General features: G+C 63.4%; 63 protein-coding genes (1 of these 63 only partly in view). 52 read left to right on the plus strand and 11 right to left on the minus strand.

Features of this window, described 5'->3' with window-relative positions; translation table 11 throughout:
• Positions 1-839 precede the first annotated feature (839 nt).
• From rpsJ to ABB27_RS15100, 30 genes are all read left to right on the plus strand, one after another.
• Entirely contained in the window at positions 840-1151 is a 312-nt protein-coding gene (rpsJ, locus tag ABB27_RS14955) for a 30S ribosomal protein S10 (protein WP_010341589.1), read from the plus strand.
• Between the two features lie 11 nt (positions 1152-1162).
• Positions 1163-1813, plus strand: coding sequence for a 50S ribosomal protein L3 (rplC, locus tag ABB27_RS14960; protein WP_057629588.1), 651 nt, complete (start codon positions 1163-1165; stop codon positions 1811-1813).
• A gap of 12 nt (positions 1814-1825) precedes the next feature.
• Positions 1826-2431, plus strand: coding sequence for a 50S ribosomal protein L4 (gene rplD / locus ABB27_RS14965; RefSeq protein WP_057629644.1), 606 nt, complete (start codon positions 1826-1828; stop codon positions 2429-2431).
• Positions 2428-2727, plus strand: a complete 300-nt coding sequence (gene rplW / locus ABB27_RS14970) for a 50S ribosomal protein L23 (RefSeq protein WP_057629589.1) — start codon at positions 2428-2430, stop codon at positions 2725-2727. The genes rplD and rplW overlap by 4 nt, the downstream gene beginning before the upstream one ends.
• A gap of 10 nt (positions 2728-2737) precedes the next feature.
• Entirely contained in the window at positions 2738-3565 is an 828-nt protein-coding gene (gene rplB / locus ABB27_RS14975) for a 50S ribosomal protein L2 (RefSeq protein WP_057629590.1), read from the plus strand.
• A 6-nt stretch (positions 3566-3571) separates the two neighbouring features.
• Positions 3572-3841 carry a 30S ribosomal protein S19 gene (gene rpsS / locus ABB27_RS14980; RefSeq protein ID WP_057629591.1) on the plus strand — a complete coding sequence of 90 codons (270 nt, stop codon included), beginning with the start codon at positions 3572-3574 and terminating at the stop codon, positions 3839-3841.
• 12 nt (positions 3842-3853) lie between these two features.
• Positions 3854-4189 (plus strand): 50S ribosomal protein L22, encoded by a 336-nt coding sequence (rplV, locus tag ABB27_RS14985; RefSeq protein ID WP_017355410.1) that lies wholly within the window; start codon positions 3854-3856, stop codon positions 4187-4189.
• An 18-nt stretch (positions 4190-4207) separates the two neighbouring features.
• The gene (gene rpsC, locus ABB27_RS14990; protein WP_057629592.1) at positions 4208-4942 is read left to right on the plus strand and encodes a 30S ribosomal protein S3; all 735 of its coding nucleotides are present in this window, start codon (positions 4208-4210) and stop codon (positions 4940-4942) included.
• 5 nt (positions 4943-4947) lie between these two features.
• Positions 4948-5361, plus strand: coding sequence for a 50S ribosomal protein L16 (gene rplP, locus ABB27_RS14995; RefSeq protein WP_057629593.1), 414 nt, complete (start codon positions 4948-4950; stop codon positions 5359-5361).
• Positions 5361-5546: a 50S ribosomal protein L29 gene (gene rpmC, locus ABB27_RS15000; protein WP_057629594.1), complete on the plus strand. Its 186-nt coding sequence runs from the start codon at positions 5361-5363 to the stop codon at positions 5544-5546. Before rplP ends, rpmC begins: the two co-directional genes overlap by 1 nt.
• A gap of 11 nt (positions 5547-5557) precedes the next feature.
• On the plus strand, positions 5558-5827 hold the full coding sequence (rpsQ, locus tag ABB27_RS15005; RefSeq protein WP_057629595.1) for a 30S ribosomal protein S17: 270 nt from the start codon (positions 5558-5560) through the stop codon (positions 5825-5827).
• A gap of 13 nt (positions 5828-5840) precedes the next feature.
• Positions 5841-6209 carry a 50S ribosomal protein L14 gene (gene rplN / locus ABB27_RS15010; RefSeq protein WP_019186153.1) on the plus strand — a complete coding sequence of 123 codons (369 nt, stop codon included), beginning with the start codon at positions 5841-5843 and terminating at the stop codon, positions 6207-6209.
• A gap of 16 nt (positions 6210-6225) precedes the next feature.
• Positions 6226-6543, plus strand: a complete 318-nt coding sequence (rplX, locus tag ABB27_RS15015) for a 50S ribosomal protein L24 (RefSeq protein WP_017355416.1) — start codon at positions 6226-6228, stop codon at positions 6541-6543.
• Positions 6544-6553: 10 nt separating this feature from the next.
• On the plus strand, positions 6554-7096 hold the full coding sequence (gene rplE, locus ABB27_RS15020; RefSeq protein ID WP_057629596.1) for a 50S ribosomal protein L5: 543 nt from the start codon (positions 6554-6556) through the stop codon (positions 7094-7096).
• An 18-nt stretch (positions 7097-7114) separates the two neighbouring features.
• Positions 7115-7420: a 30S ribosomal protein S14 gene (gene rpsN / locus ABB27_RS15025; protein ID WP_057629597.1), complete on the plus strand. Its 306-nt coding sequence runs from the start codon at positions 7115-7117 to the stop codon at positions 7418-7420.
• A 215-nt stretch (positions 7421-7635) separates the two neighbouring features.
• A complete protein-coding gene (gene rpsH / locus ABB27_RS15030; RefSeq protein ID WP_057629598.1) occupies positions 7636-8034 on the plus strand; it encodes a 30S ribosomal protein S8 in 399 nt (132 codons plus the stop codon).
• 15 nt (positions 8035-8049) lie between these two features.
• Positions 8050-8577 (plus strand): 50S ribosomal protein L6, encoded by a 528-nt coding sequence (rplF, locus tag ABB27_RS15035; RefSeq protein ID WP_057629599.1) that lies wholly within the window; start codon positions 8050-8052, stop codon positions 8575-8577.
• A 33-nt stretch (positions 8578-8610) separates the two neighbouring features.
• Complete coding sequence (rplR, locus tag ABB27_RS15040; protein WP_057629600.1) at positions 8611-8964, plus strand: 50S ribosomal protein L18; 354 nt, start codon at positions 8611-8613, stop codon at positions 8962-8964.
• Between the two features lie 162 nt (positions 8965-9126).
• On the plus strand, positions 9127-9669 hold the full coding sequence (gene rpsE, locus ABB27_RS15045) for a 30S ribosomal protein S5 (protein ID WP_057629601.1): 543 nt from the start codon (positions 9127-9129) through the stop codon (positions 9667-9669).
• The gene (rpmD, locus tag ABB27_RS15050; RefSeq protein WP_057629602.1) at positions 9662-9853 is read left to right on the plus strand and encodes a 50S ribosomal protein L30; all 192 of its coding nucleotides are present in this window, start codon (positions 9662-9664) and stop codon (positions 9851-9853) included. Before rpsE ends, rpmD begins: the two co-directional genes overlap by 8 nt.
• 6 nt (positions 9854-9859) lie before the next feature.
• On the plus strand, positions 9860-10303 hold the full coding sequence (rplO, locus tag ABB27_RS15055; RefSeq protein ID WP_057629603.1) for a 50S ribosomal protein L15: 444 nt from the start codon (positions 9860-9862) through the stop codon (positions 10301-10303).
• Between the two features lie 7 nt (positions 10304-10310).
• Positions 10311-11666 (plus strand): preprotein translocase subunit SecY, encoded by a 1356-nt coding sequence (gene secY / locus ABB27_RS15060; protein WP_057629604.1) that lies wholly within the window; start codon positions 10311-10313, stop codon positions 11664-11666.
• A 346-nt stretch (positions 11667-12012) separates the two neighbouring features.
• Positions 12013-12369, plus strand: a complete 357-nt coding sequence (gene rpsM / locus ABB27_RS15065; RefSeq protein WP_057629605.1) for a 30S ribosomal protein S13 — start codon at positions 12013-12015, stop codon at positions 12367-12369.
• Positions 12370-12381: 12 nt separating this feature from the next.
• Positions 12382-12774: a 30S ribosomal protein S11 gene (gene rpsK, locus ABB27_RS15070; protein ID WP_057629606.1), complete on the plus strand. Its 393-nt coding sequence runs from the start codon at positions 12382-12384 to the stop codon at positions 12772-12774.
• 14 nt (positions 12775-12788) lie between these two features.
• On the plus strand, positions 12789-13418 hold the full coding sequence (rpsD, locus tag ABB27_RS15075) for a 30S ribosomal protein S4 (protein WP_057629607.1): 630 nt from the start codon (positions 12789-12791) through the stop codon (positions 13416-13418).
• A 54-nt stretch (positions 13419-13472) separates the two neighbouring features.
• Complete coding sequence (locus ABB27_RS15080) at positions 13473-14471, plus strand: DNA-directed RNA polymerase subunit alpha (RefSeq protein ID WP_057629608.1); 999 nt, start codon at positions 13473-13475, stop codon at positions 14469-14471.
• Between the two features lie 194 nt (positions 14472-14665).
• Entirely contained in the window at positions 14666-15052 is a 387-nt protein-coding gene (gene rplQ / locus ABB27_RS15085; RefSeq protein WP_057629609.1) for a 50S ribosomal protein L17, read from the plus strand.
• Between the two features lie 145 nt (positions 15053-15197).
• Positions 15198-15713, plus strand: a complete 516-nt coding sequence (locus ABB27_RS15090) for a disulfide bond formation protein B (protein WP_057629610.1) — start codon at positions 15198-15200, stop codon at positions 15711-15713.
• A 28-nt stretch (positions 15714-15741) separates the two neighbouring features.
• On the plus strand, positions 15742-17109 hold the full coding sequence (locus ABB27_RS15095) for a class II 3-deoxy-7-phosphoheptulonate synthase (protein WP_057629611.1): 1368 nt from the start codon (positions 15742-15744) through the stop codon (positions 17107-17109).
• Between the two features lie 275 nt (positions 17110-17384).
• Positions 17385-17828 (plus strand): REP-associated tyrosine transposase, encoded by a 444-nt coding sequence (locus ABB27_RS15100; protein ID WP_057629612.1) that lies wholly within the window; start codon positions 17385-17387, stop codon positions 17826-17828.
• Positions 17829-17908: 80 nt separating this feature from the next.
• Here ABB27_RS15100 and ABB27_RS15105 read toward each other — a convergent pair whose 3' ends face one another.
• Both ABB27_RS15105 and typA read right to left on the minus strand, forming a co-directional pair.
• Positions 17909-18382: a DUF2127 domain-containing protein gene (locus ABB27_RS15105; RefSeq protein ID WP_057629613.1), complete on the minus strand. Its 474-nt coding sequence runs from the start codon at positions 18380-18382 to the stop codon at positions 17909-17911.
• A gap of 4 nt (positions 18383-18386) precedes the next feature.
• Positions 18387-20231: a translational GTPase TypA gene (typA, locus tag ABB27_RS15110; RefSeq protein ID WP_057629614.1), complete on the minus strand. Its 1845-nt coding sequence runs from the start codon at positions 20229-20231 to the stop codon at positions 18387-18389.
• Positions 20232-20442: 211 nt separating this feature from the next.
• Here typA and ABB27_RS15115 point away from each other — a divergent pair, with 211 nt between their 5' ends.
• The 7 genes from ABB27_RS15115 (at position 20443) to ABB27_RS15145 (ending at position 27167) form a co-directional block, all read left to right on the plus strand.
• Positions 20443-20937, plus strand: a complete 495-nt coding sequence (locus tag ABB27_RS15115) for a peptidylprolyl isomerase (protein WP_057629615.1) — start codon at positions 20443-20445, stop codon at positions 20935-20937.
• A 112-nt stretch (positions 20938-21049) separates the two neighbouring features.
• Positions 21050-22033, plus strand: coding sequence for a malate dehydrogenase (locus ABB27_RS15120; protein ID WP_057629616.1), 984 nt, complete (start codon positions 21050-21052; stop codon positions 22031-22033).
• 338 nt (positions 22034-22371) lie between these two features.
• Positions 22372-22995, plus strand: a complete 624-nt coding sequence (locus ABB27_RS15125; RefSeq protein ID WP_057629617.1) for an RluA family pseudouridine synthase — start codon at positions 22372-22374, stop codon at positions 22993-22995.
• Between the two features lie 110 nt (positions 22996-23105).
• Entirely contained in the window at positions 23106-25100 is a 1995-nt protein-coding gene (prpE, locus tag ABB27_RS15130; RefSeq protein ID WP_275452871.1) for a propionate--CoA ligase, read from the plus strand.
• A gap of 141 nt (positions 25101-25241) precedes the next feature.
• Positions 25242-25721, plus strand: coding sequence for a hypothetical protein (locus tag ABB27_RS15135; protein ID WP_057629619.1), 480 nt, complete (start codon positions 25242-25244; stop codon positions 25719-25721).
• A 106-nt stretch (positions 25722-25827) separates the two neighbouring features.
• A complete protein-coding gene (locus tag ABB27_RS15140; RefSeq protein ID WP_057629645.1) occupies positions 25828-26889 on the plus strand; it encodes a suppressor of fused domain protein in 1062 nt (353 codons plus the stop codon).
• Between the two features lie 8 nt (positions 26890-26897).
• Positions 26898-27167: a hypothetical protein gene (locus ABB27_RS15145; RefSeq protein WP_057629646.1), complete on the plus strand. Its 270-nt coding sequence runs from the start codon at positions 26898-26900 to the stop codon at positions 27165-27167.
• A 128-nt stretch (positions 27168-27295) separates the two neighbouring features.
• Here the strand turns inward: ABB27_RS15145 and ABB27_RS15150 are convergent, their stop codons facing one another.
• Positions 27296-28810: a sensor histidine kinase gene (locus ABB27_RS15150; RefSeq protein ID WP_057629620.1), complete on the minus strand. Its 1515-nt coding sequence runs from the start codon at positions 28808-28810 to the stop codon at positions 27296-27298.
• Entirely contained in the window at positions 28807-29526 is a 720-nt protein-coding gene (locus ABB27_RS15155) for a response regulator transcription factor (protein WP_057629621.1), read from the minus strand. The genes ABB27_RS15150 and ABB27_RS15155 overlap by 4 nt, the downstream gene beginning before the upstream one ends.
• A 146-nt stretch (positions 29527-29672) precedes the next feature.
• On the opposite strand from ABB27_RS15155, the gene msrB reads away from it, so the two are divergent.
• The 3 genes from msrB to msrA are packed head-to-tail and all read left to right on the plus strand — an operon-like array spanning position 29673 to position 32712.
• Positions 29673-30176, plus strand: coding sequence for a peptide-methionine (R)-S-oxide reductase MsrB (gene msrB, locus ABB27_RS15160; RefSeq protein ID WP_057629622.1), 504 nt, complete (start codon positions 29673-29675; stop codon positions 30174-30176).
• 33 nt (positions 30177-30209) lie between these two features.
• Positions 30210-31961 carry a cytochrome c biogenesis protein DipZ gene (locus tag ABB27_RS15165; protein ID WP_057629623.1) on the plus strand — a complete coding sequence of 584 codons (1752 nt, stop codon included), beginning with the start codon at positions 30210-30212 and terminating at the stop codon, positions 31959-31961.
• Positions 31962-31977: 16 nt separating this feature from the next.
• Positions 31978-32712, plus strand: a complete 735-nt coding sequence (msrA, locus tag ABB27_RS15170; RefSeq protein WP_057629624.1) for a peptide-methionine (S)-S-oxide reductase MsrA — start codon at positions 31978-31980, stop codon at positions 32710-32712.
• Between the two features lie 75 nt (positions 32713-32787).
• Here msrA and ABB27_RS15175 read toward each other — a convergent pair whose 3' ends face one another.
• The 3 genes from ABB27_RS15175 to ABB27_RS15185 all read right to left on the minus strand — a co-directional run bounded on the left by ABB27_RS15175 (position 32788) and on the right by ABB27_RS15185 (position 36600).
• On the minus strand, positions 32788-33405 hold the full coding sequence (locus ABB27_RS15175) for a glutathione S-transferase family protein (protein ID WP_057629625.1): 618 nt from the start codon (positions 33403-33405) through the stop codon (positions 32788-32790).
• A gap of 114 nt (positions 33406-33519) precedes the next feature.
• Entirely contained in the window at positions 33520-33978 is a 459-nt protein-coding gene (locus tag ABB27_RS15180) for a cell wall hydrolase (protein ID WP_057629626.1), read from the minus strand.
• A 591-nt stretch (positions 33979-34569) separates the two neighbouring features.
• Entirely contained in the window at positions 34570-36600 is a 2031-nt protein-coding gene (locus tag ABB27_RS15185) for an NADPH-dependent 2,4-dienoyl-CoA reductase (protein ID WP_057629627.1), read from the minus strand.
• 243 nt (positions 36601-36843) lie between these two features.
• Between ABB27_RS15185 and ABB27_RS15190 the strand changes: the two genes are divergently transcribed.
• Positions 36844-38814 carry an LTA synthase family protein gene (locus tag ABB27_RS15190; RefSeq protein ID WP_161809666.1) on the plus strand — a complete coding sequence of 657 codons (1971 nt, stop codon included), beginning with the start codon at positions 36844-36846 and terminating at the stop codon, positions 38812-38814.
• 27 nt (positions 38815-38841) lie between these two features.
• Here the strand turns inward: ABB27_RS15190 and yczE are convergent, their stop codons facing one another.
• Complete coding sequence (yczE, locus tag ABB27_RS15195; protein WP_057629629.1) at positions 38842-39459, minus strand: membrane protein YczE; 618 nt, start codon at positions 39457-39459, stop codon at positions 38842-38844.
• A gap of 84 nt (positions 39460-39543) precedes the next feature.
• On the minus strand, positions 39544-40569 hold the full coding sequence (locus ABB27_RS15200; protein ID WP_057629630.1) for a zinc-binding alcohol dehydrogenase family protein: 1026 nt from the start codon (positions 40567-40569) through the stop codon (positions 39544-39546).
• A gap of 382 nt (positions 40570-40951) precedes the next feature.
• On the opposite strand from ABB27_RS15200, the gene ABB27_RS15205 reads away from it, so the two are divergent.
• From ABB27_RS15205 to ABB27_RS20065, 4 genes are all read left to right on the plus strand, one after another.
• Positions 40952-42058: an OmpA family protein gene (locus ABB27_RS15205; protein ID WP_057629631.1), complete on the plus strand. Its 1107-nt coding sequence runs from the start codon at positions 40952-40954 to the stop codon at positions 42056-42058.
• A 199-nt stretch (positions 42059-42257) separates the two neighbouring features.
• Positions 42258-42755, plus strand: a complete 498-nt coding sequence (locus tag ABB27_RS15210) for a hypothetical protein (RefSeq protein WP_057629632.1) — start codon at positions 42258-42260, stop codon at positions 42753-42755.
• Positions 42756-42781: 26 nt separating this feature from the next.
• Positions 42782-43642 carry a pseudouridine synthase gene (locus tag ABB27_RS15215; protein ID WP_083491341.1) on the plus strand — a complete coding sequence of 287 codons (861 nt, stop codon included), beginning with the start codon at positions 42782-42784 and terminating at the stop codon, positions 43640-43642.
• 80 nt (positions 43643-43722) lie between these two features.
• Positions 43723-44010, plus strand: a complete 288-nt coding sequence (locus ABB27_RS20065; RefSeq protein ID WP_152984618.1) for a hypothetical protein — start codon at positions 43723-43725, stop codon at positions 44008-44010.
• A gap of 205 nt (positions 44011-44215) precedes the next feature.
• On the opposite strand, the gene kbl is transcribed toward ABB27_RS20065, so the two are convergent.
• Positions 44216-45430, minus strand: a complete 1215-nt coding sequence (gene kbl, locus ABB27_RS15225; protein WP_057629634.1) for a glycine C-acetyltransferase — start codon at positions 45428-45430, stop codon at positions 44216-44218.
• 161 nt (positions 45431-45591) lie between these two features.
• Between kbl and ABB27_RS15230 the strand changes: the two genes are divergently transcribed.
• From ABB27_RS15230 to ABB27_RS15255, 6 genes are all read left to right on the plus strand, one after another.
• Positions 45592-47019: an OprO/OprP family phosphate-selective porin gene (locus tag ABB27_RS15230; protein ID WP_057629635.1), complete on the plus strand. Its 1428-nt coding sequence runs from the start codon at positions 45592-45594 to the stop codon at positions 47017-47019.
• Positions 47020-47031: 12 nt separating this feature from the next.
• Positions 47032-48054 carry a sulfate ABC transporter substrate-binding protein gene (locus ABB27_RS15235; protein ID WP_057629636.1) on the plus strand — a complete coding sequence of 341 codons (1023 nt, stop codon included), beginning with the start codon at positions 47032-47034 and terminating at the stop codon, positions 48052-48054.
• A gap of 36 nt (positions 48055-48090) precedes the next feature.
• Positions 48091-48915 (plus strand): sulfate ABC transporter permease subunit CysT, encoded by an 825-nt coding sequence (cysT, locus tag ABB27_RS15240; RefSeq protein WP_275452872.1) that lies wholly within the window; start codon positions 48091-48093, stop codon positions 48913-48915.
• Positions 48912-49853 carry a sulfate ABC transporter permease subunit CysW gene (gene cysW / locus ABB27_RS15245; protein ID WP_057629637.1) on the plus strand — a complete coding sequence of 314 codons (942 nt, stop codon included), beginning with the start codon at positions 48912-48914 and terminating at the stop codon, positions 49851-49853. The genes cysT and cysW overlap by 4 nt, the downstream gene beginning before the upstream one ends.
• A 7-nt stretch (positions 49854-49860) precedes the next feature.
• Positions 49861-50904 (plus strand): sulfate/molybdate ABC transporter ATP-binding protein, encoded by a 1044-nt coding sequence (locus tag ABB27_RS15250; RefSeq protein ID WP_057629638.1) that lies wholly within the window; start codon positions 49861-49863, stop codon positions 50902-50904.
• 113 nt (positions 50905-51017) lie between these two features.
• Positions 51018-51770, plus strand: a complete 753-nt coding sequence (locus ABB27_RS15255; RefSeq protein ID WP_057629639.1) for a TorF family putative porin — start codon at positions 51018-51020, stop codon at positions 51768-51770.
• Between the two features lie 236 nt (positions 51771-52006).
• Here ABB27_RS15255 and tdh read toward each other — a convergent pair whose 3' ends face one another.
• Positions 52007-53041 (minus strand): L-threonine 3-dehydrogenase, encoded by a 1035-nt coding sequence (gene tdh / locus ABB27_RS15260; RefSeq protein WP_057629640.1) that lies wholly within the window; start codon positions 53039-53041, stop codon positions 52007-52009.
• A gap of 135 nt (positions 53042-53176) precedes the next feature.
• Between tdh and ABB27_RS15265 the strand changes: the two genes are divergently transcribed.
• On the plus strand, positions 53177-53823 hold the start of the coding sequence (locus ABB27_RS15265; RefSeq protein WP_057629641.1) for a S46 family peptidase. Its footprint extends 1519 nt past the window's final position; the window shows 647 of its 2166 coding nt (coding positions 1-647); it begins with the start codon at positions 53177-53179; the stop codon falls past the right edge of the window.

Raw genomic sequence — 53823 nt, forward strand, 5'->3', positions numbered from 1 at the left:
GTGCAGGGATCCGGGCAGGTCGCAGGAATCCGGGCAGGTCGCAGGAATCCGGGCAGGTCGCAGGAATCCGGGCAGGTCGCAGGAATCCGGGCAGGTCGCAGGAATCCGGGTGGGTCGCAGGGATCCGAGCCCCTCTCCCGCCTGCGGGAGAGGGGTTGGGGTGAGGGCAGCTCTTCGCAACAAGGCTGAACAGGGCGCATTTGTGCGACTGCCCAGGTCGCATGGATAATGCGGCCCTCGTTGCATGCACCCGGCTCGTTGCCGGATGCGCCCGCTGTTTCACCCGCCCCGGGGCTCGTCTTCGGAGCAGGGCGGGGCGGCGGATGGGGTGTTGATGGCGGCTTTTCGCAATCCGCGTCGGTTTTGCCGAAACAGGGTATTGGGCTGGCGCCTGCGCAAAGGATCGCTGTTTGCGCAAATGCGCCACCCGGATGCCTGGGCTGGAAACAGGCCATCTACGCCAAAACCCCATAAATCCTGCTGTTGGCTGAAGCACCCCATACCTCGGCAGAGGGGTGAGTTGCAATAGGCAAAAAATACTGACAGAATGCACGACCACTCGCGGAAGGCTCGTTTACGAGGTTTCCGCAACCAGCGAAAGGAGGGGCAGGACGCACCTCGTATTCGCCAGACAAGGACAGGTCGCGTGGCTCACTCCGGTTAACCGGGGTGATACCGCGCGTTTGAACATGTCTGGGGCGGCCGGGAAACCGGGCCGCCCTGCTGTTTTGAAAGGATTCGCGCGATGGGCAGTGCTTCGGCGCTAAACGTCGTTTTCATGGGGTTCGGCACACTCAGGGGCCGAACCTGTCGCTCTTTAGACCTATAGGAACACCGTCATGGCGGACCAAAAGATCCGAATTCGGTTGAAGGCGTTTGATCATCGTTTGATCGACCGTTCGGCCAGCGAGATCGTTGAAACGGCAAAGCGGACCGGCGCGCAAGTGCGTGGCCCGATCCCTCTGCCCACCAAGATCGAGCGTTACACCATCCTCGTCTCCCCGCACGTCGACAAAGACGCGCGTGACCAGTACGAGACCCGCACGCACAAGCGCGTGCTCGATATCGTCGACCCCAACGACAAGACCGTGGACGCGCTGATGAAGCTCGAACTGGCTGCCGGCGTCGACGTTCAGATCAAGCTGACCTGAGGACTACGACCATGACGAAGAAATATTCGTTGGGCTTCGTGGGCCGCAAGGCTGGCATGAGCCGCGTTTTCACTGAAGATGGCCAGTCCATCCCAGTGACCCTGATTGAAGCCACCCCGAACCGCATCGCGCAGATCAAGACCGTCGAAACCGACGGCTACAGCGCCGTGCAGGTGACCGTCGGCGCACGTCGCGCTGCACTGGTCAACAAGCCGGAAGCTGGTCACCTCGCCAAGGCGAAGGTTGAAGCCGGCCGTGGCCTGTGGGAATTCCGCGTTGAAGACGCACAGATCGGCGATTTCGCCGTCGGTGGCGAAATCAAGGCAGACATCTTTGAAGTCGGCCAGACGGTAGACGTCCAGGGCGTCACCAAGGGTAAGGGCTTCCAGGGCACCATCAAGCGCTACAACTTCCGTATGGGCGATGCAACCCACGGTAACTCGCTGTCGCATCGCGCGCCGGGTTCCTTGGGCCAGCGCCAGACCCCGGGTCGCGTTTTCCCGGGCAAGAAGATGTCCGGCCACATGGGTTCGGTGCAGCAGAGCACGCAGAATCTGGAAGTGGTCAAGGTCGATGTCGAGCGTGGTCTGATTGCCATCCGCGGCGCCGTGCCTGGCGCAGCCGGTGGTGACGTGATCGTGCGTCCGGCTAGCAAGGCATAAGGAGAGATGACGATGGAACTCGTTATCACGGGTAGCAACAACAAGGTCTCGGTCTCCGACGCCGTGTTCGGTCGCGATTTCAGCGAAGATCTGGTTCACCAGGTCGTCGTTGCCTACCGCAACGCCGCACGTTCGGGCACCAAGGCACAGAAGACGCGTTCTGAAGTGGCTGGTACCACCAAGAAGTCGAAGAAGCAGAAGGGTGGTGGCGCTCGTCACGGTGCCCTGACCGCTCCGATCTTCGTCGGCGGTGGTGTCACCTTCGCGGCCAAGCCGCGTAGCTTCGAACAGAAGGTCAATCGTAAGCAGTATCGCGCCGCCATGTGCGCCATCCTGTCCGAGCTGAACCGCCAGGGCCGCCTGACCATCGTTGAGTCGTTCGATGTCGAAGCGACCAGCACCAAGGCTCTGATCACCAAGCTGGCTGGCCTGGAAGTGGGCAAGCGCCCGCTGATCGTCACCGAAGAAGCCACCGAGCACCTGTACCTGTCGGCTCGCAACATTCCCTACGTGGAAGTGCGTGACGTGCAGGGCCTGGACCCGGTTGCTCTGGTCGGTGCCGACACGGTCGTCATCACCGCTGACGCGGTCAAGAAGGTCGAGGAGTGGCTGGCATGAGCGCCAACGAAAAAATCTTCAGCGTGCTGCGTGCACCGCGAGTCTCTGAAAAGACCGCGCGCCTGCAGGAAATCTCCAACCAATACGTCTTCGAAGTTTCGAACGAAGCCACCAAGGCCGATGTAAAGGCCGCGGTTGAGCAGCTGTTCGACGTCAAGGTCGAGTCGGTCAATGTGCTGAACGTGAAGGGCAAGAACAAGTCCTTCCGTAACCGTGCAGGCCGCCGCGGCGATTGGCGCAAGGCGTATGTGCGTCTCGCCGATGGCCAGTCCATCGATGTAACGGCCAAGGCCTGAGGTACATCCCATGCCATTGATGAAATTCAAACCCACTTCTCCCGGCCGTCGTTCGGCCGTGCGCGTGGTCACTCCTGATCTGCACAAAGGCGCGCCGCATGCTGCGTTGCTGGAGCCGCAGAGCAAGTCCGGCGGTCGTAACCATCACGGCCGCATCACCACCCGTCACGTGGGTGGTGGTCACAAGCAGCACTACCGTCTGATTGACTTCAAGCGCAACAAGGAAGGCATCCCGGCACGCGTGGAACGTATCGAATACGATCCGAACCGCACTGCCCATATCGCCCTGCTGTGCTATGTCGACGGCGAGCGTCGCTACATCATCGCCCCGAAGGGCCTGAAGGCGGGTGACCAGGTCATCTCGGGTGCTCACGCCCCGATCAAGACCGGCAACACCCTGCCGCTGCGCAACATCCCGGTCGGTACCACCGTCCACGGGATCGAGCTGAAGCCGGGCAAGGGCGCTCAGATCGCTCGTGCTGCTGGTGCAGGCGTGCAGCTGGTCGCTCGTGAAGGCATCTACGCCACCCTGCGTCTGCGCTCGGGTGAAATGCGTAAGGTGCCGGTCGAATGCCGCGCCACCATCGGTGAAGTCGGTAACGATGAGCACAACCTGGAAAAGCTGGGCAAAGCTGGTGCCAAGCGCTGGCGCGGCGTCAAGCCGACCGTCCGCGGTGCGGCCATGAACCCGGTGGATCACCCGCACGGTGGTGGTGAAGCCAAGGCCGGCCAGGGTAATCCGCATCCGGTCACCCCGTGGGGTGTCCCGACCAAGGGTTACAAGACGCGCCATAACAAGCGCACTCAGCAGTTCATCGTCCGCGATCGTAGGGGCTAATCGACCATGGCACGTTCACTCAAGAAGGGCCCGTTCGTCGATCACCACCTCGTCAAGAAGGTGGAGGCCGCTGCGGGCAGCAAGAAGCCGATCAAAACCTGGTCGCGCCGTTCCATGATCCTGCCGGAAATGGTAGGGGTCACCATCGCCGTTCATAACGGTAAGAACCACGTTCCGGTGCTCGTCAACGAGAACATGGTCGGCCACAAGCTCGGCGAATTTGCCGTCACCCGGACCTTCAAGGGTCACGGTGGCGACAAGAAGTCGGGCAAGTAAGGAGAGATGACAATGGAAGCGAAAGCAATCCTGCGCTCCGCGCGCATCTCTGCGCAGAAAGCTCGTCTGGTCGCTGACCAGGTGCGCGGTCTGCCGGCCGAGCGTGCGGTCAACCTGCTGAAGTTTTCGGATAAGAAGGCTGCCCACCTGATCAAGAAGGTGGTGGAGTCGGCTATCGCAAATGCCGAAAACAACCAGGGCGCTGACGTCGACGAGCTGAAGGTCCAGACCATCATGGTAGATGAAGGTCCGACCCTGAAGCGTTTCATGGCGCGGGCGAAAGGCCGCGGTACCCGCATCCTCAAGCGCACCAGCCACATCACTGTGGTTGTGGGCGCCGGCAAGTAAGCGGAAAGGATAAAGACCATGGGTCATAAAGTTCATCCGGTTGGTATCCGCCTCGGTATTTCCAAGGACTGGAACTCCAAGTGGTACGCCAACAAGGCCGAGTTTGCTGGTTACCTGGCAGCCGACCTGAAAGTACGTGAGATGCTGCGCAAGAAGCTTGCTCAGGCTGGCATCTCCAAGATCCTCATCGAGCGTCCGGCAAAGACCGCTCGCGTGACGATTCACACCGCCCGTCCGGGCGTGGTGATCGGCAAGCGCGGTGAGGACATCGAAAAGCTGCGTAAGGAAGTGAGCGAAATGATGGGCGTCCCGGCGCACATCAACGTCACCGAAGTGCGCAAGCCGGAGTTGGACGCACAGCTGGTTGCCGAGTCGATCGCGCAGCAGCTGGAGCGCCGCATCATGTTCCGCCGTGCAATGAAGCGCTCGGTCGGCAACGCGATGCGCCTGGGTGCCCTGGGCATCAAGGTCAACGTCGGCGGCCGCTTGAACGGCGCTGAAATCGCTCGTTCGGAGTGGTACCGCGAAGGCCGCGTGCCGTTGCACACCCTGCGTGCGGATATCGACTACGGTTTCGCTGAAGCCAGCACCACCTACGGCATCATCGGCATCAAGGTTTGGATCTACAAGGGTGAAGTCTTTGATTTCTCCCAGGTTGGCCAGGAAAAGCAGGACGACAGCCCGCGCAACGATCGTAATGATCGCGGCGACCGCGGTGACCGTCCGTCGCGCCCGGCTCGTGAAGCGAGGTAACGGCAATGTTGCAACCCAAGCGAACCAAATACCGCAAGATGTTCAAAGGCCGCAATGACGGCCTGAGCTGGAGCGCAAACGCCGTCAGCTTCGGCGAGTACGGTCTGAAGGCTACTGCCCACGGTCAGCTGACTGCGCGTCAGATCGAAGCGGCTCGCCGCTCGATCAGCCGCTACGTCAAGCGCGGCGGCAAGATGTGGATCCGTGTGTTCCCCGACAAGCCGATCACCAAGAAGCCCATCGAAGTCCGAATGGGTGCTGGTAAGGGTGGCGTGGAATACTGGGTCGCTCAGATCCAGCCGGGCCGCATGATTTATGAAGTCGAGGGCGTGACTGAGGAAGTGGCACGCGAGGCGTTCCGCCTGGCCGCTGCCAAGCTCTCGGTGACCACCACTTTCGTAACCCGGACGGTGCGCTGATGGACATCAAACAACTCCGCGAGAAGTCGGCTGACGATCTCAAGGCCCACCTGACCGACCTGCGTAAGGAGCAGTTCTCGCTCCGTATGCAGCAGGTCACCGGCCAGCTGCCGAAGACTCACGAAACCCGTCGGGTGCGCCGCGAGATTGCTCGCGTCAAGCACCTGATCGGCAGCACGAAGTAAGGATGGCTGCTATGAGCGAAAATACTGAAAGCAAGACGCTGCGCACGGTCGAAGGCCGTGTCGTCAGCAACAAGATGGACAAGACGGTCACCGTGTTGGTGGAGCGCCAGGTCAAGCACCCGTTGTACGGCAAGTACATCAAGCGCTCGTCCAAGCTGCACGCACACGACGCCGACAACACCTGCAAAGAAGGTGATGTCGTTCGTGTGACCGAGATTGCTCCGATGTCCAAGACCAAGAACTGGCGCGTGGTGGAAGTCATCACGCGTGCGGCTGAATAAGGAGATCTGACTCATGATTCAGATGCAGAGCTACCTTGACGCTGCGGACAACTCCGGTGCCAAGGAACTGATGTGCATCAAGGTGCTTGGTGGTTCCAAGCGCCGTTATGCCCACATCGGCGACATCATCAAGGTCACCGTGAAGGACGCAATTCCGCGCGGCAAAGTCAAGAAGGGTGAAGTGTATGACGCCGTCGTGGTGCGTACCCGTAAGGGTGTGCGTCGCGCCGATGGCTCGCTGATCCGTTTCGACGGCAACGCTGCGGTCCTGCTCAACAACAAGCAAGAGCCGATCGGCACCCGCATCTTCGGACCGGTGACCCGTGAACTTCGTTCCGAGAAGTTCATGAAGATCGTCTCGCTCGCTCCCGAAGTTCTGTGAGCGCCAGGAGATAATCATGGCTAACCGTATCAAGAAGGGCGACCAGGTCGTCGTCAACACCGGCAAGGACAAGGGCAAGCAGGGCGAAGTCGTCCGCGTCGACGGCGATCGTGTGATCGTCGCCAACGTGAACATCGTCAAGCGCCACACCAAGCCGAACCCGCAGGCAGGTGTTGCCGGCGGCGTGGTCGAGCGTGAAGCGTCGATCCATATCTCCAACGTGAATGTGCTGAACCCGGCTTCGGGCAAGGGCGAGCGCGTTGGCTTCAAGGTGCTGGAGGATGGACGCAAACTGCGTGTGTTCCGCTCCAGCGGTGAGGCGCTCGACGCCTAAGGACTGACCGATGAATTCACGTCTCGAAAAGTTTTACAAGGAAGAAGTGGTGCCGGCGCTGACCAAGCAGTTCGGTTACACCAATCCGATGCAGGTCCCGCGTCTGGTCAAGGTCACCTTGAACATGGGCGTTGGTGAAGCTGCGACCAACAAGAAGGTTCTTGAAAACGCCGTTGGCGACATGACCAAGATCACCGGCCAGAAGCCGGTCATCACCAAGTCGCGCGTCTCGGTGGCTTCGTTCAAGATCCGTGATGGTTGGCCGATCGGCTGCAAGGTCACGCTGCGTCGTGACACCATGTTTGAGTTCCTGGATCGCCTGATCAACATCTCGCTGCCGCGCGTGCGTGACTTCCGCGGCGTGTCGGGTCGTTCGTTCGACGGTCGTGGCAACTTCAACATGGGTGTGAAGGAACAGATCATCTTCCCGGAAATCGATTTCGACGCCGTCGATGCGATCCGCGGTATGGATATCGCCATCACCACCACCGCCAAGACTGACGCGGAAGCGAAGGCGCTGCTCGCAGCGTTCAAGTTCCCGTTCCGTAACTGATTCGTCGAGGATACCGAAATGGCAAAGACCTCAATGGTCAACCGCGACATCAAGCGGAAGAAGCTGGCAGTGAAGTACGCCGACAAGCGTGCAGCTCTGAAGAAGATCGTGTCCTCGGTGGACGCGAGCTACGAAGAGAAGGCTGAAGCCGTGATCAAGTTGTCGAAGCTGCCGCGCGATTCGTCGCCGAGCCGCCATCGCAACCGTTGCGAGCTGTCGGGCCGCCCGCGTGGCGTGTACAGCAAGTTCGGCCTCGGCCGTAACAAGCTGCGCGAAGCCACCATGCGCGGTGACGTGCCGGGCCTGCGCAAGGCAAGCTGGTAAGCAACAACCCGGCCGGGCCGCAAGGCCCGGTCAGGTCGCCGGAAGGGCAACCTGAAGGTAAAGCAAAAAGTCCGACGCAAGTCGGGCTTTTTGTCGTATAATCCCGCTCCTTGCCTGCCCGAAACAGGCGGCAGGTGCGTCAAGGGCCCTGGCCCATCCCAGGAAAACACAAGATTTTCGCGAAAGCGGATATCGGTGCACTCAAAGGTATTTACATGAGCATGACTGATCCCATCGCCGACCTGCTGGTACGCATTCGAAATGCGGCCGCGGTTGGCAAGCAGACGGTGAAAGCCCCGTCGTCCAAGGTCAAGGTGGCTATTGCCCAGGTCCTGAAGGATGAGGGTTACATCACTGACCTGCGCGTCAACAACATCGAAAACAACAAGGCCGAGATCGAAATCGTCCTGAAGTATTTCGAGGGCAAGCCGGTCATCGCGACCCTGAAGCGCTTCTCGCGTTCGGGTCTGCGCCAGTACCGTGGCAAGTCCGATCTGCCGAAGGTCATGAATGGCCTGGGTATTTCGATCATTTCCACCTCCAAAGGCATCATGACTGATGCGCAGGCGCGCCAGTTGGGCGTCGGCGGCGAAGTCCTGTGCTTCGTGGCCTAAGGGAAGGAGTCCACTATGTCCCGTGTAGCCAAGAAGCCGATCAACCTGCCCAAGGGCGTTGAACTGACCATCCAGCCGGAAGTTGTAAGCGTGAAGGGCCCGAAGGGCTCGCTGTCGCTGAACAAGGCCGCTGGCGTTGAAATCACTCTCGACAATGGCGTTGCCACCCTGAGCCCGCAGGATATTTCCTTCGACGCGCTGGCCGGTACCGTCCGTTCGATCCTGGCCAACATGGTGCAGGGCGTGTCCGAAGGCTTCGAGCGCAAGCTTGAGCTGGTTGGCGTGGGTTACCGCGCTGCCATGCAGGGCAAGGACCTGAATCTGTCGCTGGGCTTCTCCCATCCTGTCCTGTTCGTGGCGCCGGAAGGCATCACCCTGTCGACCCCGACGCAGACGGAAATCGTCGTGCAGGGCGTGGACAAGCAGGTTGTCGGTGAAGTTGCCGCCAAGATCCGCGGTTTCCGTCCGCCGGAGCCCTATAAGGGCAAGGGTGTGAAGTACGCCGGTGAAGTCATCATTCGCAAGGAAGCCAAGAAGGCCTAATTCTTAGGTTTTCAGCTTTCGAGGATAAAGAACATGAACAAGAACATCGCCCGTCTGCGTCGCGCCAAGTCGACCCGCTCGCACATCCGTACCCTGGGCGTTGCTCGTCTGTCGGTGCTGCGCACCGGTCAGCACCTGTACGCACAGATCTTCACCGCCGACGGCGCCCTGGTGCTGGCTGCTGCCAACACCGCACAGGCCGACGTCAAGGAAGGCCTGAAGAGCGGCAAGAACATGGAAGCCGCCGTCAAGGTTGGCAAGCTGATTGCAGAGCGCGCCAAGGCTGCCGGTATCGAGAAGGTCGCTTTCGACCGCTCGGGCTACCGCTACCACGGTCGCATCAAGGCTCTTGCTGATGCTGCCCGCGAAGGCGGCCTGCAGTTCTAAGCAATAAAGGGAAGGGGCCTATGGCCCCTTTCCGCCTGCCTGCCGGTACGGGTTTGTACCGGGCGCCTTTCGTTCTTCTGCAGCGGCTGGCGATTCAACGCTTCACTACACAACCATAAGCGGCTTCGAGCCGTACATAACCCAATCAATCAAGGAATCGAAATGGCAGAAGAACGTCAGCAGCGGGGTCGCGATCGCGACCGTAACCGCGAAGAGAAAGTCGACGACGGCATGATCGAAAAGCTGGTCGCGGTCAACCGCGTCAGCAAGACCGTCAAGGGCGGTCGCCAGTTCACCTTCACCGCACTGACCGTGGTCGGTGATGGCGAAGGCAAGGTTGGCTTCGGTTATGGCAAGGCGCGCGAAGTGCCGGTCGCCATCCAGAAGTCGATGGAGCAGGCTCGTAAGAACCAGGTCAGCGTTGATCTGAACAACGGCACGTTGTGGCACACCATCAAGGATGGTCACGGCGCAGCTCGCGTGTTCATGCAGCCGGCTTCGGAAGGTACTGGCGTCATCGCCGGTGGCGCCATGCGCGCCGTGCTGGAAGCCGTGGGCGTGAAGAACGTTCTGGCCAAGGCAGTGGGTTCGCGTAACCCGATCAACCTGGTCCGTGCCACCCTGAAGGGTCTGGCTGGCGCACAGTCGCCGGCGCGTATTGCTGCCAAGCGCGGCAAGAAGGTTGAGGATCTCAACCATGGCTAATGAAACCGTCAAGACCGTCAAGGTGCGCCTGGTGCGTGGCCTGCGTGGTACCCAGTCGCGTCACCGCCTGTCGGTGCGTGCTTTGGGCCTGAGCAAGATCAATGATGTGCGTGAACTGAAAGACAGCCCGCAGGTTCGCGGTCTGATCAACAAGGTTCAGTACCTCGTCCAGGTTGAGGAGTAATCGACCATGACTATGCGTCTCAATGAACTGAGCCCGGCACCGGGCGCCCGCACCGAGCGCACCCGCGTCGGCCGCGGTATCGGCTCCGGCCTGGGCAAGACCTGCGGCCGCGGCCACAAGGGTTCGTTCGCTCGTAAGGGCGGCGGCAAGATCAAGGCTGGCTTCGAAGGCGGCCAGACCCCGATGCAGCGTCGTCTGCCGAAGATCGGCTTCTTCTCGCACAAGGCCAAGGACACTGCAGAAGTGCTGTCCTACCACCTTGATCGTCTGGAAGCTGGTGAGATCGACCTGGCCGCACTGCGTGCAGCCAAGCTGATCCCGTCGACCGCGAAGAAGGCCAAGGTCGTCTTCAAGGGCGAGCTGAGCAAGGCATTCACCCTGAAGGGTATTGCTGCTACTGCCGGCGCCAAGGCCGCGATTGAAGCTGCCGGCGGCAGCGTACAGGAGTAACTGGAACATGGCGCAAGCTGGCATCGGTAACCTCGCGGCAGGGGCAGGCAAGTTCACGGAACTTCGCCAGCGCCTCCTGTTCGTACTTGGGGCATTGCTCGTCTATCGCATCGGCTGTTATGTGCCGGTGCCGGGCGTCAATCCCGAGGCCATGCTTGCGCTGATGCAGGCGCAGGGCGGCGGCATCGTGGACATGTTCAACATGTTCTCGGGCGGCGCCCTGCACCGTTTCAGTATCTTCGCGTTGAATGTGATGCCGTATATTTCGGCATCCATCGTGATGCAGCTGGCGGTCCACATCTTCCCGGCCCTGAAGGCCATGCAGAAGGAAGGTGAGTCGGGTCGTCGCAAGATCACCCAGTATTCGCGCCTCGGCGCGGTGTTCCTGGCAGTGGTGCAGGGCGGCAGTATTGCGCTGGCACTGCAGAACCAGGTGTCGCCGGGCGGCGCTCCGGTGGTTTACGCCCCGGGCATGGGCTTCGTGTTGACCGCCATCGTGGCGTTGACCGCAGGCACCATCTTCCTGATGTGGGTCGGTGAGCAGGTGACGGAGCGGGGCATCGGCAACGGTGTATCGCTGATCATCTTCGCCGGTATCGTCGCCGGCCTGCCGGCCGCGGTGATCCACACCGTGGAAGCCTACCGTGACGGCAACATGAGCTTCATTTCGCTGCTCATCATCGTCCTTGTCGTGCTGGCCTTCACCTATTTCGTGGTGTTCGTCGAGCGTGGCCAGCGCCGTATCACGGTCAATTACGCCCGCCGTCAGGGTGGTCGTAATGCCTACATGAACCAGACCTCGTTCCTGCCGCTGAAGCTGAACATGGCGGGCGTGATCCCGGCCATCTTCGCCTCCAGCATCCTTGCCTTCCCGGCAACGCTGGCGATGTGGTCCGGCCAGGCCAGCTCGGCCACTTGGCTGCAGAAGGTGGCCAATGCGCTGGGCCCGGGCGAGCCGCTGCACATGATCGTGTTTGCAGGCCTGATCACCGGTTTTGCTTTCTTCTACACCGCACTGGTGTTCAATTCGCAGGAAACCGCTGACAACCTGAAGAAGTCGGGCGCGCTGATTCCGGGCATCCGTCCGGGCAAGGCCACCGCCGACTACATCGATGCCGTGCTGACCCGTTTGACCGCTGCCGGCTCGCTGTACCTGGTGATCGTCTGCCTGCTGCCGGAAATCATGCGCACCCAGCTCAACGCCTCGTTCTACTTCGGCGGCACCTCGCTGCTGATCGTGGTGGTGGTGGTGATGGACTTCATCGCGCAGGTTCAGGCACATCTGATGTCGCACCAGTACGAAAGCCTGTTGAAGAAGGCCAACCTGAAGGGCGGCAACCGCGGCGGTTTTGCACGCGGCTGATTCACCGGTTATACTTACGGCTTAATTACGCGAAACCCGCCCTGGTCAACCGGGCGGCTTTCCAAACAGAAGGGCGGCCCCTGCAGCGGTTTCGGGTGGGGGTGTGATGTGGTTGTTCCGCGCGGGAGTAGCGCGGGCGGCTCGGAGATGACTCTCCTTGCCAGGCACATCCGGCGCCGGAGCATGGGCACACTCCCCACGCCGGGTCTGTGGAACGTTACGTTCCACGACTTCCAAGCAAACCGAAGCCTTGTTAGTATCGCTAGTTCACTTTTTTGATCCATCCTGCCGGATTGGCGCGCCTTGTGGTGCGCAGTCGGCCATCACTCAGCTGGAGAACCGCGTCATGGCGCGTATTGCAGGCGTCAACCTGCCAGCCCAGAAGCACGTCTGGGTCGGGTTGCAAAGCATTTACGGCATCGGCCGTACCCGTTCGAAGAAGGTCTGCGAAGTCGCAGGCGTTGCTTCGACCACCAAGATCCGCGATCTGTCGGAACCGGAAATCGATCGTCTGCGCCTGGAAGTGGGCAAGTACATCGTTGAAGGCGATCTGCGTCGCGAAATCGGCATTGCCATCAAGCGCCTGATGGACCTGGGCTGCTATCGCGGCCTGCGTCACCGTCGTGGTCTCCCGCTGCGTGGTCAGCGCACCAAGACCAATGCACGTACCCGTAAGGGTCCGCGCAAGGCTCTGAAGAAGTAAGGGACCTAGATAATGGCTAAGCCCGCAGCAGCAAAAACCAAGAAGAAGATCAAGCGCGTCATCACTGATGGCGTTGCCCACGTCCACGCTTCTTTCAACAACACCATCGTGACCATCACCGACCGTCAGGGCAATGCACTGTCCTGGGCGACCTCCGGTGGCGCTGGCTTCCGTGGTTCGCGTAAGTCGACTCCGTTCGCCGCTCAGGTTGCCGCCGAAAAGGCTGGCAAGGCTGCGCTGGATTACGGCCTGAAGTCGCTGGAAGTCCGCATCAAGGGTCCGGGTCCGGGCCGTGAGTCGGCCGTACGTTCGTTGAACAACGTCGGCTACAAGATCACCAACATCATCGACGTGACGCCAATCCCGCACAACGGGTGCCGTCCGCCGAAGAAGCGTCGCGTCTAAAGGAGCGATAAGAAATGGCTCGTTATATCGGTCCTACCTGTAAGCTCGCCCGCCGCGAAGGCGCCGACCTCTCTCTGAAGAGCCCGGCCCGCGCGTTGGATTCCAAGTGCAAGCTGGAGCAAAAGCCCGGCCAGCACGGCGCCACTGCCCGTAAGGGCAAGCTGTCCGACTACGCTACCCAGCTGCGTGAAAAGCAGAAGGTCAAGCGTATCTACGGTCTGCTGGAGCGTCAGTTCCGCAACTACTACAAGAAGGCCTCGACCAAGAAGGGCAACACCGGCGAGAACCTGCTGCAGTTGTTGGAAACCCGTCTGGACAACGTCGTCTACCGCATGGGCTTCGCAGTGACCCGTCCAGCTGCTCGTCAGCTGGTCTCGCACCGCGGTGTCACGGTCAATGGCAAGTCGGTCAACCTGGCTTCGTACCAGATCAAGGCCGGCGACGCGATTGCGCTGTCTGAGAAGGCTGCCAAGCAGCTGCGCGTCCAGGAAGCCCTGGTCGTTGCCGAGCAGCACGACCTCAGCCCGTCGTGGGTCGAAGTCGATTCGAAGAAGTTCAGCGGCGTCTTCAAGGCCGTTCCGGATCGTGCGGACCTGCCTGCGGATATCAACGAAGCGCTGATCGTCGAGTTGTATTCGAAGTAATTCACAATGGAGAACCTCCGGGTTGCACCGGAGGTTCGCAGGAGAACCCGCAACATGACGGTTACCGCAAACCAGGTTCTGCGTCCTCGCGGTCCGCAGATCGAACGCCTTACCGACACCCGCGCCAAGGTCGTGATCGAACCTTTGGAGCGTGGTTACGGGCATACGCTGGGCAACGCCCTGCGTCGCGTGCTGCTGTCGTCCATCCCGGGCTTCGCCATTACCGAAGTCGAGATCGACGGCGTGCTGCACGAGTACACCACCCTTGAAGGCCTGCAGGAAGACGTGCTTGACGTCCTGCTGAACCTGAAAGACGTGGCTATCCGTATGCACACCGGCGACAGCGCCACCGTATCCCTGTCCAAGCAGGGTCCGGGCGTTGTTACCGCTGCCGACATCAAGGTTGACCACAACGTCGAAGTGATCAACGGCGACCATGTGATCTGCAACCTGACCAAGGACACTGCGATCAACATGCGTCTGAAGGTCGAGCGCGGCTTCGGCTACCAGCCGGCCGCTGCGCGTCGTCGTCCGGACGAAGAATCGCGTGCGATCGGTCGTCTGGTGCTGGATGCCTCGTTCTCGCCGGTCCGCCGCGTCGCTTATGCGGTGGAAGCCGCTCGCGTCGAACAGCGTACCGACCTGGACAAGCTGGTCATCGATATCGAAACCAACGGCACGATCGATGCCGAGGAAGCTGTCCGCACTGCGGCCGACATCCTCAGCGATCAGCTGTCGGTGTTCGGCGATTTCACCCACCGCGACCGCGGTGCGGCCAAGCCGGCCAACAACGGCGTGGATCCGGTGCTGCTGCGCCCGATCGACGACCTGGAGCTGACCGTGCGTTCGGCCAACTGCCTGAAGGCCGAGAGCATCTACTACATCGGTGATCTGATCCAGAAGACCGAAGTGGAACTGCTCAAGACCCCGAACCTCGGCAAGAAGTCGCTGACCGAGATCAAGGAAGTGCTGGCCCAGCGTGGCCTGTCGCTTGGCATGAAGCTGGAGAACTGGCCGCCGGCCGGTGTCGCCGCTCACGGCATGCTTGGTTGATAGCAATACCTGTTCCCCCGCATGGGCGACCATGCGGGGGAATATTGTTTTAAGCAGTACCCGCATTGACGGTTAAACAACGCCGCAATGCAGGTCGTCCAGGACGGGCGACCAGGACCATCCGCAGTCCACTTACAACGCCAGGATGGCGACAACGAAGTCCAACGTCTCATCATTAATCAAGGAATACACCCATGCGTCATATGAAGTCGGGCCGCAAGTTCAATCGCACCAGCGCCCACCGCGAAGCAATGTTCAAGAACATGGCTGCGTCGCTGTTCAAGCACCAGCTGATCAAGACCACCCTGCCGAAGGCCAAGGAACTGCGCCGCGTTGCCGAGCCGCTGATCACCCTGGCCAAGGTTGATTCGGTTGCCAACCGTCGTCTGGCGTTCGCCCGCCTGCGTGACCAGGAAGCCGTTGGCGTCCTGTTCACCATCCTGGGCCCGCGCTACGCCAACCGTCCGGGCGGCTACCTGCGTCTGCTGAAGTGCGGCTTCCGCGCTGGCGACAACGCACCGATGGCCTATGTCGAACTGGTTGACCGTCCGGTCGCCGTGGCGGAAGAAGTCGGCGAGTAATCGCGCACTTCCATCCATCGACGGATGCAACAGAAGCCCGGCCAATGCCGGGCTTTCTGTTTGATGAAGTTGCAACTGGCATCACTGCTGATCGTGCGCGGATGGCCTGCTACTCTTGCCGCATTGTCTACTCCGGAATGATGCGATGAACCCCTTGCGTTGGAGCTTCCGCGCGCAGTGCCTGCTGGGCTTTGCCGCCTGTGCCGGGCTGCTGGCATTTGCGATCTACATGCAGATCCAGATGGGGCTGGAGCCGTGCCCGCTGTGTATCTACCAACGCATCGCATTTGCCGCGGTAGGCGTGCTGTTCCTGTTCGGCGCGCTGCACGGCCCGTCCAGCCGCGGCGGCCGTGCCGGCTATGGCGTGCTGACGGCACTGGCCGCGCTGGTGGGCATCGGCATTGCCGGGCGCCACGTCTACGTGCAGTTGTTGCCGAAGGACCTGGGCAGCAGCTGTGGCCCACCGCTGAGCTTCCTGGCCGAAACCATGGGCCCGTTCGAGGTGTTCCGCACCGTGCTGACCGGTACCGGCGACTGCGGCAACATCGATTGGACCTTCCTCGGCCTGAGCATGCCGATGTGGAGCCTGGTGTGGTTCGTACTGCTTGCCGGCTGGGCGCTGTACACCGGCCTGTGCGCCCGTAAAAAACGTCTGTTCTGATTCTTCCACTTCTTCCTTTGGTATCTGCATGAACGCTTCCCTGTCCCCCTCATCCGTCGCCAACGCCAGCAGCTGGGCGCCGGATAGCTGGCGTGGCAAGCCGGCGCTGCAGATGCCGACCTATCCCGATGCGCAGGCGCTGGACGATGCGCTGACCGAGCTGCGGCAGCTGCCGCCGCTGGTGACCTCGTGGGAGATCTTCGCGCTCAAGCAGCAGTTGGCCGACGCCCAGGAGGGCAAGCGCTTCCTGTTGCAGGGCGGTGACTGCGCGGAGAACTTCGCCGACTGCGAGTCGGGCACGATTTCCAACCGGCTCAAGGTGCTGCTGCAGATGAGCCTGGTGCTGGTGCATGGCCTGCGCACGCCGGTGATCCGGGTGGGTCGCTTTGCTGGCCAATATGCCAAGCCGCGCTCGGCCGACACCGAGACCCGTGATGGGGTGACGTTGCCGAGCTACCGCGGCGATGTGATCAACGCGCCGGCGTTCACCGAGGCCGCGCGCGTGCCGGACCCGCAGCGGATGATCACCGCGCATTCGCGCTCGGCGCTGACGATGAACTTCGTGCGGGCGCTGATCGATGGCGGCTTTGCCGACCTGCATCATCCCGAATACTGGAACCTGGCCTGGATGCGCTGCTCGCCGCTGGCCGAGGAGTACCAGAAGATGGTGGCCTCGATCGGCGACTCCGTGCATTTCATGGAGACCCTGTCCGGTTCGCAGGTGCACAACCTCAACCGGGTGGATTTCTACACCTCGCACGAAGCCTTGTTGCTGCCCTACGAGCAGGCGCTGACCCGGCAGGTGCCGCGCCAGAACGGCTGGTTCAACCTGAGCACGCATTACCCGTGGATCGGCATGCGCACCGCGGCGCTGGACGGCGCGCACGTGGAATACCTGCGTGGCGTGCGCAACCCGATCGCGATCAAGGTGGGTCCATCGGTGCAGCCGGACCAGCTGTTGCGGCTGATCGATGTGCTGAACCCGGACGACGAGCCGGGCCGCCTGAGCTTCATCCACCGCATGGGTGCGGCACAGATTGCCGACAAGCTGCCGCCGCTGCTGGATGCGATCAAGCGCGACGGCCGCCGCGTGCTTTGGGTATGCGATGCGATGCATGGCAACACCGAGAGCACCAGCAACGGCTACAAGACCCGCCGCTTCGACAATATCCGCAGCGAAGTGGAGATGTCGTTCGACCTGCACGCAGCGGCCGGTACGCGGCTGGGAGGCGTGCACCTGGAGCTGACGGGCGAGGATGTCACCGAATGCACCGGCGGCGCGCGTGAGCTCACTGAGCGCGATCTGGAGCGGGCCTACCGTTCCAGCGTCGACCCGCGGCTGAACTACGAGCAGTCGCTGGAAATCGCGATGGCCATCGTCCGCAAGCAAGGATGAATGTAATGCCGAGCCACGCTCGGCAGAGGCGTTGCCGGTAATGCTGCATCTGTAGTGCCGAGCCATGCTCGGCAGAGGCCTTACCGGTAATGCCAAACCTGTAGTGCCGAGCCACGCTCGGCAGAGGCGTTACCGGCAATCCCGCACCTGTAGTGCCGAGCCATGCTCGGCAGAGGCTTTACCGGTAGTGCCACATGCCGAGCATGGCTCGGCACTACAGGTGCAGCCTTGAATCACTGACGGACCTTTTAGGTCGCCAGCCTCAGGCTGCAGCGATGTCCAGTTCAAAACTGCGCCTCGGGCGTGTATCGCTGCCCAACAACATCTATTCAATCACCACGGTGACCGCGGGGCGGGCGCCGCTCTTCGCTCTGCCCGAAAACGCAGAGGCGTTGATAGAGGTGCTTCAAGATTGCGAGCTTGCAGGTATCAGCCAGAACCTGGCTTGGGTGGTGATGCCCGATCACTTGCATTGGTTGCTGCAGCTTCAATCCGGTTCGCTGGGCGCGTGCTTGCAACGGCTGAAGTCGCGCTCAGCAAGGTCCATTGGCGGCGCCGGTTCGATCTGGCAGACGGGCTATCACGATCATGCGATCAGGCAGGATGAATCATTGCGGGGCGTGGCCAATTACCTGCTGCACAATCCGGTCAGGGCAGGGCTGTGCGAACAGCCGCAGGATTACCCCTATGCCTGGAGCAGATGGGGCTGGCAGCTCTGATGTAGTGCCGAGCCATGCTCGGCAGGGGCGTTGCAGGTAAAGCCCAATGCCGAGCATGGCTCGGCACTACAGGTGGAGCGTTAGCGCTTGTGGCGCTTGCCCAGGTCGCGCGCCAGTACCCAGACGACCAGCAGATTGACCGCCAGCAGCAGCCAGGAGGCCCAGCCGGGGTGTTTGACGATGGCGTAGAAGTCCAGCGGCAGGTACAGCGCCGCGGAGATGCAGCCCAGCCAGGACGCCCAGGCCTTGGCGCGCCACAGACCCCAGGCCTCGAGTGCACGCAGCAGCCCGTAGCCAACCAGTACGGCGGCGCCCAGGTGAACAGTGTCAGGGGTGATCATGCCCAGCAGCGACGAGAACGCGCCGTTCTCGGGGTCACCACCTGCGCGGTGGATCAGGGCATTGATGATGTTGCGAAGCGGAGCCGGCCCGGAGATCTCCAGGCCAGCCGCAGCGAGAAAGGCCAGTACGGCCTTTCCCGCTTCCAGCAGCGCGATGGCTGCCAGTCCCGGATGCGCGTGCGGATCCGGGTTGTAGGGCTTGTTGCTGGTCACGCTATCAGCTGCGCGAAGACTTCTTGCGCTCGCTTTCGGTCAGACCCTTCTTGCGCAGGCGGATTTCCTTCGGGGTGATCTCGACCAGTTCGTCGTCCTCGATGAAGTCCAGTGCCTGTTCCAGCGAGTACTTGATTGCGGGGGTCAGCTGGATCGCATCGTCCTTGCCCGAAGCGCGCATATTGGTCAGCGGCTTGGTCTTGATGGCGTTGACGGTCAGGTCGTTGTCCTTGGAGTGGATGCCGACCAGCTGGCCTTCATACACGTTGTCACCTTCGGCGGCGAACAGCTTGCCGCGTTCCTGCAACGGGCCAAGCGAGTAGGCCGGGGTGGCGCCTGCAGCATTGGCAATCATCACGCCGTTCTGGCGCTTGGCGATGGCGCCCTGTTCCTTCGGGCCGTAATGGTCGAACACGTGGAACAGCAGGCCAGAACCCTGGGTCAGGGTCTTGAACTCGTTCTGGAAACCGATCAGGCCACGGGCCGGGATCTGGTACTCAAGGCGCACACGGCCCTTGCCGTCCGATTCCATGTTCTTCAGCAGGCCCTTGCGGGAGCCCAGCTTTTCCATCACGCCGCCCTGGTGGATTTCTTCAATGTCCACCACCAGCTGCTCGATCGGCTCCATGGCCTGGCCGTCGATCTGCTTGATGATGACTTCCGGGCGCGACACGGCCAGCTCGTAGCCTTCACGACGCATGGTTTCGATCAGCACCGACAGGTGCAGCTCGCCACGGCCGGAGACCAGGAACTTGTCGGCGTCTTCAAGCTGTTCGACCTTCAGGGCCACGTTGTGGACCTGCTCGCGGTCCAGGCGATCCTTGAGCTGGCGGCTGGTCAGGAACTTGCCACCGGACAGGTCCTTGCTGCCTGCGAACGGCGAGTTGTTGACCTGGAAGGTCATCGAGATGGTCGGCTCGTCAACGGTCAGCGCCGGCAGTGCTTCCGGGGTTTCCGGGTGGCACAGGGTGTCGGAGATGGTCAGTTCCGGAATACCGGAGATGGCGACGATATCGCCGGCTTCGGCGGTGTCCTGCTCGATGCGCTCCAGGCCCAGGAAGCCAAGTACCTGGCCGACCTTGCCGTTGCGCTTCTTGCCTTCACGGTCGATCACTGCAACCTGCATGCCCTTCTTCAGGGTGCCACGCTGGATGCGGCCGATGCCGATCACGCCTACGAAGTTGTTGTAATCCAGCTGGCTGATGCGCATCTGGAACGGGCCTTCCGGGTCGACTTCCGGCTTCGGCGCGTGCTGCATGATGGCTTCGTACAGCGCGGTCATGTCGCCGTCACGGACGGTGTCTTCCAGGCCAGCGTAGCCGTTCAGGGCCGAGGCGTAGACGATCGGGAAGTCGAGCTGCTCATTGGTGGCGCCGAGCTTGTCGAACAGGTCGAACACCTGGTCGATCACCCACTCCGGACGCGAGCCCGGGCGGTCAACCTTGTTGACCACGACGATCGGCTTGAAGCCCATCGCGAAGGCCTTCTGGGTGACGAAGCGGGTCTGCGGCATCGGGCCGTCCATCGCGTCGACCAGAATCAGCACGGTGTCAACCATCGACAGCACGCGCTCCACTTCGCCGCCGAAGTCGGCGTGTCCCGGGGTGTCGACAATGTTGATCCGGTTTTTGATGCCGGTCTTCTTGTCTTCCCAGGTAATGGCCGTGTTCTTGGCCAGAATGGTGATGCCGCGCTCTTTTTCCTGGTCGTTGCTGTCCATGACGCGCTCGGCAAGCACCGTACGCTCGGACAGGGTGCCGGACTGCTTGAGCAGCTGGTCGACGAGGGTGGTCTTGCCATGATCGACGTGGGCGACGATGGCGATGTTGCGAAGATTTTCGATGGACATGCGAAAGACGGCCAGCCGGTGCCGTGAATGGGGAAAATGAGTTCGCCATTATACCGGTATGTGGGCCAGATGCGAAAACTACTGTTCAGACTCGTCTGATGGCCTATTCAGCTTCCTCCAGTACAAGCTCTGGAAAGGGGGCAGCAGCACGGGCGGAGCCGGGTGTAAACTATGCGGCTATTGAGAGACGTCTTCTTTACTAAGGATTTCCATGTCCCTGATCGCCAATTTCGACACTTCCCGCGGCCCGATCAAGGTCGAGCTGTATGCCGACAAGGCACCGCTGACCGTGGCCAACTTCGTCAACCTGGTCAAGCATGGCTTCTATGACGGCCTGGCGTTCCACCGCGTGATCGCCGACTTCATGGTCCAGGGCGGCTGCCCGGAAGGCTCCGGCCGCGGTGGCCCGGGCTACCGTTTTGAAGATGAAACCAAGAACGGCGTGCGCCACGAGCGCGGCGTGCTGTCCATGGCCAATGCCGGTCCGAACACCAACGGCAGCCAGTTCTTCATCACCCACATCAAGACCGATTGGCTCGATGGCAAGCACACCGTGTTTGGCAAGGTGCTCGAAGGCCTGGACGTGGTTGATGCGATCCAGCAGGGCGATGCGATCAACAAGATCACCCTGGAAGGCGATACCGACGCCGTGCTGGCCGCCAAGGCCGACCGCGTCGCCGAGTGGAACAAGATCCTCGCCGCCTGATTGACTCCGACGGCCACCTGCCCAGGTGGCCGTTTCTGATTGCAGCCTGGCCGATGCGCCCGCGTCTGCCAGGCCTTACCCCCACAAACGCTTCTTAGCAGAGGAAACCCCCATGAAAGCACCCGTTCGTGTTGCCGTAACCGGCGCTGCCGGCAATATCGGTTATGCACTGCTGTTCCGCATTGCTTCCGGTGAAATGCTGGGCAAGGACCAGCCGGTCATCCTGCAGCTGCTCGAAATCGACAACGAAAAGGCCCAGGCCGCCCTGCAGGGTGTGGTCATGGAACTGGAAGACTGCGCCTTCCCGCTGCTGGCCGGTGTGGTGACCACCGCTGACCCGCTGGTGGCCTTCAAGGACGTCGACGTTGCCCTGCTGGTTGGCGCGCGTCCGCGCGGCCCGGGCATGGAGCGCAAGGATCTGCTGCTGGAAAACGCCAAGATCTTCACCGTGCAGGGCAAGGCCCTGAACGCCGTCGCCAAGCGTGACGTGAAGGTGCTGGTGGTCGGCAACCCGGCCAACACCAATGCCTACATCGCGATGAAGTCGGCTCCGGACCTGAACCCGAAGAACTTCACCGCCATGCTGCGCCTGGACCACAACCGCGCCCTGAGCCAGCTGGCTGCCAAGACCGGCAAGACGGTCGAGAGCTTCGAGCACTTCACCGTGTGGGGCAACCACAGCCCGACCATGTACCCGGACTACCGCTTCGCCACCACCGGCGGCGCCAAGGTCGGCGATCTGATCAACGATCAGGAATGGAACGCCAACACCTTCATCCCGACCGTCGGCAAGCGTGGTGCGGCCATCATCGCCGCCCGTGGCCTGTCCTCGGCCGCTTCGGCTGCCAATGCCGCCATCGACCACGTGCATGACTGGGTGCTGGGCAGCAACGGCAAGTGGGTGACCATGGGCGTGCCGTCCGACGGTTCCTACGGCATTCCGGAAGGCGTCGTGTTCGGCTTCCCGGTCACCACCGAGAACGGCCAGTACACCATCGTCAAGGATCTGCCGATCGACGACTTCTCCAAGAAGTACATCGACATCACTCTGGGCGAGCTGGAAGAAGAGCGCGCTGGCGTGGCCGACCTGCTGTAACAGCGGGCAGTTGACGTAGTGCAAGCAACGGGGAGGCTTCGGCTTCCCCGTTTTTTGTTTGTTGTTCGTCGTAGAGCGTAGCCATGCTGCGCTGAGGCTTTACCGGTAAATCCCCTTGTAGTGCCGAGCCACGCTCGGCAGGGGCTCTACCGGTGAAGCCCCTGCCGAGCACGGCTCGGCACTGCGCTCCCTCCCTTTCGCGAAGCGAAGGGGAGGGTTGGGGAGGGGTAGCTGCTCGCCGGCTGAGACGAGCATGATCGGAAGTTGTGAGTGCCGCTTCCACATGCGTGGCAAGGCCCCTGCCGAGCATTGCTCGGCACTACATTTTGTTTTTGGACATGACTGACAAGATCGCGCTGCATTACATCGACGAGGCATTGCTGGTGGCCGAAAAGCCGGCCGGCCTGTTGTCCGTGCCCGGGCGACTGGCGGAAAACCAGGACTGCGTCGTGTCGCGCCTGCAGCTGGACTATGCGGATGCATTGACCGTGCACCGGCTGGACCAGGTGACCTCGGGCTTGATGCTCTACGCGCGTGGCAAGCCGGTGCAGATCGCCCTGTCCAAGCAGTTCGAGCAGCGTCAGGTCAGCAAGCGCTATGAAGCGCTGGTGCAGGGCCTGGTCGAGGGCGAGGCCGGCGAGATCAATCTGCCGCTGATCTGCGACTGGCCGAACCGTCCCAAGCAGATGGTGAGTTTTGAACTGGGCAAGCCTTCGTTGACGCGTTGGCGGGTGTTGGCGCGCGATACGGCGGCGCAGACCACACGGCTTGAGCTGGAGCCGGTGACCGGGCGCAGTCATCAATTGCGCCTGCATCTGGCCAGCATCGGGCATCCCATCGTGGGCGATGTGATGTACGACGCGCAGCCTGCGCTGCGGGTGTGCCTGCATGCGCGGCGTTTGGAGCTTGTGCATCCGCTTACCGGTGTGGCGTTGGCGTTTGTTTCGGAATGTCCTTTCTAAAAGCAAAAGCTTGCCCTCACCCCAACCCTCTCCCGCTCGCGGGAGAGGGCTAGTGCACTGGCGGCCGACGCGATCCGAGCCCCTCTCCCGTTTACGGGAGAGGGGTTGGGGTGAGGGCAAGCTCTGGCTTTTTGGCCTTTGGTCTTAAGACCATCGTCGCAGGGAGCCGACCCTATCCCCCGGACTATGCTCGACAAACAACCAGGCAGTTACCGGAGGGTGTCGTGCAGTACGAGCAGATCTACCGCCGTTCCATTGAAGAGCCGGAAGCTTTCTGGGCCGAAGAAGCCAAGGCCATTCATTGGCACCGCCCGCCGCAGCAGATCCTGGACTACAGCAATCCACCATTCCGCCGCTGGTTCGTGGGTGGCGAAACCAACCTCTGCTACAACGCGGTGGACCGGCACCTTGCCGAACGCGGCGACCAGCTGGCGCTGGTAGCCATCTCCACCGAAACCAATGTCACCCGTGAGCTGACCTATCGCGAGCTGTACCGCGAAGTGAATGCCTTCGCTGCGGTGTTGCTCAAGCTCGACGTCGGCCGTGGTGATCGCGTTGTCATCTACATGCCGAACATGGCCGAGGCAGTATTTGCGATGCTGGCCTGTGCACGTATCGGTGCGGTGCACTCGGTGGTGTTCGGCGGTTTCGCTGCGCACAACCTGGCACTGCGTATCGACGACGCGGCGCCGAAGCTGCTGATTGCCGCCGATGCCGGCATGCGCGGTGGCAAGGTCATCCCGTACAAGGCGATGGTGGATGCCGCCTGCGCAGAAGCGCGCACGCCGCCAGCGAAAGTACTGATCGTTTCGCGCGGACTGGATGCGGCCGAACCGCGCATCGCCGGCCGCGACGAAGACTATGCCGCGCTGCGTGCACAGCTCGGTGATGTCGAGGTGCCGGTGCAATGGCTGGAGTCCAACGAGCCAAGCTATCTGCTATATACCTCCGGCACCACCGGCAAGCCCAAGGGTGTGCAACGTGACGTTGGCGGCTATGCGGTGGCGATGGTGCAGTCGATGCGTACGGTGTTTGATTGCGGGCCGGGCCAGGTGATGTTTTCCACCTCCGATGTCGGCTGGGCGGTGGGGCATTCGTACAATGTGTACGGCCCGTTGATCGGCGGCTGCACCTCCTTGTTGTACGAAGGACTGCCGATCAATCCCGATGCAGGCATCTGGTGGGCGCTGTGCGAGCAATACGGTGTGCGCACGATGTTCTCCTCGCCAACCGCTATCCGCGTTTTGAAAAAGCACGACATCGACTTCATCAACCGGCATGACCTGTCGGAGCTGAAATACCTGTTCCTGGCCGGCGAACCCCTGGACGAGCCGACCGCGCAGTGGATCAGCGGTGCCTTGCGCAAGCCGGTGATCGACAACTACTGGCAGACCGAGACCGGCTGGCCGGCGTTGACATTGTTGCCGGGGCTGGAGATGAAGCCGGTGAAGTTCGGCTCGCCGGGTTTCCCCAATCTTGGCTACAAGATGAAGGTGATCGACGAACAGAGTGGCGCCGAAGTCGCGCCCGGGCAGAAGGGCGTGCTGGTGATCCAGCCGCCGTTGCCGCCGGGCTGCATGAGCACGGTGTGGAACGATGACGAGCGTTTCCTCAAAAGTTATTTCAGCCACTTCAAGGAGCTGCTGTACAGCTCGCTGGACTGGGCCATCCGCGATGAGGAAGGCTATACCTTCATCCTCGGCCGCACCGACGATGTCATCAACGTGGCCGGTCACCGCCTGGGCACGCGCGAGATCGAAGAAGCCATCTCCGCCCATCCCCGCGTCGCCGAAGCAGCGGTTATCGGCGTGCACGATGAGTTGAAAGGGCAGGTGCCGCTGGTCTTCGTGACCTTGAAGCAGACCCGGGCGGACGACAACGCAGCGCAGCTGGCGGCGGAAATGGTGCAGCAGGTCACTCAATCCCTGGGTGCGGTGGCGCGCCCGGCCCATGTCCATATCGTCAATGCACTTCCCAAGACCCGTTCGGGTAAGCTGCTGAGGCGTTCACTGCAGGCATTGGCCGAACAGCGTGACCCCGGTGATCTGTCGACACTCGACGACCCGGGCGCACTGGAAGAAATCCGCCGCGTGCTGGGGAAATAGCACGCAGTTTGGCCGTCAGGCCACGGTGCGGTGGTGATCGCAAGGGGGCGGTAGGTGGGCAGCTGCGTTGCAGATTCCGGGGCGGGGGCTCCGGAAGCATGCGCACCTAACGTATTGCGATGCACAAAAGAGGGAGGGGGAATGGCATTCATTTATGCCAAGACGGCCGCTGGCCGCCTGGAGATCGAGAACCGTGGCTTGAAGCTGGCACCGGCATTGCGCTCGGTGCTGTTGCTGGTGGACGGGCAGCGCGATGAGCGCGAATTGCAGCAGATGGCGCAGGGCCTGCGCGCGCCGGAGGACGTATTGCAGCAACTGGCTGCCCTGCAGCTGATCGACGCGGTTGCTGGCAGTGCCGAGAAAGCACCGGTATTGCCGGTGACCACGCAGTTGGGCGACGACCCGCTGCGCTACCAGCAGCTACGCGACTGGATGGCCGAATCGGTGCGCAAGCACCTGGGCCTGAAGGGCTATCTGATCCAGTTGAAGATCGACCGCAGCAAGACTGCCGTCAGCCTGGAACAACTGTGGCCGGAGCTGTCCACTGCGCTGGGCAAGGCCAAGAGCCCGGCGTTTGCCAGCCGCTGGTTGGAAGAAACGCGCGCACTGGTGGTGGGCTGATGCTGATGTGACCACCGCCCGCAAGGGCGGTGGCCAAGGCTGTGCGCAGGCTGCCGCGTTGCGTGGGCACTATGATGTGGGCTTGTCCTTCATTGGAGTGCCCTGCATGACGCAGGAAGACAGCGGTCAGATCAGCACCGCGGGTTGGGATGCAATCAACGCGGCCATGGCTGCGCTGTATCCGGGTCAGCAGCCGCGACATTTCGGCACCGTGCTGTCGCATACCCTGGGTGGCAACGATCCCCTGGATGGGATCAGCGTGTACTGGAGCGAAGCACCCCGTCCGCACTGGCATTACGTCAGCTACGGCTTTTCCGAGCTGTACGACAAGCAGAGCGACGATCCGCAGGAGAGCGGCTTCGGTTTTGAGCTGACTTTCCGCCTGGCCGCTGCGCCTGGTGAAAGCCAGCACGGCGAGCCGCCGGCCTGGCCGATGAACCTGATGCAGAATCTTGCGCGTTATGTGTTCAGCAGCGGCAACGTGTTCGAAGCAGGGCATCATCTCGATGCCAATGGTCCGATCGCGCTGGATACCGATACCCAGCTGCGGCATCTGGCATTCGTCGCCGATCCGCAGTTGCCGGCAATCGCTACCGGCAACGGGCGCTTGAATTTCCTGCAGCTGGTCGGACTGACCGATGACGAGATGGCAGCGGTAAAGCGCTGGTCCACGCTCGGTGTGTTGACGGTGATGGAACCGGCGATGCCGCTGTGGATCACCGAGCTGGGCCGCGATTCACTGCTGCGCGATCCGGCGCTGGCGGCGCAGCTGGAGGCAGGCAGTCAGCGTGAGGGCTCCAGCACCGGCATGTTGTTCGTGGAGACCCTGGATTGGCGCGTTGAGGGTGCGACCACCACGTTGGTGCTGGGCGCCGGCCAGGTGCCCAGCGTGCTGGAACTGTTGCCACTGCGCCTGCATCACGACAAGCCTCTGGTGGTGCTTGGCAAGGACAGGCAGTGGCGGTTTGAACCGGGCCGCATGGATGATCTGCAAACCGATGCCGACAGCGCACGCTGCGTGCTTTCCGATGCCACGTTGACCGCGTTGTTGGCTAGCGTGCGTGCCGAACGCGGTGTGTATCCCTTGCCGGGTGGAAAGTTGCAGATCGAAGTGCGGCCGACGCTGCTGCGCGATGGACAGGGCGGCGTGATCCGCGAGATTGGTTGATGGGCGCCATGAACAGTTCCCAGGAAGCACCAGTCAAAGACATGGGCGTTATCTGCAGCTTGGCAGAGCATCCGGATGGCTCATTGAGGGTGATCCTTGATGATGCGGCCAGGATGAACGGGGAGCCGGGCAGGTGGGCTTATAAAAATTTGTTCACGTTCAAGGATTACCCAGCAGGCGAGCTCAACGACCTTGCAGCGCTTTCTCAGGCTGAGCTGGCCGATTTCGGTTTCAACGTGCTGCTGCGCTTGCTTGCGAGCAACGGACTGATCCGCTGAATAATTATCCAAACCAAGCCCGCTTTGCAGGTTGGCTCAAGTATCGGATGGTTCGATTGCAGCGAACGATGCAAGGCGATTGCTGGTTTAGGTTGCTGGACTCGCTAGCGGCCATAGGATGCTGTGAGTCAAGCGCGGCGATGCTCAAACGGCGGTGGTGAGGGCGGGCGATGGCTATTGGCTGCCAGTGGCAATGAGAACTCGAACACCGCGCCTTGGCTGCTGTCCAGCAGCCGGATCTGGCGATGGTGCAGCTGCAGGATGCGGTGCACGATCAACAAGCCGAGGCCGCCGCTATCGGGGCGTTGGCTGCCCAGTGCAGCGGGCGTGTTGAACAGTCCGTCCCGGCGTTCCAGTGGAATGCCGGGGCCCGGGTCGGCAACGCGAACCACTACTTCATCATCCAGCGCACGCAACGATATGGTGATGCGGCCGCCTGCCGGGGTGTGGCGGATCGCGTTGTCCAGCAGGTTGGTCAGCACCCGCTCGATCAGCCCAAGGTCGGCCTCCACCGGCGGCAGCCCTGCGGGAATTTCCGCATCCAGGCGCTGCTGGCGCGACTGCGCGGCCAGTTCGAATTTCTGCAACACATCCTGCACCAGGTCCGGCAGCGAGAACGTCTGCAGCTCCAGCACCACGCCGCCATGTTCAAGCCGCGCCAGCTCGAACAAGGCCTGCGCAAGCCGGCCCACCTTGTGGCTCTGCGACAAGGCGATGGCCAGGTAACGCTGGCGCTCGTCGGCGCTGAGGCTGGCATCCTTGAGCGCCAGTGTTTCCAGATAGCCGTGCAGCGATGACAGCGGCGTGCGCAGGTCATGCGACAGGTTGGCGACCAGCTCGCGCCGCTGCAGGTCCTGCTGGCGCAGCTGCTGCCATTGCTCGCCGATGCGTTGGCCCAGATGGGCGAAGCTGTGTTGCAGGATGCTCAGTTCATCGCGTTCGCCGGCCCGCAATGGCGTCGGCGGCAAGGGCAGCTGCGGGTCGCCGCTGTCCACATCGAATGACTGGATGCGGCGGGTCAGCTGGCGCAGTGGCCGGGTGACCCAGCGGAAGGCGATCAGGCCAGCGAGCAGGCCGAATACCGCCACGATCGCCAATGACCACAGCGTGTTGCGCACGGTGGCATTGGCGGCGATATCGGCGGCCAGTGCTTCGCGTTGCTCGCCCACCAGCACCACATAGATGTAGCCGACCTGGCGGCCCTGCACCCACAGCGGTGCGGCGTTGAAGACCTTGCGGCCACTGCTGCTGCGCGGGTCGTCGCCGAAGATCGGCAAGCTGTCGCCGGCCAGCAGCGCGTGCACCGGCGCCAGATCAACCCGATCTCGCTTGAGATGCCCCTCCGGTGCATCGTGGCCGAGGATGCGGCCGGCATCGTCGAGCAGGTAGACCTCGACGCTGGGGTTGACCGACATCAGCTTGCCGAACAGCGCGCGTACTTCGCGATCGCGGATGCCACGCGCATCCATCAGTTCACCGCTGCGCGCGATGTGCTCGGCCAGCCCGCGCGACAGGCGCTGCACGGTTTCCTGCTCATGCATGCGGTTGCTGCGCATCTGCAGCCAGGCCAGCGCGCCACAGCAGATCAGCAGCAACGCGCAGAACACCAGCGACAGACGTTGCGAGAGGGTCAGCCGGATCATGCCGGGCTCCCGCCAGCGGCGGCCAGTTTGTAGCCACGTCCCCATACGGTGAGGATGCGCGTCGGCAGTGCCGGGTCATGCTCTATCTTGTTGCGCAGGCGATTGATGTGGGTGTTGACGGTGTGCTCGTAGCCATCGTGTTGATGGCCCCAGACCTGGTTGAGCAGCTCCATCCGCGAGTAGACCTGGTCGGGGTGGCGGGCGAAGAAGTACAGCAGGTCGAATTCGCGCGGGGTGAGTTCCAGCGGGCGTGCATCAACCTGCGCGGTGCGTGCGACCGGATCGATGCGCAGGCCGGCCACGTCGATCGCGCCGGCATCGATGCGCGCGTTCTGCGCCATCGCTTCCACGCGCCGCAGCAAGGCCTTCACCCGCGCCACCAGTTCCAGCATCGAGAACGGCTTGGCCAGGTAGTCGTCGGCGCCCAGTTCCAGGCCGAGGATGCGGTGCAGCTCGCTGGCCCGTGCGCTGGTGATGATGATCGGCGTGTAGCGGGTCATCGCGCGCGCGCGGCGGCAGATTTCCAGGCCATCCACGCCGGGCAGCATCAGGTCCAGTACCAGTGCATCCCACTGTCCGCTTTCGAGCAGGCGCACGCCCTCATCGCCGCCGGCGGCATGGCTGACCTCGTAGCCCTCGTCGCGCAGATGCATGCGCAGCAGGTTGGCGATATGCACATCGTCTTCGACGATCAGGATGCGTTTTGTGCTGCTCATCGATGCCTGCGGCCGGCTCGGGTGGATGGCTGGCATTGTCCTTGGAAGGGCGCGCCGATGTGTCACGAAGAATTTAACTCTGCGTGAGGATTCGTTGACCGGGGCAGGCGCAGCATGGCGACATCGTCCCTGGCTGGAGACCGCTCATGAGCCTCACCCGTCGCAGGTTGCTTGGTATCGGTAGCATGGCGGCCGCAGCCGGCGTACTGGGGCTGACCGCCTGCAATGGCCCGGCCCCGGCCGCACCAGCGCGTTCGGCCGTGTTCGAAGTGATGCGCAGCGACGCGCAGTGGCGCCAGCAGCTCAGCCCCGCGCAGTACGCGGTGCTGCGCCAGCAGGGCACCGAGCGGGCGTTCAGCAGCCCGCTCAATGCGGAACACCGCCGCGGCACCTTCAACTGTGCCGGCTGTGCGCTGCCGTTGTTTTCCTCGGCGACCAAGTTCGACAGCGGCACCGGTTGGCCCAGCTTCTGGGCGCCGCTGCACGACGCGGTGGGCGAGGACCGTGACAGCAGCTTCGGCATGCTGCGGGTGGCCGTGCACTGCCGGCGCTGCGGCGGCCATCTGGGTCATGTATTCGAAGACGGCCCACGCCCGACCGGCTTGCGTTACTGCATGAACGGCGTTGCCCTGCAGTTTGTCGCGGCCTGAGCCGCGTTTGATTCTTTCAAGAAGGATTCCTCCATGTTCCTGTTGGTACTGGCTTACCTCGGCGGCGTACTTACCCTGCTCAGCCCCTGCATCCTGCCGGTGCTGCCGTTCGTGTTCGCGCGTGCCGACCGGCCGTTCCTGCGCAGCGGCTTGCCCCTGCTGGTTGGCATGGCCTTGATGTTCGCGGTGGTTGCCAGCCTGGCGGCGGTGGGCAGCCAGTGGGTTGCGCAGGCCAACCAGATCGGGCGCTGGATCGCGCTGGTGGTGATGGCGCTATTCGCGCTTGCGCTGCTGTGGCCGGCGCTGGCCGACCGCCTGCTGGCGCCGCTGCAGCGCGCGGGTGCGCGGCTGGGTGCCGCGGCCGACGCGGGGCAGGGAGGCGTGCTGAGCTCGCTGCTGATCGGCGTAGCTACCGGCCTGCTGTGGGCGCCGTGCGCGGGGCCGATTCTGGGCCTGATCCTGACCGGGGCTGCCCTGCAGGGTGCCAATGTGGGTACCACCGGTTTGCTGCTGGCTTACGCGCTGGGTGCGGCGACCTCGCTGGCGCTGGCGGTGTGGATAGGCGGGCGCGTGTTCACCGCCTTGAAGCAGCGGCTGGGGGTGGGCGAGTGGATCCGGCGCGGGCTGGGTGTCGCGGCTCTGCTGGCGGTGGTGGCGATTGCGATGGGCTGGGATACCGGCCTGCTGACCCGGCTGTCGACGGTCAGCACGGCAAGGCTGGAGCAGCGGTTGCTGGACGTGCTGCCCACGCAGCAGCCGGCGGCAGGCGCGGCGATGATGATGTCCGCGGGTGATGCCGCCAACGGGGCGCTGCCGGTGGAAGGGCAGATGCCCTCGCTGGCCGGTGCCACCGGCTGGCTCAACAGTCCACCGCTGGATGCGCAGCAACTGCGTGGCAAGGTGGTGCTGGTCGATTTCTGGACCTACTCCTGCATCAACTGCCTGCGTGCCATGCCTTATGTGCGCGACTGGGCCGAGCGCTACAAGGCGCATGGGCTGGTGGTGATAGGCGTGCATGCGCCGGAGTTCGCCTTCGAGCGCAAGCTGGAAAATGTGCAGCGCGCGGTGGCCGAGCTGAAGGTCGATTACCCGGTGGCCATCGACAATGATTTTGCGATCTGGCGTGGTTTCAACAACCAGTATTGGCCGGCGCACTATTTCATCGACGCGCAGGGACGCATCCGCGCCCATCACTTCGGCGAAGGCAACTACGCGCAGTCCGAGCAGATCATCCGCCAGCTGCTGCGCGAGGCCGGCAACAGCCTGCCGGGTGATGCGGCACCTGCGATGCGCATGGAAGGCAGCGGGGTTGAGCGCCAGGCCGACATGGGCAGCCTGAAGTCCCCGGAAACCTATATCGGCCACGCCCGCGCCGAGCACTTCGCCTCGCCCGGCGGCCTGCAGCCCGGACGCGTCAGCGAGTACAGCTTGCCGGCGCAGTTGCAGCTCAACCAATGGGCGCTGGGTGGGCATTGGACGGTGGGTGCCGAGGATGCGCAGCTGGAGCAGGGCGGTGGCCGCGTTGCCTTCCGCTTCCATGCCCGTGACCTGCATCTGGTGCTGGCACCGCAGGATCCGGCACGGCCGGTGCGTTTCCGCGTGCGCATCGATGGCCAGGCCCCGCAGGCCGCAGCCGGCGCCGATGTGTCGGCGCAGGGCGAGGGCGTGGTGGATCAGAACCGCCTGTATCAGTTGATTCGTCAGGACGGCGACGTGCGCGAACGTACGTTCGAGATCGAGTTCCTCGACCCGGGTGTGCGCGCCTATGCCTTCACGTTTGGTTGAACACGGGAGCGCCGCAATGAAAATCAGCATGGACAAACTTGTTGCCTTCAGCATCGCCGCGCTGGTTGCGGGGCTGCTGGTGTTCTCGGTGTTCAGCCTGGACCGTTCGGCGCAGGCGGCACCGGTGGTGCAACGCGTGCCGGCCCCGACCGGCGCGGCCGATCTGCAGCAGGCCGGCGTCAAACAGGCGCGGGTGGTGTTTGCCGGCGGCTGTTTCTGGGGTGTGCAGGGTGTGTTCCAGCACATCAAGGGCGTGGACAACGCGGTGTCTGGCTACATCGGCGGCAGCACTGCCGATGCCAGCTATGCGCGGGTCAGTGGCGGTGGCACCGGCCATGCCGAAGCGGTGCAGGTGAGCTACGACCCCGCGCAGGTCAGCTACGGGCAGTTGTTGCAGGTGTTCTTCTCGGTGGTGCATGACCCCACCCAGCTCAACCGGCAGGGCCCGGACCATGGCAGCCAGTACCGCTCGGCCATCTACGCCGATGACGCCGCACAGCGCGATGCCGCCCGCGCCTATATCGCCCAACTGCAGCGCAGCGCGGTGTTTGCGGCGCCGCTGGTGACCCAGGTGGACGGCGGCAAGGCCTTCCATGCGGCCGAGGGCTATCACCAGAACTATCTGACACTGAACCCGGAGTCGGCCTATATCCGGATCAATGACCTGCCCAAGGTGGCTGCCTTGAAGCAGCAGTATCCGGCCTTGTACCGCGAGCAGCCGCGTCTGGTCATGACCTTGTCGGCGCGCTAGTTGCGGTGCCACCAGAACGCAACGGGCCGCCGGTCATGCAACCGGCGGCCCGTGTGTTGAAGCGCGAAACCTGGATCAGCTCAGTCCTTCGGCCGTCATTGCGGCCTGCACCGCCGGGTCGGCGCGCATGCGCTGCTCGAAGCGGTCCAATGCGTCCATGCCGGCCAGGTCGATCTTCAGGCCGCGCGCCCAGCGCAGGGTCACGAAGGTATAGGCATCGGCGATGGAGGCGCGCGGCGTGCCGCCCAGCCAGTCAACCTGGGCCAGACGGTCGTTGAGGCGCTGGTACAGGACCTTGAGCTTGCTGCGGGCATTGTCCTGGGTACGGGCGATGACGGCCTCGTCTTCCAGGTACTTGGTCGCGCCGAAGATCGGGAAGAAGGTCGGGTGCAGGTCGGCGTTGACGAAGGACAACCAGCGGTTGACCTCGGCGCGGGTGCGTGGGTCGCTGCCGCCGTCCAGGCCGGCGGCCGGTGCCTTGTCGCAGATGTAGTGCAGGATGGCGGCGTTCTGGGTCAGCACCCAGCCATCGTCTTCCAGCACCGGCACGGCGCCGGCCGGGTTCATCTTCAGGTATTCGGGCGACTTCATCGTGGCGTGATCCACGATCTGCACTTCGAACGGCAGGCCCGACCAGATCAGGGCGATATGGTCGGCCAGCGAACAGGCGCCGGGCTTGCTGTAGAGCTTCATCAGAGGGCTACCTCGGGGTGTTGAGACCCCGACATTATCGCCACAAGCGTGTTGCACAGTGTGCAGGCAGGTAGCAGACAGCTGGCGTGCCGCTGCGGCAGGCCTTCAGCCGGCTCAGGAAGCGCGTGGCTTCAGTGACTGCACCTTATAGAAGGTATGCCCGCCGATGGTTGCCACCTGGTAGGCATTGCGCCAGCTCGGGCTGGCGATGGCGTGGGCGGCAAAATGGCTGGCGCCGGGCACGATCTCCTTGCGCTGGCCATTGGGCAGGGCCCAGTTGCGCTCGGCGGCAAAGGCCACGTCGACGGCTTCGGCCCAGGCATCGTTGTTGCGCAGCTGGGTGCCGGGGGCGACCAGGGTCGGGGCGAACTGCTTGCGGGCGGTGACTACCTGGCACATCGAGTCACCCCACAGGCCACTGTCCAGCCGCCGCAGGGCGACTTCGGCCACGGCCTGCTGGCCGCGCAGGGTCTGGTCGCGGGCTTCCAGGTATACGGTCGTGCTCAGGCACAACGAATCGGCTGCGGGTTGCGGCAACATCTGCGACAACCAAAGAATCCAAGCCAGTTTCATAAATCTCCTTGCTCCGTGTGGGCCGCAGCCGACCTGCCTCCCTCGAGGGAGCCGGACAACACTGCGACTTGGCGTTATGGGGAGGCGGCCGTGGCATCGGGGCCGCCCCGTGGGCAGCCCCAATAGATTGTGGGAGGGCTGCGCCTTGCTCACCAGAACTGGTGGGTGAGCGGAAGTTGGCGCAAGTTAGGGGGCGAACACCAAACTCATCCTGAACGACCATTGTTGACATTCAGGTTTGTTGCCAGGGTCGGTTTTTGCCCGGGTACGCGCATTCAGGATTTTGCGGGCACACCGCTGGGGTGATTCGAGGCCGCGCTGATCAAGACTTTAGCGTTGAAATATTGCGAGATTCATCACGCTTTTTTTCGAGTTGCAGCCAGTGCGAGCGCATTGCCGCCGGCCGCATCGCTGGTCACTCTTCGGTCGAGATGCCGGCAACTTTTTGCCGACCACCCGTAGCCCGGGTAAGCGCAGCGCACCCGGGATGATCGGCCGACCTGGTTAGCGGAAAGACCACGACGCAATGCGTCCCGGGTGCGTTGCGCTTACCCGGGCTACGGTGCTGGTTTCCAGCTTCTGCTGCCTTGTTTAAAGAGCAGCAGCGACCCGGCTGCCCTGATCGATCGCGCGTTTGGCGTCCAGCTCGGCGGCGACATCGGCACCGCCGATGATGTGTACGCTGCGGCCGGCGGCCTGCAATGCATCGGCCAGTTCACGGCGCGGATTCTGGCCGGCGCAGACCACTACCGTGCCGACGTCGAGCAGTTGCTCCTGGCCGTCGATGCGGATGCGCAGGCCAGCGTCGTCCACGCCCAGGTATTCCACGCCGCCGAGCATCTTCACGCCCTTGGCCTTGAGCGTGGCGCGGTGGATCCAGCCGGTGGTCTTGCCGAGCTTGGCGCCGGGCTTGCCGGGGCTGCGCTGCAGCAGCCAGACCTTGCGGGCAGGCGCTTCGGGCTGCGGCTTGGCCAGCGCGCCACGGCTTTCAAAGCTGGTATCCACGCCCCATTCGGCCATCCAGCGGGCGGGGTCCAGCGCAGGCGAGGGGCCTTCGTGCACCAGGAACTCACCGACATCGAAGCCAATGCCGCCGGCGCCGATGATGGCCACCTTGTCGGCGGCCTTTACCCGTCCCAGCAATATGTCGAGGTAGCTGACCACCATCGGATGGTCGGCGCCGGCGAAGCTGACCTTGCGCGGGCTGATGCCGGTGGCTACCACTACTTCGTCGAACTCGGCCAGCGTGTTCACATCTGCTGGCGTGTCCAGTCGCACGCTGACCCCGGTTTCGGCCAGCTTGTGGCGGAAGTAGCGCAGGGTTTCGTGGAACTCCTCCTTGCCGGGGATGCGCTTGGCCACGTTGAACTGGCCGCCGATTTCCGAGGCTGCATCGAACAGGGTGACCTGGTGACCGCGCTCGGCCGCCACCGTGGCGCAGGCCAGGCCGGCCGGGCCTGCACCCACCACGGCCACGCGCTTGGCGGCGGTGGTCGGCTGATAGACCAGCTCGGTCTCGTGCGCGGCACGCGGGTTGACCAGGCAGCTGGCGCGCTTCTGCTGGAACACATGGTCCAGGCAGGCCTGGTTGCAGGCAATGCAGGTATTGATCGCCTCGGGCTTGCCGGCCTTGGCCTTGGCCGGCCACTGTGGGTCGGCCAGCAGCGGGCGGGCCAGCGACACCATGTCGGCGCCGCCGCCGGCGAGGATGCCCTCGGCCACGTCCGGCATGTTGATGCGGTTGGTGGCGATCAGCGGAATGCCGACGTGCGGCTTGAGCTTGGCGGTGACGCCGGCAAAGGCGGCGCGCGGTACCGAGGTGGCGATGGTGGGAATGCGCGCCTCGTGCCAGCCGATACCGGAGTTGATCAGGGTCGCGCCGGCCGCTTCGATGGCCTGCGCCTGCTGCACGATCTCCTGCCAGTTGCTGCCGTCCTCGACCAGGTCCACCAGCGACAGCCGGTAGATGATGATGAAGTCCGGGCCGCAGGCCTCACGGATGCGGCGCACGATCTCCACCGCAAAACGCATGCGCTTGGCCGCGTCACCGCCCCAGGCATCGCTGCGGCCATTGGTGCGCGGGGCGATGAATTCATTGATCAGATAGCCTTCCGAGCCCATCACCTCGACGCCGTCGTAGCCGGCATCGCGTGCGTATTTCGCGGCGCGGGCGTAGTCGGCGATATGCCGTTCGACGCCGCCGGCCGAAAGCGCGCGTGGGGTGAAGGGGTTGATCGGTGCCTTGCGCTTGGACGGGGCCACCTGCAGCGGGTGGTAGCCGTAGCGGCCGGCGTGCAGCAGTTGCAGGCAGATCTTGGCGCCGTGTGAATGCACCGCAGCGGTCACCTGGCGGTGGCGGCTGACTTCCCAGGGCCAGGACAGCTTGCTGCCGAACGGGGTCAGCCAGCCAACCACGTTGGGAGCGAAGCCGCCGGTCACCAGCAGGGCCGCACCGCCAGCCGCGCGCTCGCCGAAGTAGGCAGCCAGCTTGGGGAAGCCGCGGGCATGGTCTTCCAGCCCGGTATGCATCGAGCCCATCAGGATGCGGTTGCGCAGCTGGGTGTAGCCCAGATCCAGCGGGGCGAACAGATGCGGGTAGGCGGTGTCGGTGGCTGGCGTCATGCTGGATACGCTTGCGTATGGAATGGCCCATTCTGACTGGCAATCGCGCTGGCCTCAATCCTTGCACTTGCCGCCATGGCATGGCCGTGCAGCAATTGGATTACAGCGTCATTACAATGCGCCTCCGCCGCCCGGCAACGGATTGTCTGTAGTGGGATATCCATGTCTGTAACACCCTCCAATACTCTTGCTGTAAATCGCACAGCGCGCCTGTTGCCACGTTTGTGGTTGCTGGTGGCGGGCATGGTCATTCTGGGTGGGCTGGCACGCCTGTTCATGTGGTGGGATTACGCCGGCGCCGAACGTGGCCTGGCGCTGTTGTGGCCGGCGCTGGGACGCGGGCTGCGCTATGACCTGGTTGCCGGCGCAATCGGCGCCAGCCTGATTGGCCTGCTGATGGTGCCGGTATGGCTCAGTGGCCGGCGTGAATTGGCGATAAGGCTGGCGCAATGGCTGTCCTTGGCCCTGCTGATGCTGTTTGCCGTGCTTTCGATCTGCGAACACTTCTATTACGGGTTCTACAAGACGCGCTTCGATCCCATCGTGTTCGGCATGTTCGAGGACGATACCGGCGCGATTCTGGAGACGGTCTGGGACGACTACCCGGTTGTCTGGGGTGTGCTGGGCTTGCTGCTGGTGGGCGGCGCGCTGCGTTGGCTCATACCGCGCGCAGGTGGCTGGTTGGCAGTGCGTTGGCCGCGCGCTTCCGGGGCCTGGGGGCGGGCGTTGTTGCTGGTGCTGCAATGCGTGCTGCTGCTGTTGCTGGCGCGCGGCAGTGTCGGCAGTTTTCCGTTGATCCGACGGGATGTGACCGTCTCGGCCGATCCCTTCGTCAATGCGCTGGTGCTGAATGCGCCGCTGACGTTGTACCGCGCCGCGCGCACCCGCGCCAACGAGACCGAGATCAGCCAGGACCCCACGGTGGGCTTGAAGAGGCTGGGGTTTGCCGACCTTGCCGATGCTGCCAAGGCCGCCGGGCTGGGTTCGGCCGATCCACAGCACATCGAGGCGGCGTTGTTCGCGCAGGCACCGGGGCAGCCGCGCGCGCTGGCACAGTCACCGCACGTGGTGCTGGGCCTGCTGGAGTCGTTCGGGCAGGACCTGCTGTACGCCGATGGCCCCGGCAACGACATGCTCGGCCGCCTGCGTGGCGAACTGCCTACCGGGCAGCGTTTCGAGAATTTCATCGCAGGTCAGAACGGTACTCATCCGACCCTGGAGAACCTGTTGCTGGGTACGCCGATCACACCGCTTACGCGCGGGCGCAATGCGCGGCTGGGGTTTGATACCGCCGCCGCGCTGCCGTTCCAGCGGGCGGGTTACCGCACCGTGTTCGTCTACGGCGGTGGCAGCGATTGGCGCGATATCGGCACCGCGCTGACCCACCAGGGCTTTGACCGGGTCTATGATGCGCGCGATATCAAACAGCGGTTTGGCAAGGCCCGCGGTACCGAGTGGGGGCTGTATGACGGCTGGCTGTTCCAGTTTGCGCAGGAGCTGCTGGCCCAGGCCGATGCCCGTGGCGAACGTCTGTTCCTGGTACTGCTGACCACCAGCAATCATCCGCCGCATACGCTGGACACGCCACGCCACGAGTACCCGCTGGACCCCGCCGCATTGGGACCACGCGCGCTGGCCGATCCCGAGCAACTGCGGATGATGTTGGCCACCTATCAATACCAGGCCGATGAGCTGGGCGGCTTCCTGCAGCAGTTGCGCGAGCAGCCGTTGGGTGAGCGCACCATCGTGGCGATGTCCGGCGATCACAATCTGCGTTCGCATTACCGCTACGACCTGCCGGCCGAGCAGGTGGACGTGGATCGCGTGTTTGCCTGGATGCGGGTGCCAGCGGCCTATGCGCCCAGTACCAGCGCCCCGGATACCACCGCCTTTGCCGGCCATGCGGATCTGGTGCCGACACTGGTGGAACTGGCCTTGCCGGGGCAGCGTTATTTCGCCACCGGCCGCAACCTCTGGCAGCCGGCGCCCGATGGCGGCCAGGCCTTGGCCCAGTTTGATCGCCTGTATACGCACGCCGGCCTGCTGTTGCCCTTGGACAAGCCGCAGCTGCACCGCTGGCGCGATTCGCGCCATCTGCAGGTGCAGGGAGTTGCGCCTGATGCAGCCAATGCGGCGCAGGCCCATCGGGCCGCCGCTTGGGTCGCCCTGCGCGACTGGCACATCCGGCAGCAGGTCGTGCGCAGGCGAGGCTGAGTAGCGCAGGCCACCGGGGCCGGTGGCTCAGCTGCCCGGCGCGGCCACAACCGCTCGCCGCTGCCGATCGAACAAGGGCAGGGTGATGCCGCACAGCGGCCCGATCAGCAGGGCGAAGGCCAGCGTGCCCCAGCCGACATTGCCGCCCAGCAACCAGCCCACTGCCAGTGCGCTGGCTTCAATCAGGCTGCGTACCTTCCATATCGGCCAGCCGGTACGGGCGTGCAGGCCGGTCATCAGCCCGTCGCGTGGCCCTGGCCCAAAGCGCGCGCCGATATACAGCCCGGTGGCGACGGCCATCAGCAGCAAACCGCCTGCAAACAACGGCAGCTGCCATTGCAGTCCATGCGCGGGCGGCAGCAGGTTCAGACCGAGCTGGGCGCTGGGGCCGATCAGCAGCACGTTGAGCACGGTGCCCAGCCCGGGCTTCTGGCGCAGCGGCAACCACATCAGCAGCACACAGACCCCGACGATATTGGTGACCAGGCCGAAGCCCCAGCCGCTGCGCAGAGCGATGCCCTGGCTCAATACATCCCAGGGCGCGATGCCGATGCCGGCACGGATCATCAGTGAAGAGGCGATACCAAACAGGAACAGGCCCAGCAGCAACTGCAGCAGGCGTGAGACAAGGTTCAAGGACGGCATGACGGGCTGGTCGAGTTGGCAGGGAAGAGGCCGGCGCGCCGTCGTCGGTAGGCACGACGGCGCGATTCAGGCGTGCGGGAGCAGTCAGTCCCAGCCTTGCAGGGCCAGCTTGCCGATGCTGCGGCCAGCTTCCAGCTGGCGGTGGGCCTGGCGCAGATTGGTGGCATTGATCGTGCCCAGGCGCTGGGTCAGGGTGGTGCGCAGTTCGCCGGCGTCGATCAGGCTGGCCGCGCGGGTCAGGATGCGGTGCTGCTCGATCATGTCGGCGGTGCGGAAGCGGGCGCGGGTGAACATGAATTCCCAGTGGATGCCGATGCATTTGGCTTTATAGGGATCACCGATGCGCAGCTCGCTGGCCGGTTCCACGATCAGCCCGACATGGCCCTGCGGGGCCAGCAGCTCGCCCAGCTGTTGCCAGTACAGGTCGGTATTGGCCAGGTTGAGCGCGGCGTCCACGGCGTGGATGTCCAGCGCCTGCAGCTGTGCTGCCAGCGGTTGGCGGTGATCGATGACATGGCTGGCGCCCATCTGCAGGCACCACTGCGCGCTCTCCGGGCGGGAGGCGGTTGCCACCACGGTGAAGCCGGCATGTTGCGCGAGCTGGATGGCCATCGAGCCGACGCCGCCGGCGCCGCCGATCACCAATAGGGTTTTGCCAACATGGCGGCGCCCATCCAGCTGATAGGGCATGCGCTGGAACAGCAGCTCCCAGGCGGTGAGGGTAGTCAGCGGCAAGGCGGCGGCTTCGGCGAAGTCCAGGGTGGTCGGTTTGCGCCCGACCAGGCGCTCATCCACCAGTTGCAGCTGTGCATTGCAGCCGGGGCGGGTGACGTCGCCGGCGTAATAGACCTCATCACCCACCTCGAAGGCGGTGACCTGCGGGCCAACCGCGACCACCGTACCCGCCGCATCAAAGCCCAATACCCGCGGTGGGTTTTCTTCGCCGGGTTTCGGGCCCCGCAGTTTGGTGTCCACTGGGTTGATCGAGACAGCCTGGATCTGAACCAGCAGGTCCTGTCCTTGCGGTGGCGCCGGTGCGGGCAGGTCCAGATCAAGCAGCGCGTCCGCTTCATCGATCGGGAGATAGCGGGTCAGGCCGATTGCTTTCATGCGGAAAAGTTCCGTAACGGGGGAGCAAAATCATCATACCCAGCAAACGGTTCAGCTGGCGCTAACCGGCGGTGCAAGCCCCGTTTATTAAGGGTTTGTCATATAAAACCAGCTGCGCTGCAGCAATTTACCGGGAAGCCTTGCGACAGCTCACTCTTGCGTCCTTTGATCAAGCTGTATACGTTGCGCCAAGCCGGACATGTAGAGGTCTGGTGGTCGCGTCATTTGTTATAAGGCTGTTAACATCGTCTTCACGGCCAAGCGCATAATGTGCACCGCGATGGCGTGAGGAAACGGCCGTCTCTGAACGCGACGAAGATTATCGCTGTGCTGGACCATGCCTCTACCGGTTTCATACCCCCGAAACAAGGAGCTGTATTTCATGAACAAGAAGATCCTTACTGCCGCGCTGCTGGGTGGTCTGGCTTTTGCCCAGGCCGCTTCGGCACAGGAATTTGACGACCGCTGGTACCTGACCGGTTCGGCCGGCTTCAACTTCCAGGACGGCGATCGTGGCACCAACGACGCTCCGTTCGCCACGCTGGGTCTGGGCAAGTTCATCAGCCCGAACTGGTCGCTGGACGGCGAGCTGAACTATCAGAACCCGAACTTCGACGCCAACCAGGATCAGAACTGGTCGCAGTACGGCGTTTCGCTGGACCTGCGTCGCCACTTCATCCAGGAAGGCCGTGGCTGGAACCCGTACCTGCTCGCAGGTCTGGGCTACCAGAAGGCCGAAGAGGAATACCACCAGACCAACGGTCAGCTGGCTGATCGCAAGGACGGCAACCTGGCTGCCAAGGTCGGCGTCGGTCTGCAGACCACGTTCGAAAAGCGCGTCGCCGTGCGTGCCGAACTGGCCTACCGCGCTGACTTCGACGACCAGTCGATCCGCGAGTACAGCAACGATTCCAAGAACCAGGATTGGTTCGGCGACGTGCTGGCTTCGGTCGGTGTCGTGATTCCGCTGGGCCCGGCTCCGATGGCTGCTGTTGCTCCGGCACCGGCTCCGGTTGCTCCGAGCTGCGCAGACCTGGATGACGACGGTGACGGCGTCAACAACTGCGACGACAAGTGCCCGACCTCGCAGCCTGGCCAGACCATTGGTCCGGACGGTTGCCCGGTTCCGGTCTCGATCGATCTGAAGGGCGTCAACTTCGATTTCGACAAGGCTACCCTGCGTCCGGATGCTGTCTCGATCCTGAGCGAAGCCACCGAGATCCTGAAGCGTTACCCGGATCTGCGCGTTGAAGTTGCCGGTCACACCGACTCGAAGGGTACCGACGCTTACAACCAGAAGCTGTCCGAGCGCCGCGCCAAGACTGTGTACGACTACCTGACCACCAATGGTGTGTCGGCGTCGCGCCTGCAGGGCCCGATCGGCTACGGCGAGAGCCGTCCGATTGCTCCGAACACCAACCCGGATGGTTCGGACAACCCGGAAGGTCGTGCAAAGAACCGTCGTACCGAGCTGAACGTCCAGAACTAATCTGACGTTTCGGTTTCAGTACTTCGCTTCATGACAAGGCCCGGCATCTGCCGGGCCTTGTTTTTTTTGTGCCTGGCGCTTTTCCAGCGCCGGATTTATGTGACGTCGGCGCGCAATCGCAGCTTGCGCGCATATAACGGTTGAAAGCATTGCGGGTGCTGCCTACACTCGCCGCGTTATCTTGCCGAATGGAAATCCAATGCTGCGTATCGCTCTGGCTGGTCTTGTCGCCCTGGCATCTGTACCTGCCGCCCATGCAGCCGTGGATTGTTCGGCCACTGCAGTGACGCCTGCGCCGCTGGCGACCTCGCTTATCGCACCGGTGGCCTCCGAGCTGTATGTGCGCCCGGGTCAGCTGGGCATGCCGTCCGGTGTATTGAGCTCGGCCGGTAGTGATGAGCAGTCGCTGGACCGCGTGTTGATGCGCCTGCGCGTGGAAAGCTGCAACAACGTCGCCAGCGCCATCCCGGCGCGCCCGGCAATCAACGCCAATGATCCGGCCGCCTACAAGCCGCAGACCGAGTTCGACAACACGCCGTGGCGTTTTGACATGAGCCAGAACGGCAAGCGCATGACCGCCGAGGAATTCGACGCCTGGATGAAGGCGCGTGGCGTGCGCGTGGTCAAGGCCCGTCCGGTGGCCGTGGATCCGGCCGCAGCACCTGCCGCCGCGCAGCCGGCTACCGAGGTCAAGTAAGGCGGCACTGGCCGCCCTGAACCGCAATGGCGTCGTCCAAGCCTCCGCGTCACCCGCACGCCCGCCGCGCAACGCCCGGCGGGCGTTTGCTTTCGCGCACGCCCAGCCGCGCCGCAGCTGCTGCCAAGCTGGCGCCGGCGGGGCAGCGGCATGGTCTTGCGCGGGTACTATCCAAGGCGGGGGTGTGTTCGCGCACCGAGGCCGCGCGGCGGGTGCTCGATGGTCGCGTCAGCGTGGATGGCAGGGTGGTGCGTGACCCTGAATTTCCGGTGGTTGCCGGTCGCCAGAAGGTGTTGCTGGATGGGCTGCCGCTGACCGCGCCGCGGCGCCTGTACCTGGCCTTGAACAAACCGCGCGGTCTGCTGACCACGGTGCAGGACGAGCACGGCCGCGACACTGTCTACCAGTGCTTTGAAGGTGCCGGGCTGCCGTGGATGGCGCCGGTTGGCCGCCTGGACAAGGCCAGCGAAGGCCTGCTGTTCTTCAGCAATGATCCGGAATGGGCGGCGCGGCTTACCGAGCCCAGCACTGGCCCCTTGAAAACCTACCGGGTGCAGGTGGATGCTGTGCCTGATGCGGCGCTGCTGGAACGCATGCACGCAGGCATTGAAGATGAGGGCGAGCACCTGGCGGCGCACTCAGTGCAGTTGCTGCGCCATGGCGAGCGCACCGCGTGGCTGGAAGTGGTGCTGGATGAAGGCCGCAACCGCCATATCCGGCGGTTGCTCAAGGCCCTGGGCCTGGAGGTGCTGCGCCTGATGCGGGTGGCGATTGGGCCGGTGCCCTTGGGCGAACTCGGCAAGGGCCAATGGCGCGAATTGAGCGAGGCCGAGCTGAATGCGCTGCAGGTTGCCAGCAAAGTTCCGCATGCTACCGAACGTGACTAATTTCAATTAATTCAGGCAAATAGCTGGACTTGCTCAGGTCATGGATTAGACTGCGACTCTAATTCCTTGAGGTTATTGCCATGCAAGCTCTTTCCCGCGTCTCTGGCATCGTTCTCATGGCGGCTTCGGTTGCGGTATTGGCGGGCTGTGCGTCCTCGGGCAAGAAGACGGCAAAGAACGACGACAAGCCGATCGAAGTACGGGTGGAAACGCCGGTCGCCGACAAGGACGCGCTGGGCAATTACCGTTTCATGATGCAGCAGGGCGAGCAGAAGATGAGCGCCGATCAGTTCGACGCCTGGATGAAGGCCAATGGCATCCGCGTGGCCAAGGGCGCCGCAGCGCCAGCCCCGGCCAAGAAGAACTGAGAGCAGTACGTTGTTGTAGGAGCGGCGTAAGCCGCGAAGCTGGCAATCTCGAAATCACAGGTATGCCTGGGATCGGATCGGCCGGTTGCTTCGCGGCTTACGCCGCTCCTACACGATGCGATCCACCGGCAATGCACCGGTCGGTTGTACAAAACAAAACAGGCGCCTTTCGGCGCCTGTTTTCATTTCAATCCAAGGCCAATCCTCAGCCCTTGATCACACCCAGCTCCAGACCAATGCGGGTGAAGGCATCGATCGCGCGGTCCAGGTGGGCGCGGCTGTGGGCGGCGCTGATCTGGGTGCGGATGCGGGCCTGGCCCTTGGGTACCACCGGGAAGAAGAAGCCGATCGCGTAGATGCCTTCTTCCAGCAGGCGCTGGGCGAACTTCTGTGCCAGCGGTGCGTCATACAGCATCACCGGGCTGATCGGATGCACGCCCGGCTTCACGTCGAAACCGGCGGCGGTCATCTTCTCGCGGAAATAGGCGGTGTTCTCACGCAGCGTTTCACGCAGGTCATCAGCCGCAGCCAGCATCTCGAACGCCTTGATGCCGGCAGCCACCACGTGCGGCGGCAGCGAGTTGGAGAACAAGTAGGGGCGCGAACGCTGGCGCAGCAGTTCCACCACCTCGGCGCTGGCGCAGGTGAAACCGCCCAGTGCGCCGCCCATGGCCTTGCCCAGGGTGCCGGTGATGATGTCGATCCTGTCGAGCGCACCCTTCACTTCGGCCGAACCGCGACCGGTCGCGCCGAGGAAGCCGGTGGCATGGCATTCGTCGATATGCACCAGCGCGCCGTACTTCTTGGCCAGCGCGGTGATTTCATCGAGCGGGGCGATGAAGCCGTCCATCGAGAACACGCCATCGGTGGTGATCAGCTTGGTCTTGCAGCCGGCGGCATCGGCGGCCTGCAGCTGCGCTTCCAGGTCGGCCATGTCGCAGTTGGCGTAGCGGAAGCGCTTGGCCTTGCACAGGCGCACGCCGTCGATGATGGAGGCGTGGTTCAGCGCATCGGAAATGATGGCGTCGTTCTCACCCAGCAGCGGCTCGAACAGGCCGCCATTGGCGTCGAAGCAGGCCGCGTACAGGATGGTGTCGTCCTTGCCGAAGAACTCGGCAATCTGCTTTTCCAACTGCTTGTGCAGGTCCTGGGTGCCGCAGATGAAGCGCACCGAGGCCATGCCGAAGCCATGCGTGTCCAGCGCGTCCTTGGCCGCCTGGATCAGCTCCGGGTGGTCGGCCAGGCCCAGGTAGTTGTTGGCACAGAAATTCAGCACGGTGCGGCCGTCGTCCAGGGTGATCTCGGCCGACTGCGGGCTGGTGATGATGCGTTCGGACTTGAACAGCCCCTGCGCGCGGATGGCGTCCAGTTCCTCGGCGTAGTGCCGGGTCAGCGGGGAGGTGTTCGCGGTATCGGTCATGGCAGGGTCTTGCGGTGAAGAGGAACGCCAATTTTAGCCTTCCGCGTGTCCCGGCGCTGTCTTCATGCGCAAAGGCTATAAGCGCCACGGTCTAAGTCATTTCTCGGTAATGGGTGTGCACCCGCAGCATCGACTGCACACCCACCCACCAGGAGATACCGATGACCCATGCACGCCCCCCATTCACCCTGCCGACCAGGAAGCTGTTGTCCCTCAGCCTGGCCCTGGCGGCGTGTGGGGCGGGGTCATCGGCACAGGCCCAGCAACTCACCGTGGAACAACTGCAGGAACGTCTGCAACGGCTGGAGCGGCTGGCGGGGGTCAGTGATGGTGCAACTGAAGGCGTTGGCCTGACCGACCTGGACCAGCGCCTGCGCATCCTCGAGCGCCGCCTTGAGCTGCAGGAAGAAGAACGCGTAGCCGCGGCCAAGAGCGCACCCAAGATCACCGTCGACCAGAAGGGCGCTTCGTTCAAATCCGCCGACGGCAACTACGAGCTGAAGCTGCGCGGCCTGCTGCAGGGCGATGCGCGGGTGTTCATCGGCGGCGATGCCAACCAGAACGACACCTTCCTGCTGCGCACCGCACGGCCAACGCTGGAAGGCTCGCTGGGCAAGCTGGTGGCCTACCGCTTCACCCCGGAATTTGCCGGTGACAGTGCCAGCATCGTCGATGCCTACGCCGATCTGCGTTTCGATCCGGCCTATACGGTGCGGGTGGGCAAGTTCACCTCGCCGGTCGGCCTGGAACGCCTGCAGTCGTCATCGGCCCTGGTTGATGTCGAACGCGCATTGGCCAGCGAACTGGCGCCCAACCGCGACCTCGGCGTGCAGCTGCAGGGCGAAGTGGCCAAAGGAAAATTCAGCTATGCGCTGGGCGTGTTCAACGGCACGGTCGATGGCCGCGATGCGGTGACCAGCAACCCGGATGATGATTTCGAATATGCAGGCCGCGTGTTCTTCGAGCCGCTCAAGGGTAGCGACAGTGCCTGGGCCGGGCTGGGCTTTGGTCTGGGCGCCAGCAGCGGTGAAAAACACGGCAGCGGCAACAACTTCCTGCCGCGTTACCGCACGCCGGGTCAGGCTACCTTCTTCGCCTATAGAAGCACCGTGGCAGCCGATGGCGAGCACCGCCGCTGGTCACCGCAGGGCTGGTTCTACCGCAACGGCTTGGGCCTGCAGGCCGAGTACATCGCCTCGCAGCAGGAAGTGGCGCGCAATGGCGTCCGCAAGCAGCTGGACAACCGTGCCTGGCAGGCCACCGCCAGCTATGTGCTGACCGGTGAGGATGCCAGCTTCCGCGGTGTGACGCCGTCGCATCCATTTGGCATCAATGGCAGACACGGCGCGGTGGAATTGACTGCGCGATACGGCGAGCTGGAGATCGATGATGCCGCCTTCCCGTTCTATGCCGATCCCACGGTGTCGGCGTCCAAGGCGCGCTCCTGGACGCTGGGTGCCAACTGGTACCTGACCGCCAACCTGAAGCTGGCGACCAACTACCTGCAAACCCGTTTTGATGCGGCTTCCGCTGGCGCGAAGTTGCCTGACGAAAAAGCTGTTTTCTCGCGCCTGCAAGTTTCCTTCTGACGGAGAGCCCTCATGAAGCAATCACTTATTACCCGCATCGCCACCGCTGCACTGGCCTTCGGCCTGACCGTCACCGCCGGCGCCGCGTTCGCGCGCGACGTGCAGCTGCTCAATGTGTCCTACGACCCAACCCGCGAGCTGTACCGCGATTTCAACGCGGCCTTTGCCAAGCACTGGAAGGAAACCAAGGGCGACAACGTCACCATCGAGACCTCGCACGGCGGCTCCGGCAAGCAGGCCCGCGCGGTGATCGACGGCATCGAGGCCGACGTGGCGACGCTGGCCCTGGCCTACGACGTGGATGCCATCGCCGACAAGGCCAAGCTGCTGCCAGCCAACTGGGAAAGCCGCCTGCCGGACAACAGCGCGCCGTATACCTCGACCATCGTGTTCCTGGTGCGCAAGGGCAACCCCAAGGGGATCCGTGACTGGCCGGACCTGCTGCGCAGCGGTGTATCGGTGGTGACGCCGAACCCGAAGACCTCCGGCGGCGCGCGCTGGAACTATCTGGCCGCGTGGGCGTACGCCGATCACATCTTCAAGGGTGATCGCGACAAGATCCTGAACTACATGCGCGCGCTGTTCCGCAATGTGCCGGTGCTCGATACCGGTGCCCGCGGCGCCACCACCACCTTCGTCCAGCGTGGCATCGGTGACGTGCTGTTGGCCTGGGAGAACGAGGCCTTCCTCGCCCAGGAAGAACTGGGCCCGGACAAGTTCGAGATCGTGGTGCCGAAGCTGTCGATCCTGGCCGAACCGTCGGTGGCCTTGCTGGACCGCAACGTCGACCGCCACGGCACCCGCGATGTCGCCCAGGCCTATCTGCAATACCTGTACTCGCCCGAAGGCCAGCGCATTGCCGCGCGTCATTACTACCGCCCGCGTTCGCCGCAATACGCCGCGCCGGCCGACGTGGCGCGCTTCCCGCAGGTTGAGCTGGTCACCATTCGCAGTGCCTTTGGTTCGTGGGCGCGTGCGCAGTCCGAGCACTTCGCCGACGGCGGCGTTTTCGATCAGATCCAGGCGAGCAAGTAGGCCGTGTCAGCAAGCGCACAAACACTGCAAGCACGTGTGCGGGGCCAACGCCGGGTACTGCCCGGCTTTGGTCTTGGCATGGGCATCACCTTGTTCTGGTTGGGGCTGATCGTCCTGATCCCGTTGCTCGGCGTATTTCTGAAAGCAGCTGGGCTGGGCCTGGGCGGCATCTGGCAGATATGGACCGAGCCGCGCGTGCTGGCCGCATTGCGGCTGAGCTTTGGCACCGCGTTTGCGGCGGCCGCATTCAATACCGTGATGGGGACCTGGGTGGCGTGGGTGTTCGTGCGCTACAGCTTCCCCGGCCGGCGCCTGTTCGACGCGATGATCGACCTGCCGTTTGCTCTGCCGACCGCGGTGGCGGGTATCGCATTGACGGCCTTGTACGGCGGCCAGGGCTGGATTGGCCAATGGCTGGAACCGCTCGGCATCAAGGTTGCGTACACGCCGCTGGGCATCGTGGTGGCGCTGGTGTTTGTCGGCCTGCCGTTCGTGGTGCGGATCGTGCAGCCGGTGCTGGCCGAGGCTGAGCGCGAGTTCGAGGAGGCCTCGGCCACGCTTGGCGCTACACGCCTGCAGACCATCGTGCGGGTGGTACTGCCGACGCTGTGGCCGGCGATGCTGACCGGCTTTGCCTTGGCCTTCGCGCGTGGCGTGGGTGAGTACGGCTCGGTGATCTTCATCGCCGGCAACATGCCCAGCGTTACCGAGATCGCGCCCTTGCTGATCACCATCCGCCTGGAGGAGTTTGATTACGCCGGTGCCACCGCCATTGCCGGGGCGATGTTGCTGTTGTCGTTCGTGGTGCTGCTGCTGGTCAACAGCCTGCAGTCCTGGCTGCAACGCAGGGGGGCGCGATGAACGAGTTGTTGTCGGAGTTGCCAGTGGCCGTTGGCCGCAATGAACGCGCTGTCAGGTTCCAGCAGGTAACCAGCGAGCCGCGCTGGGTGCAGGTGCTGCTGATCCTCGGTGCGCTTGGTTTCCTGCTGTCGTTTCTATTGTTGCCGTTGCTGCTGGTATTCGCCGAAGCCCTGCGCGGTGGCCTGCACGCGTTCTGGGTGGCGATCAGCGACCCCGATGCCCTGTCCGCGATCCGCCTGACCTTGCTGGTGACCGCGGTTGTTGTCCCGTTGAATCTGATCTTCGGCGTGGCCGCTGCGTGGGTGGTCAGCAAGCACAGCTTCCCCGGCAAGCGCTGGTTGGTGACCCTGATCGACCTGCCGTTCTCGGTATCGCCGGTGGTGGCGGGCCTGGTCTTCATCCTGTTGTTCGGCCGCGATGGCTGGTTCTGGCCGCTGATCGAGGATGGGCTGCGCCTGCACCTGCCGGTGCTGGGTGAAACCCTGCTGCAGCTGCCACGCATCGTGTTCGCCATCCCCGGCATCGTATTGGCCACCGTGTTCGTGACCTTCCCGTTCATCGCGCGTGAGCTGATGCCGTTGATGGAACAGCAGGGCAGTGATGAAGAACTGGCCGCGCTGACCTTGGGCGCGAACGCCTGGCAGATGTTCTGGAAGGTGACCCTGCCCAACATCCGTTGGGGCCTGTTGTACGGCGTGCTGTTGTGCAGCGCGCGCGCGATGGGCGAGTTCGGCGCGGTGTCGGTGGTGTCCGGGCATATCCGCGGGCGCACCAATACGCTGCCGCTGCACGTTGAAATTCTCTACAACGAATATGCCTATAGCGCCGCGTTTGCCTGCGCCTCGCTGTTGGCGGTCACTGCCTTGCTGACGCTGGTGGTGAAATCTTTCCTGGAGTGGCGCCACGGTCAGTCGCTGGCCGCCGCGCATCGCCATTGAGGTCGAAATGAACATCCGCATACACAACCTGGGTAAACAGTACGGCGCATTCCCTGCATTGGATGGCGTCAGCCTGGATGTGCGCAGTGGCGAGCTGCTTGCGCTGCTGGGCCCATCGGGCTCGGGCAAGACCACCTTGCTGCGCGCCATCGCCGGTCTGGAGCATCCCGAGCGTGGGCAGATCCTGTTCGATGGTGAGGATGCGACCGGGCTGAGCGTGCAGGCACGTCGCGCCGGCTTCGTGTTCCAGCACTACGCGCTGTTCAAGCACCTGGATGTGCGCGGCAATATCGCCTTCGGGCTGGAAGTCCGCCGCGGTGCCGAGCGCTGGTCGAAGGCGCGCATCAATGCCAAGGTCGATGAGCTGCTGGCGCTGGTGCAGCTTGATGGGCTGGGCGCTCGCTACCCGGCGCAGCTGTCCGGCGGCCAGCGGCAACGCGTGGCGCTTGCGCGCGCGCTGGCCATCGAGCCACGCGTGCTGCTGCTGGACGAGCCCTTCGGCGCGCTGGATGCGCAGGTACGGCGCGACCTGCGCCGTTGGCTGCGCGAGCTGCACGACCGCACAGGCCTGACCACGGTGTTCGTCACCCACGATCAGGAAGAGGCGCTGGAGCTGGCCGACCGCGTTGCCATCCTCAACCGTGGCCGCATCGAGCAGGTAGGAACGCCGGGCGAGGTCTATGACCAGCCGGCTTCGCCCTTTGTGTATGGCTTTGTCGGCGAGGCCAACCGGCTGCCGGCGCGGGCGCAGGGGCAGGTGCTGGAGGTGGCGGGCGCGCAGTGGCCGCGTGCCGCATCGGTACCGGAAGGCCAGGCCCTGGAAGTCTTCGTGCGGCCGGAAGATCTGGTGGTCGAGGCCGAGGGCGATTGGCAGGCCACGGTTGGGCTGGTGCAGCGCAGCGGCCCTCGCCAGCGCCTGCGCGCGCGGCTGGCTGGCGCAACATCGGATCTGGAAGTGGAGCTGCCGGCCGGTGCGCCGGCCTATGCGGCAGGCCAGTCAATCCGGCTCGGAGCCCGTCGTTACGGGGTGTTCCCGGCGGCGGCGGGGTAGAGCGGGCAGGCAGGGGCTAGCGATGATTGTTGCATCGCAATATCATTCCAGTTAAGAATTTGTTATCGGCCCTGTACAGGCGTCGGTCACCCCCCACTACTGGAGAGATCTGCATGATGCACAGCAAGCGTCTTGTCGCCGTGGCCTGCGCCGCCCTTTTGTCTGTTTCCTTCGCCGCCAATGCCCAGGACAGCGAGGAGTCGACCTCCCCGTTCAGCGCCAGCTTCGGCGTGACCACCGACTACGTGTTCCGTGGTGTCTCGCAGACCGACAACGGCCCGGCATTCCAGGCCGGCGCCAACTACACCGCACCGTTCGGCGTGTATGTCGGCGTGTGGGGTTCCAACGTCGATTTCGGCGACGGTGGCCCGAACTTCGAAGTCGATTACACCATCGGCTGGAACAAGGACCTGACCGACAGCTGGAACCTGGACCTGGGTGTGAACCGTTACACCTACGAAGGTGCCTCCAGCGGCTACGGTGACATCGACTACAACGAATACCTGGCCAAGGTGACCTGGACTGGCCCGCTGACCGTCAGCGGCCTGCTGGGTTATGCCAACGACTACAGCAACACCGGTGCCAAGCAGACCTACAGCGCGCTGGAAGCCAGCTACGACATCGGCGAGACGGGCTTCTCGATCGGTGCATCGGCCGGTTACACCACCATCAAGGAAAAGGCCAACGAATGGCCGCGTCGCGCTGATTACTACGATGGCTCGGTGTCGGTGTCCAAGTCGTTTGGTCCGGCTACCGCCACCCTGGGTTACTACGACACCTTTGGTTCGGATGCATCCGAGCTGCGTCGCGAGTCCGATACCTACAAGCCGGGCGTCGTGTTCACCGTGTCGGTGGACGTGCCCTGATCCAAGCGTGATCGATGCAAGGAAAAAGGTGCCTTTCGGCGCCTTTTTCTTTGCCGGTGACTTTGTGGGAGCGGCGTAAGCCGCGAAGCTGATGGTCTGCCAGATGGTCAGCATCACCGCCACTTCATTGCAGCCAGCTTCGCGGCTTACACCGCTCCCACAAGATCCAAAGCGTTATCGCTTCCAGATACACGAAAGGCGCCTTACGGCGCCTTTCGTTTGTCACCCGACGGTGATCAGTTCCAGCTCAGCACGACCTTGCCGGCCTTGCCCTGTTCCATCAGGTCGAAACCTTCCTGGAAGCGATCCACCGGCAGCTGGTGGGTCATCACCTTGCCCAGCGGGAAACCGCCCAGCACCAGCTGGGTCATCTTGTACCAGGTCTCGTACATCTTGCGGCCGTAGATGCCCTGCACGGTCAGGCCCTTGAAGATGATCTTGTCCCAGTCGCAACCAGCGCCACGCGGCATGATGCCGAGCATGGCAATCTTGCCACCGTGGTACATGCAGTCGAGCATGTCGTTGAAGGCGCGCGGGTTGCCGCTCATTTCCAGGCCTACGTCGAAGCCTTCCATGTGCAGCTCGGCCATCACGTCCTTCAGCGACTGGTTGGCGACGTTGACCACGCGGGTGGCGCCCATGTCGGCGGCCAGCTTCAGGCGGAAATCATTGACGTCGGTAACCACCACGTTGCGTGCACCGATGTGCTTGCAGATGCCGGCGGCAATGATGCCGATCGGGCCGGCACCGGTGATCAGCACGTCCTCGCCGATCACGTCGAACTCCAGCGCGCAATGCGCGGCGTTGCCGTAGGGGTCGAAGAACGCAGCCAGCTCGGACGGGATCTGGTCCGGGATCGGCCACAGGTTGGTGGCCGGCATCACCATGTACTCGGCGAAGGCGCCGTTGACGTTGACGCCGATGCCGACGGTGTTCGGGCACAGGTGCTGGCGGCCGCCACGGCAGTTGCGGCAATGGCCGCAGACGATGTGGCCTTCGGCCGAGACGCGCTGGCCGATTTCATAGCCGGTCACGCCCGGGCCGACTTCGGCGATGCGGCCGACAAACTCGTGGCCGATGGTCAGGCCCGGCTTGATGGTGCGCTGGCTCCATTCGTCCCACAGGTAGATGTGCAGGTCGGTGCCACAGATGGCGGTCTTTTCCAGCTTGATCAGCACTTGGTTCGGGCCCGGCGTCGGTACCGGCACCTCTTCCATCCAGATGCCCTTGGTCGCTTCGCGCTTCACCAGCGCCTTCATCGTCTGTGCCATTGCAGGAGACCGCAGTGTGGGGAAAGGCCGTGATTATAAGCTTTCAACCGTAACCGCCCGGTACTGACCGATGACAGGGGCCACAGACAGTTACAGCCGCTACAATCGGCCGTTCCAAACTTTCGGATGTGTCTGATGCGCGTGAATCTTCTTGCGTTTTCCATCGTTGCCGGCCTGGGCCTGGCGCAGACCGCGCAGGCTGCCGAAGGCATGTGGGTGCCGCAGCAGTTGCCGGAAATTGCCGGCCCGCTGAAGCAGGCAGGCCTGAAGCTGGACCCGCAGCAGCTGGCCAACCTGACCGGCGACCCGATGGGCGCGGTGGTTGCGCTGGGCGGCTGTACCGCCAGCTTCGTCTCGCCGCAGGGCCTGGTGGTCACCAACCACCACTGTGCCTACGGTTCGATCCAGCTCAATTCCACCGCCGAGAAGAACCTGATCAAGGACGGCTTCAACGCGCCGGCCCTGAAGGACGAGCTGAGCGCCGGCCCGAACGCGCGCATCTACGTGCTGGACGACATCACCGACGTCACCGCCCAGGCCAAGGCGGCAATTGCCGGTGCCGGCAACGATCCGCTCAAGCGCACCCAGGCGCTGGAAGCCTTCGAGAAGCAGGCCATCGCCGCCTGTGAAACCGACGACGCCTACAGCTGCACCCTGTACAGCTTCTCCGGCGGCAACACCTACCGCCTGTTCAAGAACATGGAAATCAAGGACGTGCGCCTGGCCTATGCGCCGCCGGGCAGCGTCGGCAAGTTCGGCGGCGACGTCGACAACTGGATGTG

The sequence above is a fragment of the Stenotrophomonas terrae genome (assembly GCF_001431465.1).
GTDB lineage: Bacteria > Pseudomonadota > Gammaproteobacteria > Xanthomonadales > Xanthomonadaceae > Stenotrophomonas > Stenotrophomonas terrae.

Coding starts and splice junctions, on each gene's coding strand:
- rplP (WP_057629593.1), top strand. CDS start 4,948: ATGTTGCAACCCAAGCGAACCAAATACCGCAAGATGTTCAAAGGCCGC.
- rplW (WP_057629589.1), top strand. CDS start 2,428: ATGAGCGCCAACGAAAAAATCTTCAGCGTGCTGCGTGCACCGCGAGTC.
- rplQ (WP_057629609.1), top strand. CDS start 14,666: ATGCGTCATATGAAGTCGGGCCGCAAGTTCAATCGCACCAGCGCCCAC.
- ABB27_RS15230 (WP_057629635.1), top strand. CDS start 45,592: ATGACCCATGCACGCCCCCCATTCACCCTGCCGACCAGGAAGCTGTTG.
- rpsH (WP_057629598.1), top strand. CDS start 7,636: ATGAGCATGACTGATCCCATCGCCGACCTGCTGGTACGCATTCGAAAT.
- ABB27_RS20065 (WP_152984618.1), top strand. CDS start 43,723: ATGCAAGCTCTTTCCCGCGTCTCTGGCATCGTTCTCATGGCGGCTTCG.
- rplD (WP_057629644.1), top strand. CDS start 1,826: ATGGAACTCGTTATCACGGGTAGCAACAACAAGGTCTCGGTCTCCGAC.
- rplN (WP_019186153.1), top strand. CDS start 5,841: ATGATTCAGATGCAGAGCTACCTTGACGCTGCGGACAACTCCGGTGCC.
- rpsQ (WP_057629595.1), top strand. CDS start 5,558: ATGAGCGAAAATACTGAAAGCAAGACGCTGCGCACGGTCGAAGGCCGT.
- rplF (WP_057629599.1), top strand. CDS start 8,050: ATGTCCCGTGTAGCCAAGAAGCCGATCAACCTGCCCAAGGGCGTTGAA.
- rpsK (WP_057629606.1), top strand. CDS start 12,382: ATGGCTAAGCCCGCAGCAGCAAAAACCAAGAAGAAGATCAAGCGCGTC.
- typA (WP_057629614.1), bottom strand. CDS start 20,231: ATGTCCATCGAAAATCTTCGCAACATCGCCATCGTCGCCCACGTCGAT.
- rpsJ (WP_010341589.1), top strand. CDS start 840: ATGGCGGACCAAAAGATCCGAATTCGGTTGAAGGCGTTTGATCATCGT.
- ABB27_RS15095 (WP_057629611.1), top strand. CDS start 15,742: ATGAACGCTTCCCTGTCCCCCTCATCCGTCGCCAACGCCAGCAGCTGG.
- ABB27_RS15155 (WP_057629621.1), bottom strand. CDS start 29,526: ATGAGCAGCACAAAACGCATCCTGATCGTCGAAGACGATGTGCATATC.
- rpsS (WP_057629591.1), top strand. CDS start 3,572: ATGGCACGTTCACTCAAGAAGGGCCCGTTCGTCGATCACCACCTCGTC.
- ABB27_RS15185 (WP_057629627.1), bottom strand. CDS start 36,600: ATGACGCCAGCCACCGACACCGCCTACCCGCATCTGTTCGCCCCGCTG.
- rpmC (WP_057629594.1), top strand. CDS start 5,361: ATGGACATCAAACAACTCCGCGAGAAGTCGGCTGACGATCTCAAGGCC.
- ABB27_RS15205 (WP_057629631.1), top strand. CDS start 40,952: ATGAACAAGAAGATCCTTACTGCCGCGCTGCTGGGTGGTCTGGCTTTT.
- ABB27_RS15090 (WP_057629610.1), top strand. CDS start 15,198: ATGAACCCCTTGCGTTGGAGCTTCCGCGCGCAGTGCCTGCTGGGCTTT.
- ABB27_RS15200 (WP_057629630.1), bottom strand. CDS start 40,569: ATGAAAGCAATCGGCCTGACCCGCTATCTCCCGATCGATGAAGCGGAC.
- yczE (WP_057629629.1), bottom strand. CDS start 39,459: ATGCCGTCCTTGAACCTTGTCTCACGCCTGCTGCAGTTGCTGCTGGGC.
- rpsN (WP_057629597.1), top strand. CDS start 7,115: ATGGCAAAGACCTCAATGGTCAACCGCGACATCAAGCGGAAGAAGCTG.
- cysW (WP_057629637.1), top strand. CDS start 48,912: ATGAACGAGTTGTTGTCGGAGTTGCCAGTGGCCGTTGGCCGCAATGAA.
- ABB27_RS15150 (WP_057629620.1), bottom strand. CDS start 28,810: ATGATCCGGCTGACCCTCTCGCAACGTCTGTCGCTGGTGTTCTGCGCG.
- ABB27_RS15080 (WP_057629608.1), top strand. CDS start 13,473: ATGACGGTTACCGCAAACCAGGTTCTGCGTCCTCGCGGTCCGCAGATC.
- ABB27_RS15255 (WP_057629639.1), top strand. CDS start 51,018: ATGATGCACAGCAAGCGTCTTGTCGCCGTGGCCTGCGCCGCCCTTTTG.
- tdh (WP_057629640.1), bottom strand. CDS start 53,041: ATGGCACAGACGATGAAGGCGCTGGTGAAGCGCGAAGCGACCAAGGGC.
- ABB27_RS15175 (WP_057629625.1), bottom strand. CDS start 33,405: ATGAAGCTCTACAGCAAGCCCGGCGCCTGTTCGCTGGCCGACCATATC.
- ABB27_RS15120 (WP_057629616.1), top strand. CDS start 21,050: ATGAAAGCACCCGTTCGTGTTGCCGTAACCGGCGCTGCCGGCAATATC.
- ABB27_RS15115 (WP_057629615.1), top strand. CDS start 20,443: ATGTCCCTGATCGCCAATTTCGACACTTCCCGCGGCCCGATCAAGGTC.
- rplB (WP_057629590.1), top strand. CDS start 2,738: ATGCCATTGATGAAATTCAAACCCACTTCTCCCGGCCGTCGTTCGGCC.
- ABB27_RS15190 (WP_161809666.1), top strand. CDS start 36,844: ATGGTCATTCTGGGTGGGCTGGCACGCCTGTTCATGTGGTGGGATTAC.
- ABB27_RS15235 (WP_057629636.1), top strand. CDS start 47,032: ATGAAGCAATCACTTATTACCCGCATCGCCACCGCTGCACTGGCCTTC.
- rplR (WP_057629600.1), top strand. CDS start 8,611: ATGAACAAGAACATCGCCCGTCTGCGTCGCGCCAAGTCGACCCGCTCG.
- kbl (WP_057629634.1), bottom strand. CDS start 45,430: ATGACCGATACCGCGAACACCTCCCCGCTGACCCGGCACTACGCCGAG.
- rpmD (WP_057629602.1), top strand. CDS start 9,662: ATGGCTAATGAAACCGTCAAGACCGTCAAGGTGCGCCTGGTGCGTGGC.
- rplO (WP_057629603.1), top strand. CDS start 9,860: ATGACTATGCGTCTCAATGAACTGAGCCCGGCACCGGGCGCCCGCACC.
- rplV (WP_017355410.1), top strand. CDS start 3,854: ATGGAAGCGAAAGCAATCCTGCGCTCCGCGCGCATCTCTGCGCAGAAA.
- ABB27_RS15145 (WP_057629646.1), top strand. CDS start 26,898: ATGAACAGTTCCCAGGAAGCACCAGTCAAAGACATGGGCGTTATCTGC.
- msrB (WP_057629622.1), top strand. CDS start 29,673: ATGAGCCTCACCCGTCGCAGGTTGCTTGGTATCGGTAGCATGGCGGCC.
- ABB27_RS15125 (WP_057629617.1), top strand. CDS start 22,372: ATGACTGACAAGATCGCGCTGCATTACATCGACGAGGCATTGCTGGTG.
- ABB27_RS15215 (WP_083491341.1), top strand. CDS start 42,782: ATGGCGTCGTCCAAGCCTCCGCGTCACCCGCACGCCCGCCGCGCAACG.
- rpsC (WP_057629592.1), top strand. CDS start 4,208: ATGGGTCATAAAGTTCATCCGGTTGGTATCCGCCTCGGTATTTCCAAG.
- rplX (WP_017355416.1), top strand. CDS start 6,226: ATGGCTAACCGTATCAAGAAGGGCGACCAGGTCGTCGTCAACACCGGC.
- ABB27_RS15100 (WP_057629612.1), top strand. CDS start 17,385: ATGTCCAGTTCAAAACTGCGCCTCGGGCGTGTATCGCTGCCCAACAAC.
- rplE (WP_057629596.1), top strand. CDS start 6,554: ATGAATTCACGTCTCGAAAAGTTTTACAAGGAAGAAGTGGTGCCGGCG.
- rpsD (WP_057629607.1), top strand. CDS start 12,789: ATGGCTCGTTATATCGGTCCTACCTGTAAGCTCGCCCGCCGCGAAGGC.
- rplC (WP_057629588.1), top strand. CDS start 1,163: ATGACGAAGAAATATTCGTTGGGCTTCGTGGGCCGCAAGGCTGGCATG.
- ABB27_RS15210 (WP_057629632.1), top strand. CDS start 42,258: ATGCTGCGTATCGCTCTGGCTGGTCTTGTCGCCCTGGCATCTGTACCT.
- msrA (WP_057629624.1), top strand. CDS start 31,978: ATGAAAATCAGCATGGACAAACTTGTTGCCTTCAGCATCGCCGCGCTG.
- ABB27_RS15180 (WP_057629626.1), bottom strand. CDS start 33,978: ATGAAACTGGCTTGGATTCTTTGGTTGTCGCAGATGTTGCCGCAACCC.
- ABB27_RS15135 (WP_057629619.1), top strand. CDS start 25,242: ATGGCATTCATTTATGCCAAGACGGCCGCTGGCCGCCTGGAGATCGAG.
- ABB27_RS15250 (WP_057629638.1), top strand. CDS start 49,861: ATGAACATCCGCATACACAACCTGGGTAAACAGTACGGCGCATTCCCT.
- rpsE (WP_057629601.1), top strand. CDS start 9,127: ATGGCAGAAGAACGTCAGCAGCGGGGTCGCGATCGCGACCGTAACCGC.
- ABB27_RS15140 (WP_057629645.1), top strand. CDS start 25,828: ATGACGCAGGAAGACAGCGGTCAGATCAGCACCGCGGGTTGGGATGCA.
- secY (WP_057629604.1), top strand. CDS start 10,311: ATGGCGCAAGCTGGCATCGGTAACCTCGCGGCAGGGGCAGGCAAGTTC.
- ABB27_RS15165 (WP_057629623.1), top strand. CDS start 30,210: ATGTTCCTGTTGGTACTGGCTTACCTCGGCGGCGTACTTACCCTGCTC.
- rpsM (WP_057629605.1), top strand. CDS start 12,013: ATGGCGCGTATTGCAGGCGTCAACCTGCCAGCCCAGAAGCACGTCTGG.